The sequence below is a fragment of the Trinickia symbiotica genome (assembly GCF_002934455.1).
GTDB lineage: Bacteria > Pseudomonadota > Gammaproteobacteria > Burkholderiales > Burkholderiaceae > Trinickia > Trinickia symbiotica.
Map to the genome: position 1 here is coordinate 114053 of NZ_PTIR01000003.1, position 56071 is coordinate 170123.

The following is a 56071-nucleotide window of genomic DNA, read 5'->3' on the forward strand; positions in this document are numbered from 1 at the left end:
GACTCACTCAGGTGGTCGCGAGAATCCCACATGGGATTGCCACTGCCTGGATGGGGAAACCTGCGGCTGAACGCCGAAAGCGCCGTGCTTTCCGGAGCACACGATGGCTGGCCACGGTGCGTGCTGCAAGGTCTTCAGTTGCGCCGGCACGGTGGACCATTCGAGGGTGAAACAGGATGCGCTCTTTGGTACGAGCGTAACGGATCGGCCGCCAAGACGGGTTCGTGGCACGTGCAATGTGTCGACGACACCTCGACTCGGGCCGAATCGAGCGTGTTCGCTGACGAGAACGGCGGATGACGAACGGCGCTTGTCATTCGCGGCAATTATGACCTCGCAGCCAACGGTCGACGGCTGATCGCCCTCAATTGCGGCTGCGAGTCGCTTCGCCTTCCGGCGTGGCGTTATGTGCTTTCTTCGTCGTTTTCAGCCCGCACGACCAGGACAGGACGAGTCGAAAAGGTCAGAAATCGCGCTGCCACGCTGCCGTGCATCAATCGTTTGACGCCACGTCGGCCGTGCGTGCCCATGACCACTAGATCAGCCGCGCAACGCGATGCGCAGCGCTCCAGGCAACTCGCTATGTCATCGCCTGTCCCATTCGTCTCGACGAGTTCTTCCTCGCTTGCGATTCCGGCCGATCGAAGGACGTCGCGCGCTTCCGCAAGGATTATGTGACCCGCTCTGTTGCCCTTCAAGGCCTGCGCATACGCCTCGCCGGATGCAAGAAGCGACTTCAGGTCGACGACATGGACCGCGAGCACCGACGCTTGCGTAAGCGCGGCGATGCGTGTCGCTTCCAGCGTGGCCCGCTTCGATGACGCGCTGCCGTCCACGGCAAGCATGATTCTTCGATAAGCCATGATGTTCCTCGCCTCCAAGGGTAGGGACGCTTGGCCACCCAATTGGCAACCGCGCCGCCTCAATGTCAGCATCGTGCAATGCGCCGCGCTTCGCATTGACGCCGATCATGTTCGAGGTCGATTCCCTCATCGGCGGCACGGGCATCGTTCCATCCGCGTGGCCGATTGGCGGTGGCCGACCTGGAGCCGCTTGACCTGTGTCAAAGCGACACACTTTTGCTTCCAATACTGTGAAGTTGAAGCATCTCGAACGAGGATGCCATGGAGCAGATTCACCGCTTTCAATTCTCGGAGCCATCCATGCACGCGATCATGCCCCGCAATGCCATTCAGGTCATTCTCAACGAGCACGGGCAACTCTCGGCGGTCATCGGCGGGATGCTGCGCTTCGTCGAGCGAGTCGAGGGTGGAGAACAGGTCCCAGGCATCATGGTGCTACGCGCGATGCTCTACTACATTCGCGAGTACCCCGAGCAAGTCCATCATCCGAAGGAGGACGTCCACCTTTTTCCGCCTCTATCCGGACGCTCGCCCGAGCTGGATGCCGTCATCCGGAAGCTCAGGTCTCAACATGCCGAAGACGAAAGGCTCGTGCGCGCGCTCGAGGACGCGTTGACGCGCTACGAGCTCAAAGGCGAGCCAGCGTTCGCCGAAGTGCGCGATCGCGTTCAAGCGTTCGCCGAATTTTACTTCGAGCATATGCGTCTCGAGGAAGAGGTCGTTCTACCAGCCGCGCGCCGGCTACTGACGAACGCGGAGTGGGAAAAAATCGACACCGGCTTCGGCACGAACCGCGACCCGTTCGAAGGAAGCGAGCTCGAAGACGACCTCGAGCGGCTGTTCGAGATGATTGTCCACATCCTCCCCTGATGCGATGTCTCCCTGCGTATCCCAGATCGCACGCGCCTTCTTTCTCTTTCGCGCGGGAACCGAAGCCATCAGTCCAGTCGACGCCAAGAACTTCGCGGAACTACCCGATGACCCGCATGCGCCGCACTTCTGACAGATAGATCAGAGTCAGCGAGACCCAGACAATTCCGTAAAGGAACATGAAGCAAGTCGACCGTACGCGAAACACATCCAGCAACGCGCCGAAGAAAATCGGCAACAGGAATCCGCCAAGGCCCCCAGCAAGTCCCACGACGCCGGTCACGATCCCCATGTTGTCCGGAAAGTCGTCCGCGACGTACTTGAACGTCGATGCCATGCCGAACGCGAACACGATGCCCAAAATAAATGATATCGCGACGAATCCACCGACCGGCATGGCAATGCGCAGTGTGGTCGAGCCGTCGATTGTATGGATGACGAGGTCGGTGGCCGGATAGGAGAGCACGAACAGGCACATCCAAGCGATCCAGAGCCCCCACCATGTCACCGCATGCGCACCGAACCGATCGGCCAGCGCACCGCCGAGCGCGCGCAGCACCGAGCCGGGCAATGCGAATCCGGCAGCAAACGCCGATGCGGCGACAAGCGTCATGCCGTATTCGCTTTTCAGGTACTGAGGGATCCACAGGGACAGCGCCGTGAACCCGCCGAACGTGATTGAGTAATACTGGCACAGGCGCCACACCCGCGGATCGCGAATCACGCGGAACGAATCGAGCCACGATCCCTTGGCCTTGCCGGCGCCCGGATCGGGCGCCGAGGCCAGCCAAAAGATCACGGCCGTAGCGACGAGCGCGACAGCATACGCTTTCGGCACGAAGCGCCAGCCGTACGCCGCCTGCAGCGACGGCGTAACGAAGAGGTTGATCGCCGCGCCGACGGTGCCCGCGCCGAACACGCCCATTGCAAAGCCTCGACGCTCTGGCGGAAAGAAGCGTGCGACGTAGGGCGTGCCGACCGCGAACGACGCACCGACGCAGCCGAGGAAGAGACCGATCAGCAGGAATTGCCAGAGCTGCGTTGCATAGCTCACCGCGAACACAGGCACTGCGCAGACCAACAGCAGCGTCGTCATTACGATTCGGCCGCCGAAGCGATCCGTCCAGGCGCCAAGCGGGAGCCGCATCAAAGCGCCCGTAAGCACAGGGGTCGATGTCAACAGACCGAATTCCGTGCCGTTCAGATGCAGGTCCTCGCGAAGCTGCACGCCGAGAACACCGAACATCATCCAGACTATGAAGCACATCATGAAGGCAAGCGTGCTCGCGAAAAGCACACTCCATGCGCGCGTCGTCACAGCATGTCCATTTACGCCCACCACCGCATCGCCCTGAAAATCCATACCCGTTCTCCCGATCATTGCACCAGTGGACTGTTCGTGCCGCGCAACTCGACGCCGTCAAGGCGCGCGCCGCCCGCGAGGACCGACAGGTACTGCCGCATCGCGTTGCGGCGTACTTGCTCCGACAGGAAGGCGGCAATTGCGCCGGCAAGTTCGGCGAACGGAATCGTGTCGCCTTCCACCCGGCGATCCACGCGGACGATATGGAATCCGAATCGCGTGTTGACGAGACGGCGCAGCACGCCGACGTCCCGCGTGTCGAAGAGGGCCGACTCGAACTCGGGCACGGCGTCGCCGCGCATCAGTTGCCCCAGACTGCCTCCCATGCCGGCGGATGGGCAATTCGACATCTCGCGCGCCACGGCCTCGAATGTCGCCGGCGCGGCAAGCACACCTGCGAGGGCGGCTTCGGCGCGTTGCCTCAACGGGGCAAGCGGCACGCCATTCGTCAGGGCGAACAGGATGTGGCTCGCATAGACGATCTCGTTTCGGCGAAATCGCGCCGCATGCCGCTCGTGGTAGCGCTCGCACGCTTCCCGGTCTGCGTCCGGCAGATGCGTCAATTCTCGTGCGAGCAGCGCATCGATCGTTTCGTCGCCGATGGGCGCATCTTCGCCGATGAGTCCCAGTGCGACGGCGCGCTGCCTCAGTAGCTCGCGCACGGCCAGTGCCCGTCGGGCCGCTTCGAGAGGATCGGGCGCTTGAGCGTGATAAGCGCTTTCAGCCGCGATCGTCTCGGCGTCGAATTCGACACCGTTGATGCACATGCATCCCGCGGCCAGCCCCGATTGGGTTCTAAGCTTGTCGATCATCGTCATCCTCTCAACGCTTACGCACTATCTGGTACGGGCGAATGACGTAGGCAAGCGACGCGATGCCGCTCCAGATATGCACCATCCGCGTAAAAGGCGACACGAGAAAAATCGTGAAGCCGAGCAGGATGTGCAGCCGGTACGTCAGCGGCATGCCCGCGAGCAAGCTCGCGACATCCGGTCGGAACGTGACGATGCCCTTCACGTAGTCGGTCAGTTGCTCGAACAGGGCGCCGTCCATGTGGCGCATCGACAGGACGACCGTTCCGAGCCCGAGCGCGAGCTGGGCCCACAGCATCAGCACAATCGCGATGTCGGAATTCCGGCTGTTGCGCCTGATGCGTGGATCGCCAAGCCGCCGCACGATCAGAATCGTCAGGCCGACGATCGCAACGGCGCCCGCCGCGCCACCCGCGACCATCGCGATAAGCTGGTGCCCCGACGCCGAAAGAAACGGCGACACGAGCCAGTGCGGCGCGAGAAACCCCGCGAAATGTCCGAGCACGACGATGAGCACGCCCCAATGGAACAGATTGCTGCCGACCCGGAGCGCACGACGCCGCAACAGCTGCGACGAATCGCTTTTCCATGTGTACTGCTCTCGATCGAAGCGGACCAGGCTGCCAATGATCAGGACGGCGAGACTAACGTACGGATAGATGCCGAAGAGAAACTGATGCAAGTAGTCGTTCATGACTTTCCCTCTATGGGCTGACGGTGACTACGTCTGCCGGCCCGGCCGTTTGTCGTAGAACCGTATCGTTTCTTCGGCGGGCGTCATCGCGCCCACAAAGCGCACCGGTTCATCTCCATAGGCGGCGTCGAGCGCGCGATAGTCGGCCGCGCTGGGTCGCTCGGCCTCAGCGTCGTCGTCCGGAAATGTCGGCGCGTCGATAGCGTCGGCACCCATCAGCGGCAATAGCGCGCCGACGACGAAGCTGTAATGACTGCCACGCCTGGCGAGCTGCTCCGCGATCGCGCGAAGAATGTCACCTGTCTCGCCGAGCAACGCACGCGCGTCGGGCGCAGGCAGCCGGGACAAGTACTCCAGGAACACCGGCAGGTAATCAGGCAACTCGCCGGGCCGCAGAAAGAGGCCGTGCTGCTCATACATCTGCAGCAGGTCCACCATCGCCTGGCCGCGGTCGCGCGACTCGCCATGAATGTGCTCGAACAGGTGCAGCGACGTCGACCGGCCCCGATCGAACAGTGCGACGTAATTCTCCTGAAGCGTCAGCAGGTCCCGTTCGCGCACATACTCGAAGAAGCGCTCGAGCCCGGCCTGCTCAGACCGCGGCGGACGCGCCAGGTCGCGCATCTGAAGTTCGATCGAATCCAGCGCATCGAGCAGCGCATCTTCCGGGTAATCGAGCAGCGCGGAAAATGCCGCATAGGTTGGGTCGGGTGCCGCACTCATCTCAGGACTCCTGCCGGATCGGAATCGTCTTCGCGCCTTTGCTCGGGCTGAACAGGCTCGCCTCGGAGCGCCCGTCCGAGCAGCCATTACCGAACGAGAAACCGCACGACGAGCGCAGCTCGAACGCGTCCTCTGCGTACTCGCGATGAGTCGTCGGAATCACGAACCGGTCTTCGTAGTTCGCGATCGCCAGATAGCGGTACATCTCCTCGACCTGTCCGCGCGACAGCCCGACCTGATCCAGTACGCCGGGCACGTCGAGGCCGTCGACATGTCGAGCGCGCATGAAGGCACGCATAGCGAGCAGCCGCTCGAGCGCCAGTTTCACCGGTGCCTCATCGCCCGCAGTCAGCAAGTTCGCCAAGTAGCGCAGTGGGATCCGCAACGATTCGACATCGGGCAGATAACCGTTCATTCCGAGCGTGCCGCTCGTCGCCGCCGCGTTGATCGGCGACAGTGGCGGCACGTACCAGACCATCGGCAGCGTCCTGTATTCCGGATGCAGCGGAAATGCGATCCGCCAGTCGATCGCCATCTTGTACGCGGGAGAGCGCCGCGCCGCGTCGAGCCAAGCGGCCGGCACACCATCGCATTGCGCCTGAGCGAGCACTTCAGGGTCGTTCGGATCCAGGAACAGCGAGAGCTGAGCATCGTAGAGATCGGCTTCCTGCTCGACACTGGCCGCATCGGCAATTCGGTCGGCGTCGTACAGCAGCACGCCCAAGTAGCGAATCCGCCCTACGCAGGTTTCCGAACAGACCGTCGGCTGGCCAGCCTCGATGCGCGGATAGCAGAAGATGCACTTCTCGGCCTTGCCGCTCTGCCAGTTGTAGTAGATCTTCTTGTATGGACAGCCCGACACGCACATCCGCCAACCGCGGCATTTGTCCTGGTCGATCAGCACGATGCCGTCTTCCTCGCGCTTGTAGATCGAGCCGGACGGACACGCGGCGACGCACGCCGGATTCAGGCAGTGCTCGCACAGCCGCGGCAGATACATCATGAAGGTGTTCTCGAACTGCCCGTAGATCTCCTTCTGCACTGCGTCGAAGTTGTAGTCCTTGGCGCGCTTTTCAAACTCGCCTCCGAGGATCTCCTCCCAGTTCGGCCCCCATTCGATCTTCTCGAGCCGCTCGCCACTCACGAGCGAACGCGGCCGCGCCACGGGCATCGCGCGCGCGTCGCCTGCCTCCTGCAGATGTGCGTAATCGAACGTGAACGGTTCATAGTAGTCGTCGATCTCCGGCAAATGAGGATTCGCGAAGATCTTCGCGAGCACTCGCCATTTATTGCCGATGCGCGGCTCGATCGTGCCGTTGGCGCGGAGCGTCCAGCCACCGCGCCAGCGATCCTGGTTCTCCCACTCCTTCGGATAGCCAATGCCCGGCTTCGTCTCCACGTTGTTGAACCACGCGTACTCCATACCTTCGCGGCTCGTCCAGACGTTTTTGCAAGTCACGGAGCATGTATGGCAGCCAATGCACTTGTCGAGATTCAGGACCATCGCGATCTGCGCGCGCACTTTCATGACTTCTCTCCTTCATCGGCTTCCCCATCGAGCCAATCGACCCGGTTCATCTTGCGGACGATCAGGAACTCATCCCGATTCGAACCGACCGTTCCGTAGTAGTTGAAGCCGTACGAGAGTTGCGCATAGCCGCCGATCATATGCGTCGGCTTGAGCGCGACGCGCGTCACCGAGTTGTGGATGCCGCCACGCGTGCCGGTGATTTCCGAGCCGGGCGTGTTCACGATCTTTTCCTGGGCGTGATACATCATCGCCATGCCGGATGGCACCCGCTGACTGACGACAGCCCGCGCGCACAGCGCGCCGTTCGAGTTGTAGCATTCGATCCAGTCGTTATCGACGGCGCCGATCGCCTTCGCATCGTCTTCGGAAATCCAGACGATCGGTCCGCCACGCGATAGCGTCAGCATCAGCAGGTTGTCGGTGTACGTGCTGTGAATCCCCCACTTTTGATGCGGTGTGAGGAAGTTCAGGACCCTCTCCGGATTGCCGTTGGACCGCGTGCCGAGCATCTGAGCGTAGCTGCCGGTGTCGACGGGCGGTTTATAGACGCAAAGCGACTCGCCGAACGCGCGCATCCACGGATGATCCTGATAGAGTTGCTGGCGTCCGCTCAGCGTGCGCCACGGCACCAGCTCGTGGACATTGACATAGCCCGCGTTGTACGAGACCCGCTCGGACTCGATCCCACTCCAGGTCGGCGATGAGATGATCTTGCGAGGCTGCGACTGGAGGTCGCGAAAGCGGATCTTCTCGTCGGCGCGCGCCTCGGCTAGATGGGTGTGGTCGATGCCGGTGATTTCCGACAGCGCGCGCCACGCCTTCACCGCAACTTCGCCGTTGGTTTCGGGCGCAAGCGACAGAATCACCTCGGCGGCGTCGAGCGCCGTATCGATGCGCGGACGGCCTTGCGTTGCCCCCTCCTCCGCCACCCGATAGTTGAGCTCGGCGAGAAGCTCGACTTCTTCCTTCGTGTCCCAGCCGATTCCCTTGCCGCCATTGCCAAGGCGATCCATCAACGGACCCAGCGATGTGAAACGACGGTACGTGTTCGGGTAGTCTCGCTCGACAAGCGTCACTGACGGCATCGTTCGGCCCGGAACCGCTTCGCACTCCCCGCGCTTCCAATCCCGTACATCGAATGGCTGCGCGAGCTCGCCCGGCGTGTCATGCGCGATCGGCGCCAGCACGACGTCGCGCTCGACGCCGAGATGCCCATCGCTCAATTCGGAAAAGCGTTTAGCGATCCCCTTGAAGATCTCCCAGTCGCTTTTCGACTGCCAGGCCGGATCGACCGCGGCCGATAGCGGGTGAACGAACGGATGCATGTCGGACGTGTTCATGTCGTCTTTCTCGTACCATGTCGCCGTCGGCAGCACGATGTCCGAGTACATGCAGGTCGTTGACATGCGGAAGTCCAGCGTGACGAGCAGGTCGAGCTTGCCGCGCGGCGCGTCATCGCGCCAAATCACCTCTTGGGGGCGCGGCGCGCCTGTCTTGCCGAGGTCATCGCCCTGCACCCCATGCGTCGTGCCGAGCAGGTGTTTGAGGAAGTATTCATGGCCCTTGCCGGACGAGCCGAGCAGGTTCGAGCGCCAGACGAAGAGGTTGCGCGGAAAGTTGTCCGGCGCATCAGGGTCCTCGCAAGCCATCTTCAGCTCGCCGGACACGAGCCGGGTCGCGACCTCGGCCGCCGCTTGTGTCGGATCAGTCAGGCGTGCACCGATGCGCAGGGGATTCCCATCCAGTTGTGGCGCGGACGGCAGCCACCCCATGCGCTCAGCGCGGATGTTGTAGTCGATAGGCCGGCCGTCGTAGCGCGTCTTGTCGGCAAGCGACGACAGCAGGGAGCCAGGATCCATCGGGTCGTAGCGCCACTGGTCGGTGTGCGCATAGAAGAACGACGTCGCGTTCATCTGCCGCGGCGGTCGGTTCCAGTCCAGCGCGAACGCGAGCGCGGTCCAACCCGTTTGCGGACGCAGCTTCTCCTGGCCCACATAGTGTGACCAGCCGCCGCCCGGCTTACCCACGCAACCGCACATGATCAGCATGTTGATGATCGCGCGGTAGGCCATGTCCATATGGAACCAGTGGTTGATGCCCGCGCCGATGATCACCATCGATTTGCCGCGTGTCTTCTCCGCGTTCTCCGCGAACTGCCGCGCCACCGCGATAACGTCGGCGCGCTTCACGCCGGTGATCGCTTCCTGCCACGCTGGCGTGTAGGGTTGATCGTCATCGTAGCTCGCCGCAACGTCGCGACCGCCGAGGCCCTGGTCGAGCCCGTAGTTGGCGACGAAGAGGTCGTACACGGTCGCGACGAGCATTTCGCCGTCACGTGTGGCGACACGACGAATCCCCACCTTACGCGACAGCTCTGATCGATGCGACGTGTGATTGAAGTGTGCGTGCGGCTGATTGCCGAAGTATGGAAACAGCACGTCGGCCACCGCGTCGTGAGTGTCTTTGCAGGAGAGCCGAGGCGCGAGCGCCGCACCGCCTGACGTCCTCGACCGGAGATTCCACTTGCCCTTCTCCGCGTCGTTTTGCTGTCCCCAACGAAAGCCGACCGAGCCGAGCGGGATGACATAATCGCCCGTCGCATCGTCGATCATCACCGTCTTCCACTCGGGATGCGCCGTTTCGCCGAGCGCGTCGTCGAAATCGGATGCGCGCACGAGGCGGTCAGGAACGTAGCCGTCGCCGTGCGGCACGAGCCGCACAATGCACGGCATGTCCGTGTAGCGCTTGCAATAATCGACGAAATAGTCGCTCTTTCCGGCGGCCAAATGAAATTCCTTCAGGATCACATGGCCCATTGCGAGCGCGAGCGCCGCGTCCGTTCCCTGTTTCGGATGCAGCCACAGATCGCCGAACTTTGCGCCTTCGGCATAATCGGGGAACACCGAAACGACCTTCGTGCCGCGATATCGCGCCTCGACGAGGAAGTGCGCGTCCGGCGTGCGCGTCTGCGGGACATTGGAGCCCCACATGATGATGAACGTCGAGTTGTACCAGTCGGCCGATTCGGGCACGTCCGTCTGTTCGCCCCACGTCTGCGGAGACGCCGGTGGCAGATCGCAATACCAATCGTAGAAGCTGAGGCACACGCCACCGATCAGCGATAGATAGCGCGAGCCGGCCGCATACGACACCATCGACATCGCAGGAATGGGCGAAAACCCCACGACGCGGTCCGGGCCATAGTGCGCGGCCGTGTATACGTTGGCCGCCGCGACGATCTCGTTCACCTCGTCCCAGGTCGAACGCACGAAGCCGCCCAGGCCGCGCCGGCTCTGGTATTCGCGGCGCGCATCGGCGTCTTCCACGATCGAGCGCCAGGCGTCGACGGGCGCGAGCGTCCGGCGGCGCTCGCGCCACTGCCGCACGAGCGCGCTGCGCACGAGCGGATACTTGAGGCGATTAGCGCTGTACAGATACCAGGAATAAGATGCGCCCCGCGAGCAGCCACGCGGCTCGTGGTTCGGCATATCCGGACGCGTGCGTGGATAATCGGTCTGCTGCGTCTCCCAGGTAACGATGCCGCCCTTCACATAGACCTTCCACGAGCATGAGCCTGTGCAGTTCACGCCATGCGTTGAACGGACGACCTTGTCATGCTGCCAGCGCTTGCGATAGCCGTCCTCCCATCTCCGGTCCTCGTCGGTTACAGCACCGTGACCGTCCGAGAACTGCGGTCTCGATGTCGTGAAATAGCGCAGGCGGTCCAGGAAATGGCTCATGCAGGATCTCCGTCAGTCCTTCCATCCGATTTCATCACCCCTCTCCGCTACAAAGGATCGAGTGCGCCATTTTCCGTTCGATCCAGACTAATCCCTCGTGCAAGCCATCGAGCACCGCTTCCCGCTCCGTCTCGAAGACCCGGTGATGCTTGAACTGGTGCGCGAATTTCCGCGTTTCATCGCTGTGCTCAACCTCGATCGCGCAGGTGAAACCACCGGGTACCGGATCGACCCTGGCCGAAACCGCCCAATCGCTGTCGCTGACCTTTCCTGACATCGTCATAATGAATGCCTCGTTGGTGCCCGACGTCTTGTGGTGTCAAGCGAATTCCCCTGAACCGCAAGAAGTGCTCGGCAGTTCACGCACCGCCGAGCCCGAAGACGTGGCGCTCTCCGCTCAGTTGATCTGCAGGCGCTTTTGGGGCGCATCCTTCTTCTTTTTCAGCGTCAGGGACAACACGCCGTCCTGATACTGAGCAGACGATGCGCCTTCATCGATGTCCGTGCCAAGCGAGAATGAGCGGCTGATAAGGCCGGAATAGCGTTCGCGGCGGATCACTTGCTCGCCGTCTTTAGACTCTTTCTGACGATCCGCTTTCGCGCTGATCGAAACGACGTTGCCGTCGATCTTGACGTCGATGTCCTTCTTGTCGACGCCCGGCAGTTCGGCGTTCACCGTATAGGCACCGTCGCTTTCGGCAACATCAATCTTGACATCGGAAAGCGGCAAGTCACCGTCGAGCGTCAAATTCCGCATGGGGCGGAAGAAACCCTGGAACAAATCGGAGAAGGGTTCCATCGAAAATGGGTCATAACGTGTCAAATTGCTCATTGCATTCACTCCTCGAGCTGATATGAGTTGAGTGGTTCGCTCATGCTCACAACGAGACGACGCTCACGCATCGGACTATTCCGTCGCTCCAGTTGCAACCCCGGTTCAGACTCGCGGTCGGTCGGCACGAGACGGAGTAAGACCACTCTAGACAGCGCCGAGACGGCCCAGTTGATGCGCATCAACCCATCGCCGAATCGATATACGCCGGGCGTCTCGGATGCGCGTTACTTCCGTCGCTGAGCGTCGCCCCTCGCCAAGGCGAGGTCGGACGCGACGACAACAGCGGCGGCGCGCCTGTGCGCGCCCCGCTTGATGCGCGTCAACGCGGAATGCAGCCGCAGCCGTAGACTGAAGCGAATGCAAAAGGCGCACTCAGGTACTTGCGATGAACGGCTTGCACAAAGGATGGATGATCGGAATGGCCGGCCTACTGACCGGCTTGTACTGTTGCACGGCATTGGCAAAGCCGGAGCCGGAGCCCACCGACCTGATCGATCAGCAGCACTGCATGTTCTGCCATACGATCGACGCGCCGTTTCTCGCACCGTCGTTCCGACAGATTGCCGATCGCTATCGTGATCAACCGAACGCGAGCGTGATGCTCGAGAACAAGCTACGCAAGGGCGGGAGGGCTCATTGGGGCGACACCCAGATGCCATTACCCGCGGAACGTGGGGGCCCGATCTCGCGGCGGGACGCGCACAAGCTCGTGCAATGGGTACTGAGCCAGTAAGACCGCCCGACCGCAAGACCGCCTCGCTCCGGGCGGATTGGTCGAGTTAGCAAGCGACAGCGCATGACAGTAATGCTGATGCAGATCCTATGAATTGCATTGGAGATGCTTCCGCACGCCTGGCGCATGAAATCGGACTGACAGCGGGCCGGAATGCTACACGGTACACAAGGTACCCGTTGCGAGCTCCAGGATGTCGGACGTGATCTCGTCCTGCCGCGCGCGACGGTAGCTTCGAGAAAGCTCATCGATCTTCGTGGCGATGTTCGACCTAGCTGCGGTCATCGCCCTCACACGAGCTTCGTTTTCCGCGGCAAACGAAAGCATCGCCGCTTCGCATAGCTCGACGAATACGTACCACTGGGCAAGCCCTGTCAACAAACGCATCGCTGGCAGAGTGTGAAGCGGTGGCAGCGCGCGAGGCGCCATTTCGAAGCGTCCATAATCGAACGGTAGGAGTCTGTGCTCGACGATCTCGAGGCGCGACGCGAAACCCGGCGCTGCATGAACCAGCGATACGTACTTCACCTCACTACTGTGCCCCGCCTGGAGGCACTCATAGAGCGCGTCGGTGATGTGCTTGGCGAGACGCGGCACGTCGCACGCTCGTGAGGCCATGGCCGTGGACCACGCAACCGGCAAGCCATACTGCTCGCCGAGCATTGCGCCGCGCGTGCCCGCAATCAGGAATTCGCATGGCGGCACCGGTGCGATCGCGCAATGCGCGGCGCGCTCGACGATCAGCTCGTTGAATGCGCCGACGAATCCTTGCTCAGCACTGAGTACGATGACGATGTGCCGCCCCCCTGCGGACACGGGCATATCGCGCTCGCCGGTGCGCTCATGGCCACCGATCGCCAGCGCATCGCCGATGGCGGCGCCGACGGTCGCCGCGGCCTCTCGTATTCCGGCAAGTTGGGCGTGCGCCTCGTTCGCGCGAGCGGCGGCAACACCGCGCATTGCAGTGACGACCGCCTCCAACTGGCGCGCGGTTGCAACGCGAGCGGCGATCTCTGTGCGTTTCTCGCTCATTTTCTGGCCACACTCGGCGGCAAATCGGTTGACGGCGCGATTTGCTCGAACGTCCGCGAACCGACGACGGTATCCGTGGTGTCGACGCTCGCGACCCGCTTGACGAGTTCAGTCACCGAGTCGGCCAGCCGGGCAAGCAGCGCGGCGTCGGCGCTCTCCATGGAGAGCGCCGCGCCGTCAGGCAGCAACGCGACTTGCGCGGTGAGCCACGCGCGCAACTGCTCCCGTACGCGTTGGGCGACTTCGGCTGAAACTTCATCGAACGCGCCATGGATCAGAGCTGCAAGCAATACGACTTGGTCCATCGTTCGCAGCCCCTGAAACCGCGGCTGCGTGATCAATGCTCGAATACGTTCGCCTCTCGCGATTCTCGCCTTTACGCGCGCATCGGTCAGACCGCCGAAGCGCGTAAACATCTCCAGTTCGAGAAACTGCGCGTACTCGAGCCGCAAGCGCCCCGACACCTCATGCAGTGCGCGAGGCTGAGCCTTGCCGCCCACACGGCTCACGCTGAGACCAACGTCGACCGCCGGGCGCTGATTCGCCGCGAACAGGCCAGCGTCGAGAACGATCTGGCCGTCAGCTATCGATATCAAGTTGGTCGGAATATATCCGGATAAATTGCTCGCATCCGTCTCGGCGATCGGAAGCGCGGTGAGCGAGCCGCTACCTAGCTTCGGCGATAGTTTGGCGGCGCGTTCGAGCAGACGTGCGTGAACATGAAAAATGTCGCCGGGGTACGCCTCGCGACCCGGCGGCTCGCGCGTGAGCAAGGCGAGCTCACGGTGCGTCGCTGCATGCTTCGTTAGATCGTCGATCACGATGAGGGCATGCTGTCCTCGGTCGCGGAAATATTCCGCGATCGTCATGCCGGCGAATGGTGCGATCCATTGCATGCCCGGTGCCGAGGCAGCCGATGCCACGACGAAGACGCATCGCTCGGGCGCTCCGTGCTCGCGCACCGCCTCGATCACGCGCTCGACCGCAGTTGCACGTTGCCCCACAGCGACGTAGACGCAAACGACGTCCGAGGTTTTTTGATTGATGATCGTATCCACGGCAAGCGAGGTCTTCCCAGTCGCACGATCGCCGATGATGAGTTCGCGCTGTCCGCGCCCGATCGCAAAAAGCGCGTCGACCACCAATACGCCGGTTTCAAGCGGTTCGGCGACCAGATCTCGGTCAACGATCGCCGGTGCCGGACGCTCGATCGGCGATATTTCCACCGGACCTATCGCTTCGGCGCGATCGAGCGGACGGCCCAGTGCGTCGACGATGCGCCCGAGCAACTGCGGCCCGACCGGAACCTGAAGCGTTTTACCGGTCCTCGTCACGAGCGAACCTGCGTCGATTGCGCCATCCTCATCGAGCAGTACAACGCTGATCGTCTTTTCATCGAGCGTATGCGCGAAGCCGACCGCTCCGCTCTGAAAGCGCAGCACTTCGTCGAGCATCGCATCGGGCAAGCCCGAGACATACGCAATGCCATCGGCGAAACGTTCGACGCGGCCAACCGTCTGCACTGTCGGTGCCAACTCTATGCGCGCAAGCCTTTCCCGCTGGCGAACCAGCCAGACGGCATCGTCCATTTCAGGCGTCTGCTCCATCGTCGTTCGTCAGCGTTGCCTCGATCTGCTCGATGTCATGGCGAAAACTGTTTCGTACATGCAAATACGAACCATCCAGTTCCAGGCCAGCAATCAAGGAAGGGTCGATATGAACGTCGAGCGTCACCGGCCGGGCCAGGCTTGCCGCGAGCGTGGCACGGCACGCCTGCTCCTCGCGCTCGCTTAGCGCGCGCGCCACGGTGAGTCTTAGCGCCCCGGCGCCGGCACCCAGTTCCGCGCGTGCTTCGTCGGGCAGGTGCCCGATACCATCGACCAATCCGTCGATGAAACCGTCGACGCGCGCACTTTCCGGCAGCCGATCGAGCAGCTTTTCCGCGATATCGATTGCCAGCCGCGTCGCGCGTAAGCCAATGCTGCGTGCGCGCGCCGCGCGGCTCGCCTCGAGCTCCGCTGTCGCCGTTTGGCGCAGCGTGTCGACTTCTGCCCGAGCACTCGCCAATAGCGCGGCCCGTTCAGCTTCGACTTCAACCTGAACCTGCCGCAACGCCTCACTCCGGCCACGAGCCAGGCACTCAGCCTCTTGCATTGCGGCCTTACGCTCGGCTTCAGCGGCAACGCGTATAGCCTGCGCATCCTGGAGCACCTTGCGCGCAGCGTCCTGACGCTTGGTGACGATCTCAGCGATCGGCCGGAACATAAACCGCGCGAGCAGCCAGACGAGAACGAGCGCATTGAACGTTTGCAGCGCGAGCGTGGACCAGTCGATGCGCATCGCCCACTCACTTCACGAACGGGTTGGCAAAAAGCAGCAGCAAGGCTACGACGAGGCAGTAGATGGCCATTGTCTCGATCATCGCGAGGCCGACAAACAACGTACGTGACAGCGTGCCGGCCGAGTCCGGCTGGCGGGCGATTGCATCCATCGCCGCTGCAACCGCGCGACCTTCCGCGAGCGCCGGTCCGAGCGCACCGAATGAGACGGCGAGCGCGGCCGCCGCGACGCTGATGATTTCGATCAGATTACTCATGTCGTTTTCCGCGTGTCGTCGTGAGGATTGGCCTGAATGGTGTCGGTGGAATCGCGGGTCTCGTCGATGGCGGCACCGATGAAGACCATCGCAAGCACGGTAAAGATGTAGGCCTGCACCGCCCCGGTCAGCAATTCGAGCGCCATGAGCGGAATCGGCACGATAAGACCGGCAAGCGACAGCACGATGCCGATCACGAATACGCCGCTCATCACGTTGCCGAACAGACGCACGACAAGCGAGAATGTGCGCGTGATCTGCTCGATGACGTTCAACGGGATCATGATCCAAGAGGGCTTCGCAAACGTCCCGAGGTAACCGCCTATGCCACGCGTCCTGATGCCGTGGTACACGGTGGCACCTAGAACCACGAGCGCAAGCGCCGCGTCGGTCTCCAAGCGCGCCGTTGGTGGTTCGACGCCGGGCAGAAGGGAGGACCAGTTCGCAACGAGAATGAAAACGAAAAGCGTTCCGATGAGCGCGCGGTATTGCGCCGGATTGGTCTGCATCGTGTCGCGAATCTGCTCGTCGATCGTACCGACGAAGAGCTCGAGCGCGCATTGCAACTTTGACGGCTCTTCGATGCTGAGTCGTCGGCGAACCCGCCAGGCGACGCACACGAGCAACGCCATGATCGTCCATGTCACGACGACCGGGACTGAGATGGGTAACGCCCAAATGTGCCAGAGCGGCGTCGTTTCGAGCGGTGAGCGGCTCATGTTCGCGGATCCGAAAAACGCAGCGTCGCGCGTAGCACCGCCCGGCGCGCAAGCAAGATACCGGTCAGGCCCGCGAGGAGCGGAAACGCGCCAAATCGTGCGAGCGCGAAGAGCGCAGCCGACGTCGCAGCAACGCGCGCAACTTGAAGCGCAAGCGCCCATCGCATGCAGCCTCGGCCAAACAGCGAGCCGTTAAAGCGCAGCAATAAGAAGTGGCCGCCACCTACGAGCAGCCCGGCGAATAGCGCGGATGCGGCATGTACCCAGCCGACGCCCGAGATGCTAGTCATGATCGTTCTGCTGTTGGCGATGCATCCATTTCCAGGCAAACCAGAATCCGAGTGCCGCGCCTATCATCAAAAGCGGCGCGGAAAAGAGAATGCGGTTGCCCGATACGCGATCGAGCCAACGCCCGAGCGCGAGCCCTGCAAGCGTCGGCACAACGATCGTCCAGCCCAGGATTCCGATCTGCGCAAGACGGCTACCGATCGAGGGCTCGGGATCTCGCTCTCCCCTTTCGTGACGCTTGGATGCTCGACGTGCGGCCGCTTCGAGATCGTCGAAGGCGCGCTTCGCTCGTGAGCGCTGATCGTCGGTCATGGCGGCAGCTCCGAACGTTCCTGAGGACCTTGGCTCTGGCCTGCCTTGACCGGCCTCAAATACCGCATGAGTTGCCGTATCGCGTGCGCATGTAATCGGGTTTGCTCGACTCGCGCACGGCGCTCGGCATCGGCTTGCGCCGCGCGGGCGCGCCGCACATCCGCTTCGAGTCGTTCGAGCGATTCACCCTCAATGGCCTGGCGACACGCAATCGTGATATGGCTGCCGCGCGACACACGCAATACGCCTCCGTCCACGGCGCAAAAATGGATCGATCCGTCCGAAGTGCGCCAACGCACGACGCAGGCACCAAGCAGCGTGACAAAGTCCGCATGGCCGGGTCGAATCCCGAACGACCCGCTATCATCCTCGGCACGCAGAGAGACAATATCGAGGTCCTTGACGACGACGCAAGAAGGCGTCGTCAGTGTCAGATGGAGGTCGGAGCGCATCATTCGCCTCCTTATGCGCCGGCGGCTCGACGGGCCGCTGCATGCGCGTCTCGCGTCGCTTCTTCTTTCGCCCGCGCTTCGCTCAGCGCGCCCACCATGTAAAGCGAGCTTTCCTGCCAATCGTCGCACTCGCCGTTCAGGATCGCCTTGCATCCTGCGATCGTTTCGTCAATCGAGACGGAACAGCCGGCTTGCCCCGTGAACGCCTCCGTGACGGCGAAAGGCTGCGTGAGGAAACGCTGCAGGCGGCGCGCGCGTTCGACCGTGCGCCGATCGTCGGCACCGAGTTCCTCGATCCCGAGCAATGCGATCACGTCCTGCAGTTCCCGGTAGTGCGCCACAGCGCGCCGCACGTCGTTGGCCACCGCCACATGTTCGGCGCCGACGACCAGGGGATCAAGCAGGATCGACGACGAAGCGATAGGGTCGATTGCAGGATAGATGCCCTCGGCGGCCATCGCGCGCGACAGAACGATCATACTGTCGACGTGCGCAGCGATCGTCGTAACAGCCGGATCCGTGAAATCGTCCGCGGGGACATAGACAGCTTCGATTGCCGTCACGGCGACATCGCCGACGGAAACGATCCGCTCCTGCAAGGCCGCTACTTCGCTCGCAAGTGTCGGCTGATAACCGACGCGAGAAGGAAGCCGTCCCAGCAGCCCCGAGACTTCGGCGCCGGCCTGCACGAATCGAAATACGTTGTCCATCAAGAGAAGCACATTCTGCCCGCGTTCGTCGCGGAAGTACTCGGCGATCGTCAACGCAGTCAAAGGCACGCGCCATCGGGCGCCGGGCGGCTCGTTCATTTGCCCATAGACGAGCACCGCGCGGCCGAGCACCCCGGAGCTGCGCATGTCGAGCAACATTTCATGCCCTTCGCGCGAACGCTCGCCCACGCCGGCAAACACCGAAATACCCTGATAGCGTTCGACCATGGCATGGATGAGTTCCATCACGAGCACCGTCTTGCCCACGCCGGCGCCTCCGAACATCGCCGCCTTGCTGCCCTGAGCAAGGGGGGCGAGCAGATCGATGACCTTGATGCCCGTCGAAAAAATGGTGCTGGCCCGTCCCCGTGCGGCGATAGGCGGTGCCGGACGATGAATCGGCCTCTTGTCGACATCATCGCTCAGCGACGGACCGCCGTCGCGCGTCGTGCCCGTCACGTCGATCAAACGCCCGAGGACCGGCTCGCCCACGGGTACCCGGATCGGTCCGCCGAGTGCACGAGCCTGCGCGCCTCGGCACAAGCCAGCCGTGGAACGGATGGCAAGCGCACGAGCTGCGGTGTCGCTCAAGTGAGCCTGCACTTCGGCGAGCACGGGCGTGTCGCTGTCAGGAGCAATGATCAGTGCGTCGTCGATCGCAGGAAGCGGATGGCCGGCGAAGTCAATATCGATCACTGCGCCCCGCACAGCGATGACGCGGCCCCCACCCGCATTCGAGCGCACCGCGCTAACGGCCGTCGTACCAACTTGCAACACGAATGGTTCCCCCTGATCGGAAACGATTGCTTCGCGCGAAATCCGGACGCGGATTCATGCCTCGCCTAGCGAGATCTTCGCAAGTGAACCAGGCGGCGGCTTGATCGACGTCAAGCGCTCGAGCTTTCATCGGATGTCTGTCTTCCGCCTTGAATAAACGCCTTTCGACGCGCCCGCTCCAAGCGACCAAAGTCAACAAAGGCCATCGCGATTGACGCAAATCAGACGAGTTGTTTCACTGGCTAGGTAAATTGACTCGGAGCGCCCCGCTCACATATGGCTGCCTGGCAGAAAGAAACGATCGGTTCGCTCACGCTGGGGAACCTACTGTCATCGAAGCCCATTTCCAGCTAAGGAGCCCGATGGACACTCGACTGAAGCCCGCACTGGCTCGCGGCGGCGACACAACGAGGGAACCCAAGCCCGGACGCGTGTCGGATAGCCCGTTTCGTGAACTCGATCATGCGAAGCAGGCGTTCATTGCACGCGTCACTGCCGGGTTTTCGCCGGCGGCACTCACCCTTGCTTTTGCCGATTGGTTCATCCATATGATTGCCGCCCCCGGCAAGCGACTGGAGCTTGCCTCGCTGGCCGCGAGCAACGCGGCGCGACTGATCGTAGAGGCGACGGAAGCCCCGGCGTGCGAACCTCCGCCTTCCCATGCGCCGACGCTACAAAGCGATGACCGCTTCTTTTCCCCTGCATGGCAAATTGAGCCCTTTCGCTTCTGGAAACAGGCGTTCTTGCTGACTGAGCAATGGTGGAGCGCAGCAACCCATGAGGTTCCCGGCACGACCCGCCATCATGAAGATGTCGTTTCCTTCGTCGCGAGACAATGGCTCGACATCCTCGCGCCAGCAAACTTCATATTGTCCAACCCCGAAGTGTTGCTCCATACGCTCGCCACGTGCGGCGCCAATCTGGTGCAAGGCGCTTGCAACGCGATCGAGGATGCCGAGCGTATCGCGGCACGAAACCCACCGGTAGGTGCCGAAACATTCAGGGCCGGCGTCGACGTCGCGACCACGCCTGGCAGCGTGGTCTTTCGCAACCATCTGATCGAGCTGATCCAGTATCAGCCGACGACGGCTACGGTGGCGGCCGAGCCGATCCTGATCGTGCCGGCCTGGATCATGAAGTATTACATCCTCGACCTATCGCCGCACAACTCGCTGATCCGCTATCTCGTCGATGCCGGACATACGGTTTTCTGCATTTCCTGGCGCAATGTCGAAGAGAAAGACCGCAATCTCGGGCTCGACGACTACCGCGAAAGTGGCGTCATGGCAGCACTCGATAGCGTCTCGAGCATCATGCCGGACCGGAAGATTCATGCAACCGGCTACTGTCTCGGCGGAACGATCTTGGCCATCGCAGCGGCCGCGATGGCAAACGACCATGACGATCGGCTCGCGTCGGTGACGCTCTTGGCAGCACAAACCGACTTCACGGAACCAGGCGAGCTTCAACTGTTCATCGATGACAGCCAGGTCTATTTTCTCGAAAGCATGATGTGGGACCGTGGCTATCTCGGCGCCAATCAGATGGCGAGCTCGTTTCGACTTCTGCAATCGAGCGACTTGATTTGGTCGCGCGTTGTCCATGACTACCTGCTGGGCACACGCTCGCCGATGACCGACCTGATGGCGTGGAACGCCGATACGACGCGCATGCCATACCGGATGCATTCCGAGTACCTGCGCAAGCTCTTTCTCGACAACGATCTTGCGAGCGCTCGCTATGAAGTCGACGGCCGGCCGATTGCACTAAGCAACCTTCGAATGCCGCTCTTCGTCGTGGGGACGGAGCGTGACCACATCGCGCCGTGGCGCTCGGTCTACAAGATCCATTACCTGTCCGATACCGATGTGACGTTCGTGCTCGCAAGCGGCGGACATAACGCCGGCATCGTCAGCGAACCCGGGCACGCGCACCGTGAGTTCCGCATGAAGCGCACGCCCGCCACCGATATGAATGTCGGGCCGCAGGAATGGGTCGCCGCGGCCGAGCGTTTCGACGGCTCCTGGTGGCCCGCATGGCACGGATGGCTCCTCGCGCATTCGTCCGACGTACATGTCGCGCCGCCGCCCACGGGAGCGCCCGGCTTTTCCGCGCTCGGCGACGCACCAGGCACCTACATCTTTCAAAAATGAAGCGACAGCCGTGGACGATCATCTCATCCATAACCGGCCGTTCGACGATCTGACGATTGGCGAATCGGCGACGCTCACGCGCACCGCCGAGCGCGACGACATTGCCCTCTTTACGACTATATCGGGCGATCTCGATCCAGCACATCTCGACGCTGCTCACGCCGCCGATAATTCTTCGGGCCACGTCGTCGTGTATGGGACTTGGACGGTGGCGCTGGTGTCCGCGGTCCTCGCCTCCAAGCTGCCGGGCCCCGGCACCCTCTATTTGGACCAGGCGTTCGAATTCCAGCATCCGATCGCGCCAGGCGATACGATCACCGCCACCGTGACCGTCAAGGAGAAGCTTCCGCAAACGCATGCCGTGCTGCTCGACATACGATGCGCGAATCAAAGGGACGATGTCGTGATGAGCGGAACGGCAACGGTGATCGCGCCGACACGTCCGATAGTCTGGCCACGCGTCCCTCACTCGGAAGCGGTGACTCGCCGTCACGGCCGCTATGAAGCATTCATTCGCGAGGCGCGCATTCAACCGGCTCTGCGTACAGCGATCGTTCATCCATGCTCGCCCGAGGCGATCCAAGCGGCGGTCGAAGCACGCGACGAAAATTTGCTCGCCCCTGTCTTGGTCGGCCCCGAGGCGAAGATCCGCGCAGCGGCGGAGGCGGCTCACGTCAGTCTCGACGGAATCCCGATCGAACCCGCGGAGCATAGTCATGCAGCCGCCGCGCGGGCAGTGGAGCTCGGCGCCTCAGGTCAGGTCGAGGCGCTGATGAAAGGGAGTCTGCACACGGACGAGCTGCTCCACGCCGTGCTCGCACCGGCATCGGGATTGCGCACCGGGCGGCGCGTGAGCCACGTCTATGCCATGGATATCCCGGGATATCCGAAGCCTCTCGTCATTACCGATGCCGCAATCAACATCGCGCCGACGCTCGACGATAAGCGCGACATCTGCCAGAACGCCATCGACTTGCTGAAGTTGATGGGCATCCCCGAACCGCGCGTCGCCGTCTTGGCCGCCGTCGAAACAGTGAGTGCGAAAATGCCCGCGACGCTCGATGCGGCCGCGCTCACGGTGATGGCGGCACGCGGGCAAATCACCGGCGGGCTCGTCGACGGTCCGCTCGCCTTCGACAATGCAATCAGCGTCGCCGCGGCCCAGATCAAAGGGATCATCTCGCCCGTTGCCGGACGGGCCGACATTCTGCTCGTGCCGGACCTGGAAGCCGGCAATATGCTTTGCAAGCAGTTGATGTACTTCGCCGGCGCCGACGCGGCAGGGCTCGTATTGGGCGCACGCTTGCCGATCATTCTGACGAGCCGCGCCGACTCATTGCGAGTGCGCCTCGCTTCCGCCGCACTCGCAAAGCTCCTCGCCGAACGCACACGCCAAGCCGCAGCGCCGTCTCAGCGGCCAGCCGTAGCTGGCTGAATCATCTGTTCATTCGATATCGAGATCGTCTATGACGGCACGCACGCCAGGTGCCGACCAAGCGGCACCGCGGACGGCCGAGCGCTCGGCATATGAGCCTACTTTTCCAGTCAGCGTAACCGAGCCGTCGCGCACATTGATCTGGATGTGCTTCGCTTCACGCTCTGCGTGACGTTGCAATGCCCGGCCGATTTTCTCCGCGATGTTGTTGACCGACTCCCCACTGCTCACATCGATGAGGTTCGACACCCCGGTCACCCCGCGCATATGACTGACCGTGCGCGTCGCGAGGTGGGACAGATGAGCATTCGGCACGGCACCGCTCAGCGTAACCCACCCCTTTTCGACTTGTACCTTCACAGCCTCTTCCGAAAGGCCGACCGTCCAGTGCAGCATCGAACGCACTGCATTGGCCGTGTCTTCGTCGCTCCGTACGTCGGCACGCGGCAGTCTCACTTCCATCTCGACGACGACAGCCTTGACGCCCGCCACGCGTTGGGCCGCCTTCTCCGCGGCGAGCTTTTCAGCGTAGTTCGTCGGGTGGCCCGACAAGGTCACGACGCGACCGCTCACCTCGACGCCGATATCGGCCGAGTTGACCGCAGGATCGTATTCCAGCTCTTCTTCGATTTCCTGCTTCAATTGCTTGTCCGTCTTCATTGCATTCTCCTGGCTCATCGAGACATCGTCACCCTGACGAGTCCGTGGTTCATACTGCCGCCGCCATGAGGACCCTCATCTGACCTGCGTCAAGCGCAAGCGCACTCGCCTCGGCTTACGCTCGGCCATTTACCGCACGAGCCAAAAAGCGGCTTGATCCGGTGGCGTCGGTGCGGATCGCTCACGTACTCGCACTCGAATAGTCGGAGCAATCGTGGGGTCACGCTCATACACAGACGATTCGCCATTGGCACCATAGCGCCAATAGGCGACAATCAAACAGAAGCTTCGGCCCACGGTGGCGACCGTCGGTCATGAATTTGTCGGTTTTTTATCGCACCGGGAAAGCGCATCAGAGATTTTCCATCCCAAACAGCACGATCGGCGGCTTGCGGGTGTTTCGATCGCAGTCACCCTTCGCGTCCGTGCACGAGGATGGGGAAAGGAATCCTCCATGACAAGAGTACTTTTGGCTGACGACCACACGCTTGTTCGCGAGGGACTCCGGTATATCCTTCAGAGCACGAGCGCCTTCGAGGTCGCGGGGGAAGCGCACGACGGGCCCAGTACGATCGCACTCGTGCGCGGCACGCCCGCCGACGTACTCGTCATGGATCTGACAATGCCGGGTGCGCGCACAGGAATCGAGCTCGTTACGCAGATCAAGGAGGAAATCCCGACGCTGCGAATTCTGGTCCTCACGATGCATGCGGAGCAGCAATATGCAGTGCGTGCCTTCAAGGCTGGTGCATCGGGCTATCTGACGAAGGAGAGCGCGACCAACGAGTTGGTCGCCGCCGTAACGAAAGTCGCCTCGGGGGGCGCCTATGTGAGCGTCTCGATGGCGGAGCGCTTCGCTCAGAGTCTGAACGGGCCGGTCGACGCCCTACCTCATCAGCGGCTCTCGGACCGAGAGTTCGAAGTCTTCCGGTGCCTCGCCGCGGGACAGTCGATCGGCGAAATCGCCAGTCGCATCTGCATAAGCACAAAGACAGTCAGCACTTACAAAACTCGTATTCTCGAGAAGATGGGGATGCATAACGAAGCGACGCTCGTTCGCTACGCGGTCGAGCACAAGCTCTTCGACGACGACGAAACGCTTTGACGTTCGGAGGGGCGCTCCCCGACATTCCTGCGCGCCATCCCTTCACAAATGCAACGGCGACTGGATCGCTCCAGACCACTCTCGATGCTGACCGTATCGGATGATACTGGACAGCTGCGACCACTCCCTGCTCAGCGCCTCGATCACATCATCGAGGGATAGGACACCGACGATATCCTCGTTGTCATTCGTGACGGCCAATCTTCGTACGCCGTGGCTGGACATGATCTGCATCGCGTCGCCAACGTCCGCGTCCTCACTCACGGTCATGACGTGCTCCGACATGATATCGGTAACGAGCATCTCTCTGGGCGAAGCGCCGGATGCCGTGGCCTTGATCACGATGTCTCTATCGGTCACGATGCCAACGATGCGATTGCTCACGCCGTCTTCGGTCACAACCAGCGCACCGACATGCTGATCGCCCATCTGGGACGCAGCCTGCTGCAAAGTGCACGATGCCGCGACGTGAACCGTACCGCGGGTAAAAATCTCATTCACATTCACTTCCGTCTCCTGTTCCATTTCGTTGAGTACCGTCCACCGCATCCGCGAAAGAGCCTCATCCCCAGTAGAAATTGATATCGGCGCCACCGTGAGCCGGCACGGTCACCCAGTGCGTCACGTTGACCGTATCCGATGTCGCGGTAACGCGGTATCGTCCCGGCGGCAGGCTAACGAACAACAAAGGCCCTTCGGATTTCATTGCGGCCACTTGCTGTCCCGATGGAGAAAAGATGACCACGTCGACGTCGGCCAGATAGACGCCGCTCTTTTGCGCGAACACCAGATGCAAATTGAATTTTGGCGCCATCGCACGCATCCCCGAGACCTCCTCCTCGCCGACGCCGCCGCTCAGATAGGTGATGCCATGTTCGGTGACGGGCCGAATTGTCGCCATCTCTTGCGCGAGTGCAACGGCGCTGGCTATCGTGAGACCAGCTACCAATGCAACAGGCAGTCGAGCCAATCGCGATTTTTGAGTACGAACTTTCAACATGATGTTCCTCGGGTTGAATACTGAAACGTCGTTGCGGCTGGAGCGCTGATACGTCGCCCTCTTTCTTAATCCGCAGTCTCTAGACTATGGAAAGCCGCAGGGACGTGGTTGATGCCGGTCAATCGATGCTCTCGGACGGGGGCGTTCGCACGGCATCACGGCCTGCCGCTTAGCTCATCGCATATGCATTCCGCCATTGATCGCGAGGTCCGCACCGGTAATAAACGCTGCGTCGTCCGAGCAGAGAAACGCGACAAGCGCTGCCACTTCGTCCGGGCGACCGAGGCGACCGACAGGAATCTGCGGCAGTATTCTTTTATCCATGACTTCCGCCGGCACCGAGGCGATCATCGCGGTATCGAGGTATCCCGGCGAGACAGTATTCACCGTCACCCCATGCCTTGCGACTTCGAGCGCGAGCGCCTTCGTGAAGCCGTGGATGCCCGCCTTGGCCGCCGAGTAATTCGTCTGCCCGAATGCCCCTCGTGATCCGTTCACCGAGCCGATGTTGACGATTCGGCCGAACCCGCGCTCGATCATTCCGCCAATAAACGGCTTGGTCATGTTGAACAGCGCATCGAGATCGGTGCGAAGCACGGCGTCCCAATCAGTCTTGGTCATCTTCGCGAAGGTGGCATCGCGCGTAATGCCTGCGTTATTGATGAGGATATCGACCGTGCCATGGTGATCGAGCACGCGCTTGGCGCAATGCGCGCAGGAGTCGTACTCCGATACGTCCGCCTCATAAGCGTGATACTGGCGGCCAGCATCGCGCTCGCGCATCAACCATGTCGTCACATGGTCGTTGCGCGGCGTGTGCGTCATTGCGACCGTCATTCCCATCGCGTGAAGACGGCGGCAGACTGCCGTGCCGAGCCCTCCCATGCCTCCTGTCACGAAGGCAACGCGTTTTCCTGACATTTGGTGCTCCAGTTCGAAGAGTTGCGCGGCTTGCATTCGTCACATTTCCAGGCAAGCGCCGCGTGTGCCATGCAGCCACGTGACGTAGTCGACTCTAGGTGGCTGCATTCGCCGGCGCTTGACATCAATCAACCGAGCGGAAACTAACGAGAAGCATCGCAACTCGCACATGCATCGCTTGACCGTCATCAACCCTTGCGCGGCATGCGCTCCTAGACTGCAAAGCAGGGCCGAATTCCGCGTCCCTTTCTCCGGGAGCTATCGCAATGAGTTACAAGAGCATCCTCGTGCATCTAGACTTGGGCGAATCGGCGAGGCCGCGACTGCAGTTCGCGCTGCATCTTGCTAAGCAATTCGACGCACACCTGACTGGCCTCCTGACTGTCTTCAGACCGGAGCCCGGATCGTTTTACGTCATGGCAGGCACGGCCGATTACTTCGCCGAAGTCGAAGCTATGCGCACCGAACGCCAGGCGGCGCTCGAACGGTTCTTCAAAGCGGAAATTGCACGCGAGAAAGTTGTCGGCGAATGGAAGTTCTCGGAGGGGTACGCCAATCGTCTCGTTCCGGCAGAAGCCCGGCTCGCGGATCTGACCGTCGTCGGCCAGCACAATCCGGAAGACGCCGAATCGTTTGTCGCCGAACAGTTCGTCGAAAATCTCCTGCTCTCCGCAGGCCGCCCTGTATTGGTCGTACCCTACGCGGTCGAATTCGCGAGCGTCGGCGAGAATGTCCTGCTTGCCTGGGATGGAAGTCGTGAGGCGACGCGCGCGGCGCACGACGCTCTTCCCTTCCTGGCTCGCGCGAAGCAAGTCGTGGTACTGACGGTCAATGCGCTCAAGGCCGAGGCGCCCAGAAGCAGAATTCCAGGATCGGATATCGCCGAGATCATTGCGCGGTACGGCGTCAATGTGGTCACCGAGCAGATGGAGGGCGTGAGAGATGTCCCAATAGGCGAACTGCTGCTTTCGCGTGCCGCGGACTTCGGCACGGATCTCATCGTGATGGGTGGCTATGGCCACTCGCGCTGGCGCGAGGTCGTGCTGGGAGGCGCAACGCGCACCATCCTAAAAGCGATGACGGTACCTGTGCTGATGTCGCACTGATCGTGCCAACCCGAAAAGGAATCACCATGACTTACAAGACATTGCTCGTCCATGTCGACGACAGCCGAAAAAGCCCCGAGCGCGTAAGCTTCGCACTCGACCTTGCTCTTAAGTACGACGCCTGTTTGATCGGCCTGTACGTGGTTTGCCAGGATCTGTTTCGTCCGCTTCTCAAACGCGACGACAGTCTCATCCTAGCGTCACTTGAAGCGCAGCACGCTGAACGAGCGAATCGCGCGCATGATCGTTTCATCACCGCGGCCGAGCAGGCAGGATGCTCGTTCGAATGGCGTGCCCCTCGGGGGCCGGCGCTCGACGAGGCAGTCCTTCATGCGCGCCACGCCGACCTCGTCATCCTCGGGCAAGAAGATCCGGAGGATCAGGATTCGTATGTGGGTCGCGACTTCGTCGAAGATATGGTGATGAACGCGGGACGGCCGGTGATCGTGGTACCGTACGCGGGGCGTGTCGCAACGTTCGGCGAGAACGTCGTCGTCGCTTGGGACGGGAGCCGCGAAGCCGCCCGGGCGCTGGCCGATTCCGTTCCGATCCTGAAACGCGCGCGCTTCGTGACGCTTTGCACTGTCGAGAAACACCCGGACCGGGAAGCGCCCGCGGGCTTCGATGTTGCCGGCTATCTGGAGCGGCATGGGGTCCGCGCCGCGTTCAAGTCGATACCCCGCATTTCCGGCGTCGGTACGGGGGAAACGCTTCTCAATCAGATCAGCGATACGCACGCCGATCTCCTTGTCATGGGGGCATATGCCCACGCGCGTGCGCGTGAAAGAGTCCTGGGCGGCGTCACGCATGCCCTGCTCCGAACGATGACGGTGCCCGTATTGATGTCGCATTGATGGGCCTTGGCGAGATCGAGTTCGTCGGTTTCGCGCAACCTCCCAGGCGAATTTCTTTCTGCGCCCGTTTAAAGACGGGCGCCTGCTCTTTGTAATGCCCGCCGCGGGCACGCAGATGGATGCGGCATGTAGCCGCACCACACGCCGCTTCTCACCCGCAAAGCGATCGCTTGTCAGCGACGTTCTGTCTCTTGTCAACCATGCGCGAGCGGCCGGTAGTCGGTCACGCTTGTATGACCATTTACCCCTTCGTAGGCGATGTCCTACGCGCCTTCCGCTGTTCCTACCGCAGCTTCGTACAGCGCCGATATCGATTCATTGCAAACTGGGGAATACTGCAGTGGTGGTCGGGTGAATGGTTCGCCTCGCGAACGGTCCGACTACGGCTCGACCTGGAGGCTGCGATGTACAACGAGATGCAGTACGCGCGAGACGGTTGTGGCGGGGCCGCCGCCTTAAACAACGCGCGCCCGCTTGGTGAGCCTCTTTTACAGCAGAACTCGCCGAGCTGCTCGGCGTGCACGTTGCGTTCCGTTTGCATGCCTGTCGACCTTTCCCTGCGCGAGCTCTATCAGTTGGATTCGCTGACTCAGGCGAAACGGAAAGTCAAGACCGGCGAGGCGCTCTATCGCGCCGATGACAAGTTTCAAAGCATCTATGCAGTGCGCACCGGCTCGTTCAAGACTGTGATCAGAATGTCAGACGGGCGCGAGCACGTTACCGGATTTCAGTTGCTCGGGGAAACGCTCGGATTCGACGGTGTCTGCACCGGGCAACATAGTTGCGACGCGATCGCGTTGGAAGATAGCTACGTGTGCATTATCCCCTTCTGCTTACTAGAGGAGATGTGCCGCACTAAAGAATCGATGCAGCGCCACGTGCATCGAATGATGAGCAGCGAGATCGTGCGCGAATCACAGATCATGATGCTCCTCGGGACGATGAACGCGGAGCAGCGCGTCGCGGCTTTTTTGTTGAATTTGTCGCAGCGCCTGAAAAAGCGAGGCTATTCGAGCGCGGAGTTCAACCTGCGCATGACGCGTGAAGAGATGGGTAGCTATCTGGGGATGAAGCTCGAGACCGTCAGCCGCATGCTCTCGAAATTCAGAAGGGACGGCATCGTGCACGCCTGCGAGAAGCAAATTCGCATCCTTGATTTCGAACGGCTCTCACAAATTTGAATCGCACACCGCGGCGCCGGCCGGCTCTTGCCGGTACCGCGCCGCGACGCGTCACACATCGGCCCTTCACGAGACTTCGATGATCACTTTCAATGCGCGAGTCTCGCCCGCATGGCCAAACGTATCGTAGGCCGCTGCGATCTCGCTAAGCGGGAACCGATGAGTGATCAATTGCTTCGGATCGAGCTTGCCAGAGCGGACCGTTTTAAGCAGCATCGGAGTGCTCGCGGTATCGACGAGGCGGGTCGTAATGACGATATTGCGATCCCACAATTTCTCCAGGTGCAGATCGGCCTTCACGCCGTGCACGCCGATATTGGCGATGACGCCACCGGGTGCGACGAGCGATTCGCATAACTCGAACGTCGCCGGAATGCCGACGGCCTCGATCGCACAATCGACACCCACCGAATCGGTGAGCCGCATCACTTCGGCGACCGCGTCCGCGCGGCCACCGTCGATGCATGCTGTCGCGCCGAAGCGGTGCGCCATTTCCAGCCTGTTCGGGTCATGATCGATCATGATGATCTGCCCGGGCGAATAAAACTGCGCGGTGAGTAGGGATGCAAGGCCGATCGGCCCGGCACCGACGATCGCGACCGTGCAGCCGGGCTGTACCTTGCCGTTCAGTACACCGCATTCGAAGCCGGTCGGCAGGATGTCGGACAACATGACGAGCGCTTCTTCGTCGAGATCCTGCGGAATTCGGTAGAGGCTCGTCTCGGCGTGCGGAATCCGCACATACTCTGCCTGAGTGCCGTCGATGCGATTACCTAGAATCCACCCGCCCGTCGCGCAATGCGAATACATGCCGCGGCGGCAGTAATCGCATCGTCCGCAGGCGGAAATGCACGAGATGAGGACATGATCGCCTTCGGATAGCGTCGATATTGCGCTCCCGACGCGTTGCACGATGCCTACCCCTTCGTGACCGAGAATGCGTCCCGGCTCACAGCTGGGCACATCGCCCTTCAGGATGTGTAAGTCGGTTCCGCAAATCGTGGTGCGCATCACTCTGACGATAGCGTCGGTCGGTTCAGCAAGCTCCGGTATCGGCCGTTCATCGAGCGACTTAAGGCCGGGGCCGTGGTAAACGAGTGCTTTCATGATGATTCTCCTGAGAGGAAAAAAAGCTCCTCGTTCACTGTAGCCGTGCGCACCGTACGTCGGTTGACGCGTATCAACCGGGTAACGTTGCGCGCATCCATCTAGACGCCGGCCGGAAGCCGCTCGCCGCAACGATGCACCGATGCCGTTTCTCGAGCGATGACGGATTCTTCGTCGGTGGCCAATACGAGCACCGTGACAGGGGTTCCCTCATTGCTGATGATGCGTGCGTTATCCTCGTTGAGCCGCGCATTGAGGTCGACGCCGAGCCACTGGAGGTGCTCGCATACTGATGCCCGTACATCGGGTTGATGTTCACCGATTCCCGCCGTAAACACCAATCCATCGAGCCCGCCAAGCGTTGCGGTCAACCGGGCGATCTCTCCGGCAGTACGAAGCGAGAACAGATCGATGGCTTCGCGAGCGTGCGGCAGGCCGCAGGCGTTCAATTCGCGCATGTCGGCACTTGTACCGGATAGGCCGAGCAAGCCGGATTGACGATACAAGATGTCCTCGATTTCGCGGGGGCTAAGTCCTCTCCGCTCGAGAAGATGCAGTACGACGCCCGGATCGAGCGAGCCGCAACGGGTCGCCATCGGCACGCCGTCGAGCGTCGAGAAGCCCATGCTCGTGTCTCGACTCACGCATGCATCGAGCGCGCACAGGCTGGCTCCGGCGCCCAAATGCGCAACGATGACCTTCCCCGCCGCCAGCTTCGGGAACTCGCGGGCAAGCCGAGTCGCTATGTACTGATAGGAAAGCCCGTGAAAGCCATATCGTTTGATTCCTTCGTCGAAGTAGTGCCGCGGAATCGCGAAGCGACGGACGATGTCGGCCTGCGTGCGATGAAACGCGGTATCGAACGATGCGACTTGCAGCAGGTGCGGGCGCAATTCACGGATCGCGCGGATTAGCCGCACGCTCTCCGGTTGATGCAGAGGAGCCAGCGGAGTGAGGGCCTCGATGGCGGCGAGCGTCTCACGGTCTATCGCGACGGGGCCTGAGAAACGATCGCCGCCGTGCACGACGCGATGCCCGACCGACGCGAGATCATTGAATGCGAAATGCGTGGAGAGCCAATCGAGGGTCTCGTCGATCGCCTCATGAAGATCCTCCGTGAGCGAGGCGCTCAATTCGATCGTCGCCGACTGCCCAGCATTCGAGATCTCGAGCGCCAGCGGTACGCGGCCGAAGTCGATGCTGCCCGCACCGCATCGCACCGGCACGCCATCGGTCACTCGAAACAAGCCGAGCTTGATCGTCGAAGAGCCGGGGTTAAACGTCAACAACAGAGGGGCGCTCACGAATGCTTCTCCTGCTCATCGAACTTCATCAACGAAGTCGCACTCCGACTTGTCGATAACACCACCTTAAGCGATAAGCACGGGGCGGCGCTTGACACCCATCAACGGCGAATGAAAAGTGCGGCTCCGTGGCGGCGTTGTTCCCTTGCGTTGTCCCGCCGTCGGGCCTGTGCCAGGTGACGAGAACGTCGAGGCAGCAACATCGCCGCCGAGCGTCTGCCATCAGTTGCGGCGAGCCCGCTAGGCGCTCTCGCCGAGTGCATGGAAAACTTCGTCCTCGCCAGTGATGAGCCAACTGCCACCAGCCACAAGCAGCGTGGCAGGAATAAACCAGACGGCGTAACGATCGGCGAGGCGCGCTGCGGGGCTGCGCTCGCGTTGCGCGGACTGCACCATGCGGACGATGCCAGCAAACGTGCTGTCGCTGGGCGTCGCGGCAGCCACCATCTCGAACGCTGCGCCGGCGTTGACCACGCCACTGAGCACGCTCTCTCCGGGTACTCGAAATTGCGTAGCCGATTCGCCCGTGAGTGCGGACGCATCCAGTTGCGCATGATCAATCAGCGAGCCGTCCACTGCCACGAATTCACCGCTGCGTACGAGTAGCCGATCACCGGGGCAAACTGCATCCACCGCCACGCGGTGCCATTGACCTGCTTTCAAAGCGGTGGGCGAAGTGCGGTGCGCGACTCAGCAGCGCTGTTATTTCGCGCTCTGCCCGCTGCTGAGCGCATGTTTCGAGTGCGCGCCCGCTTGCCAGCATCAATGCGATCACAGCACCAGTGAGCGATTCGCCGAGCACGAATGCGAGGGCGATCGCAAGCAGCGCGAGGATGTCGACGCCCGCTTCGCGCCGCAGCAGCCCCTTGGCGATGGATACCGCCAGCACGACCACAACCGGTAATGCTCCGGCGAGCCATAACGCGTGGGCGACGGTAATTTCGCCCAATGCCGCGGCGAAAAGTCCGGCCACGAGACTGCTGGCCGCGCCAATCAGTAGGACGAAATCGATCGAACGAAAAAAAGGTGGCATGGGAATCGGCGGGCATTCGAGAAGGTCTTTCCCCCTGCCGGCAGCACGGCATCACAACGGTAGGGGAAACAGGGCGCTTCGTCACAGTGTACGAAGCATGCCTCGATACGGATTGATCGCCATCAAGCGGCATCGCCTTTCGACCCGAGGACGACTCGCAGCCTATCCTCAATCGGGTTCGCCAATTTGGCGCAGATGAACTTCGTGACTCCGTGTCGTTCTATTTAGCGGCACCGACAATGAGATTCGCCCGCATGTCGTCGTGATAGTGGCCGGGCTCATTGCAAAACAAGACATACCGGCCTTCGGTCAGTGTGAACCGCGCTGTCACGGTTTGGCGTGGGCGTAGGTCCTCGACGCCCTGCAGTCCGTTCACCTTGTCCTCTTTGACCTGCTGAGTCTTCCCGTCGTAGGGTAGCGCGCTATCGGGCCCCGACCAAGGGGCGAAGAGAAATTCGTGCTCCATATCGCGGGATTCGTTCTTGATCGTAAATTCGACCGGCCCTGATGGAACCTTCGACGGACTTAACTTCAACGACATGCGTCCATTGCTGCCATCAGAGAGCCTGACAACGACCTTGGCAGGCTCGCCCGCCACTGCAAGCGATGAGGCGACGAGGAATCCTGTCAGGGCGAGTAGATGAAACGACCAGTTCGGTAACATAATTGCCCCTCCCTTGCTGGGACGATCGACGGCGGTGGCGCTGCGGCGCTACCTCGATGGCGGCGGTACATCGTGTTTCAGCCTTAACCGGCGCGGATTTAACGGCGTGGATTTGATAGCGTGGATTTGATGGCGACACGCTGCCGTGCTGCTTGTCCTATGCTGCGCTGCTCGTCGTTCGTGGGTCGCGAACAGCGTTGTCAGCGTTGTCAGCATTGTCGGCAACCGACGGTTGCAGCATCGCACGGAGAGCTTAAGACAACGTTAACGAATGCGCCTTCGGTCCGCGTGAGATATGCAATGCCGCGATGAGACGAGACGCTCGACCTCGCCAAGGCTACTTAAGGTACTGCGAGTGCGCTGCTTTGGTACTTCAGGAAGCGCTGGACCGAGCTCACAGCAGAACGAGCGGCCGAGTTCGCGTTCCTGCTCGGCACGCCCATCATCTTTGCAGCGGGCGTGCTGGAGTTGCCGAAACTTTTCAAAGTACCCTCCCGACTTGGCGACGCGCTGCTGGGCGGGCTGCTGACGGCAATCGCGGCCTACCTGAGCGTACGTTTTCTCATGCGGTATTTCGAAGGGCGCGGCCAGCTCGCGGCATTCGGCGTTTATTGCATCGTGGCGGGCGTATTGTGTCTCGCCTGGTTTATGAGGCACGGGAAATCAGTCTGATCTTTGAAATCGATCGCTACGCCGAGCCCGTGCCCTTCGATACCAACCTCGAATGTTAGCCGCGCGCCGAACAAGGCCGCAATTCGCGCGACGATCGATAGCCCCAGCCCGCTACCGGGCGATCCGTTGCCCACTACTCGGAAAAAGCGGTCGGTGAGGCGCGCGCGGTCTTCGGCCGCAACGCCCTGACCGTCATCGCGCACTACCAAGCGCGTATCACGCGTGAAACGACGGACGACTACCTCGATTCGACCACCCTCGCGCCCGTACTTGACTGCGTTGTCCAACAAATTATCGACCAGGATACTCAGCAACTCAGGATCGGCTACCACTGTTGCATCACCGTCAAGGCACGATGTCAGCGTCATTTTCTTATCCGCCGCATCGACCTGACGAGCCCGCACGCAACAGTCGACAACAGTGTCGAGCCGAAGCTGACCGATTGGCACGGCTTTGGTTTCGTCGATCCGCGCAAGCAATAGCAATTGATCGGCAAGGCGCGTGCTGCGGTCGACGCCTTCGACGACGCGCTGCATCGCAAGGCGTTGCACGGACGCTTCTTGCGCCATCAGTGCAACCTGCGCTTGCACCTTGATGGCAGCGAGGGGTGACTTCAGCTCGTGTGCGGCGTCCGCTGTAAATGCTCGCTCGCGCTCGAACGAGCGGCGCAGACGATCGAGCAGGTTATTGAGCGCGTCGAGCAGCGAACGAACCTCGGACGGCGTGCGATGCAGGTCGATGGAGTCGAGATTGTCGGCGTTGCGCGACCGGATTGCGGCTGAGAGCGACGCGAGGGGCGCCAGGCTTCTTCCGATGCTCAGCCAAACAAGCAACGCAAGCACGGGCAACCCGTAGGCAATGGGTCGTGCAACGCGCCGCGCGACGTCCGAGGCGAGATCGCTTCGGCTCTCACTGCGCTCGTATACGCGCACAACGCGGCCCGACGCTGCATCGCGGCGCATATAGACGTGCCAGTTCGCACCACCGGCCGCCACCGACCAAGCGCCCGCCAATAATGAAGGAGTCGTTGCCTCCCGCAGGTCGGCGTTAGTCAAGCCAGGGCTCCTCGCCAGCACTCGATCGCCGGTACCCCGCACCTCGAAGAGCAGCCGTTGCTTCGAATCGTCGCCATTATCGTCGCTGCCAACGAATCCGCCTTTTGCAAGCACGCCCAGGTCAGTTTCGTCGATTGCCAGCAACGTTCTCGCAGCTTCTTCGAGCCGGGCGTTTTCCCATTCGGCTACTTCATGGAGCGCCTGGCGATAGCTCGTGACGAGCGTGATGGTCCACACCACGCCGATACTTGTCAACACGAGGAGCATCAATCGTTTCCGGATCGAATGCGTCACGATGCTTTCTCCACCAGGTATCCGAGGCCGCGGATAGTCTTGATCAAATCCGCGCCCAGCTTCTTGCGCAAATTGGAGATGTGTACCTCGATGGCATTGCTCTCCACTTCCGCATGCCACCCGTAAAGACTGTCTTCGAGGCGCGAACGGGAAAGCGGTATGCCCTGATGAGAGAGCAATTCGATCAACAAAGCGCACTCGCGTGACGTCACCGGCAGACGTTCATTGCCGCGCATGACGGTCATGGACCTTGGGTCGACCGTGAAATCGCGATATCGAATGATCGAGACGGCTCGGCCATGTGCGCGGCGCAACAGTGCACGGCAGCGTTCAATCAACTCTGCCAGATCGAACGGCTTGCCGATATAATCGTCCGCACCTGCCGCAAGTCCCTCGATGCGGTCGGCTACGGTAGTGCGAGCCGTCAGAACGAGTATGGGAATATCGTTGCCGCGCGCACGAAGCGACTTGAGCAAGTCTGAGCCGGACAGCTTCGGCAAACCGAGGTCCAATACCAGCAATTCATATTCAGTCGTGCTAAGTGCCGTAGCCGCTGAGCCGCCGTCGCGCGTCCAGTCAACGGTGAATCCCGCATGTCGCAGCCCAGCTTCGACACCGCTTCCGATCAAATCGTCGTCTTCGACCAGCAACACTCGCATAGCTTCGGGTCTCCGGTGATCAGCTGATGCCTCGACTATCCGCTCACCACCAGCCAATGCCGAGCAGTTTAGACCGCGACACCCGGGCAAACCGACATGCCGCTCGCTTACATGAGAGTGCGGACATACGTCCCGCGACCGACAATCAGATCATTGCGCCACACGTCCCGTCCCGGTAGCAGATGCCGGCAACGCGCGACGCCACGCCGACCCTAAAATGAGGGCCGGGATGTCGTCGCAGGCAGGATGCGGTGCGACCAGGGATGCGTAGCGCAAGCCACCCGCCAGTCTAGTTAGTGGTGCCGGTACAGCGCGTGCGTCGATGGAGTCAATGGCTTGACCGAAGCGTGCTGCCCCGTCTCCGCTACGCCTCCATAGCCGGAAGTGACTTTCGCGGAATTGCCCATCGAGTCATGGTTCGAGTCCGACTGCTCGGCACTATTAGGTTGGACCTGAGATTCGAATGGCTCGCCCGCCGTGGGATTGGCTGGCGGTTTTGCGGACGCCAGTATGGGAGCAGCAGCGACAATAAGTGCGCCGCCGATAACGAACATCGATTTCATCACAACCCTCCGCTGGGACATGCTCGCCCTCGGCTCGCCTCCCAGGTGCTTTCCGCTTGGGGCCCGCTTTCCGAGGGCTTACGATGAACCGTAGGCGCCGTACCTTAAGGTTTCCTTATGCGCTGTTTCCGTCAAGGTCGCTGCGTCGGCATGCATTTCCGCCAGCAGCTATAGGTCGGAGATAACGGCTGCGACCGCCGAAGCTACCCACTGCCTGCCTTTTGGTCGCTGCCCGGCGTCAATCGAAGTCACATATTCGGATAGTTCGGACCGCCGCCGCCCTCGGGCGTGACCCAGACGATGTTCTGCGTCGGGTCCTTGATATCGCAAGTCTTGCAGTGCACGCAGTTCTGCGCGTTGATCTGCAGGCGGTCGCCGCCGTCATCGTTCTTCACGAATTCGTACACTCCCGCTGGACAGAAGCGCGTTTCCGGGCCCGCATAGGTCCGCAGGTTCACGTCGACGGGCACCCTCACGTCCTTAAGTGTCAGGTGGGCCGGCTGATTTTCCTCGTGATTCGTATTGGAGAGGAACACAGAAGAAAGACGATCGAAAGTGAGCTTCCCGTCAGGCTTCGGATACTCGATCGGCTTGCTGTTCGACGCGGGCTCGAGCATCTCGTGATCGCGATGGTGATGATGCAGTGTCCAGGGCACCTTGCCGCCAAGCAGCTTTTGTTCGAGGCCAACCATCAGCGTGCCGAGATACAGGCCCTTGCTCATCCATTGCTTGAAATTGCGCGCCCTATAGAGTTCGTCATACAGCCAGGATTGCTTGAACGCTTCGGGATACGCCGTGAGTTCGTCATGCTGACGGCCGACTTGCACGGCTTCAAATGCGGCAACAGCGGCGAGCATGCCGGTCTTGATCGCCGCGTGGCTGCCCTTGATGCGCGAGGCGTTCAGAAAGCCCGCATCGTCGCCTGCCAGCGCGCCACCCGGGAACACGAGCTTCGGCAGCGACATGAGTCCGCCCGCGGTAATTACACGCGCGCCATACGAAATGCGCTTGCCGCCTTCGAGCACCTTGCGGATCTCCGGATGCGTTTTGTAGCGCTGGAACTCCTCGAACGGCGAGAGGTAGGGGTTCGAATAGCCGAGGCCGACGACGAAGCCCACGACCACCTGGTTGTTGTCCGCGTGGTAGAGGAACGAGCCGCCGTACGTCTGCGTATCGAGCGGCCAGCCTGCCGTATGGATGACGAGCCCGGGCTGGTGCTTCGCCGGATCGATCTCCCAGAGTTCCTTGATGCCGATGCCGTAGACCTGCGGATCGGCATCGCGGTCGAGCTTGAATTGGTCGTTCAGCTGCCGGCCGAGGTGTCCGCGCGCGCCTTCGCAAAAGAGCGTGTATTTCGCATGCAGCTCCATGCCGAGCTGGAAGTTCTCGGTCGGCTCGCCGTCTTTGCCGATGCCCATATTGCCAGTCGCGACGCCTTTAACCGAGCCGTCTTCGTTGTAGAGCACCTCGGCGGCCGCAAAGCCCGGGAAGATCTCGACGCCGAGCGCCTCGGCCTGTTGCCCCAGCCAGCGCGTGACGTTGCCGAGGCTGATTACGTAGTTGCCGTGGTTCTTGAAGTTGTCGGGCAGCGCCCAGTTCGGCGTCTTGAAGGCGCGTTTCTCGGACAGGAAGAGGAACCGGTCTTCGGTGACGGGCACGGTCAGCGGCGCGCCTTTGTCCTTCCAGTCAGGAATGAGTTCATCAAGCGCACGAGGATCCATCACCGCGCCTGACAGGGTATGCGCCCCGATCTCCGAGCCTTTTTCCAGCACGCATACACCGATGTCAACACCATTTTCTGCTGCGAGCTGTTTCAGGCGGATTGCCGCGGACAGACCTGCGGGGCCGCCGCCGACGATCACCACGTCGTATTCCATCGACTCACGTGGGCCGTACCCTTGCTGATTTGCTTCCGCCATCCCCACTCACTCCTTGGTCTCTTGACGCCGTGGCCATGCTCGTTGGACTGGGCCCGTCGAGGGCGCCGTCAACAGGGGATTTGCATTTGGCATTTCCCATAGTCGACGACGAGAAGGAGTATATATAAATGAATGCCGTATAACAATATGAACGCATCGGCCACGGGGACACCTCAAGCGAGACCCATCGTGCGTCCAGGGGCCAACCCACCGTTCGCCGCGTCAGCGCGGCAACTATTGTTGGACCAGATCGTAAGCAGCCAAAGCGGCTATCTCCGTTACGCCGCCATCCACGGGCAAGCACGTGCCCGTAATGAATCGCGATTCATCGCTGGCGAGAAACAGCGCGGCGGCCGCAACGTCCCACGCGTCTCCTTCCAATGGAAGCGGTGCAATCTTGCGCCGGCGCTCGCGCGCCTTTTCGTTGAGCATGCTTTCCACCATGGGCGTGAAGATGTGCCCCGGCGCGATCGCATTTGCGCGAACGAAATCGCGGCCGTACATCACCGCGAGCTCGCGCGTAAAAGCGACCATACCGGCCTTCGACGATCCATACGCGGCGGAGCCATGACTGCGGATGCCGGCAACCGAGCTAATGTTGACGATGGCTCCGCCTCCGCGCGCCACGATCTTCGGCACGGCGCTGCGGCTCATCAGGAACGCGCTTTTCAAATTGACATCGATTACGCGATCCCACGACGCTTCGTCGATATCCTCCAACCGCCCCGGCGCGCCCGATATTCCGACGTTGTTCACGAGGATGTCGAGGCCGCCATATCGCTCAACGGTCTCATCGACAATGCGCGCGCATACGGCGCTATCGGTGACGTCTCCGGTCGAAATGAAGGCCTGACCACCTGCGTCCGTAATCAGCGTCAGCGTCTCCGCGGCCCTCTCGTGTTGCTGATCGACGAGGCAGACTGACGCGCCCTCCGCCGCAAAGAGGCAGGCAATTGCCTTGCCCGTGCCGAACCCGTGGCCGAGCGACCCGGCCCCGGTCACGATCGCGACCTTGCCGCTTAGGCGTTCATGAAAAACTTTTGGAGAAGGCATGCTGTAGTCGATTGGCGTAAATCGATCGTCACGCGCGGGGCACTACGCAGGCAAGCGTTCGCTCACGCGCGCCAACACCGCGGCCGGGGACGCTTCCAGACGGACCAGCTTAGCCCTCGGTCGCACAAATTGCAACAGGTGGTTGCATTATCCGCGACAACGCATTCCGTCGCGACATGGGGAAAACCACGCCTCATGGCTCGTTGCATATTTTGAATGACGTGCATATAGTTGTCTGCAGATGCAGATACCTATTGAGCAGGAAAAACAATGAATCTCGTGGAAACCCCCACGCTGGAGCAGACGTTCGACGGCGCTGAACCCGCGCGATTGCTGACTCCGGACGAATACCGGACGGAAGAGAGCGTCGCGTTCAAGATGAATCAGGTTCATCTTCTGCTGGGTGCCGAAATCGACCGCAAGCTCGCCGCCAGCGGGCTGTCGGCTATCCAGTGGGGAATTCTGAAAGCGCTCTACGACGGACGTGCTCGCACACCGACCGCTCTTTGCCGCATCCTGCTTGCGGACAGCGGCGCCATGACTCGCAAGCTCGATTCGCTCGAAGCGCGCGGGTTGATCGAACGAATTCGCAGCACGTCCGATAGACGCAGCGTCGAACTCGCATTGACGGCAACCGGTCGTCAATTGCTGCGTGAAACCTTGCCGCACATTGTCGAAACGAGGAACCGCCAGCTTCGCGGCTTCACAGCCGATGAAGTCGCCACCGTCAAGCATCTTCTCGACCGAATGATCGTCAACCTGAGCTGATCGGCGACGGCCATGCCGGAACTGAGCGGCGAGTCCGCTGAAGCTCAACGCGTACCCCTATGAAAAAAGGAGCAGTCCATGGAGCATACTGAAACCCTCGCAGGGCAAAGCGAGACGCCGACACAGGCATCAAGTCCCGCCCCGCTGCCGGTTCCCCATGTGTACCGCGGTCGCACGGTAACCGGAAACGCGGTCAAGCACGTGTCGCGCGATCTGGGCCAGGGTTTCTGCACGCCTAAAGTCGAGCTGGATGATCTCGTCTGGCCGCGCGCCGAGGCGGGTCCGGCATTCGACGTCCCCATTGCGCGGATCATCGACTTCCTCGTCGAGCTTGGCCCACGTCTTCATCTCGACGTCAATCCGCTCATGCAGGCCGCTCTCGAATCGATGATTCAGGTAAGCCCGCTGGGGCGCCGGATTCTGGAAAACTGCTATCGGGATATTCCCAATCTTTTCGCTCGCGGAGTGATAGAAGACGAGTTGCGCGTGAGTCTCGGCGATGCGGGCCTCGTCGACGGCTGGGTTGCACGCACGCTGCGCGGCCGGCCGAGCCGTCTGCGGGCATTTCCTCCGCGTCTGGTGCATATCCTGGCGGGCAACTCGCCGATGGTCGCCGCCATGAGCGTCATGCGAGCAGCGCTGACGAAGGGCGTGCATTTGCTCAAGCTGCCGTCCAACGATCTCTTCACGGCCACCGCCATCTTGCGCACGATGGCCGAGATCGACCCGCACCATCCGGTCACGCAATCCTTTTCGGCGGCTTATTGGAGAGGCGGTGACGAGAACGTCGAGTCCATCCTTTATCGCCCGCAGTACTTCGACAAAATCGTCGTGTGGGGCGGCGAAAGCGCGGTGCGCCATGCGATGCGGTACGCGGGCCCCGGCCTGGAACTGGTTGCGTTCGATCCCAAGGTCTCGATCTCGCTAATCGGCCGAGAAGCCTTCAGCTCCGACGAAGTCCTGCGCGAAGTTGCGCGCGCGGGCGCCGCCGATGTGCTTTCGTTCAACCAGGATGCGTGCAACGCAAGCCGCTATCAGTTCATCGAAGGGAACGAAGACGACGCCGACCGCTATTGCGAGCGACTTGCGCTCGCCCTCGGCGAAGATTACCGGTATGGCGACGGGCAAGGCCCGCTCGTGCCGAGCGACATTCGCGAAGCCGTGGACGTGCTGCGCGAGATGGAACCGCTCTACCGCGTGTTCGGCGGCTATGACGGCAAGGGGCTCGTCATTCGCTCGGATGAGATGGTCGACTTTCATCCCATTTGCAAGACCGTAAACGTCGTTCCGGTAGCCAGCCTCCGAGACGGGGTCCGCTACGCGACCGTCGCCACACAGACGGTCGGCATCTATCCGCCTCATCGCGTGACCGAGGTGCGCGATGCGCTCGCATGCGCGGGCGTTCAGCGCATCGTGGCATTGGGCGAATCGATTTCGGATGGAGTCGGCGGCTATCCGCATGACGGCATGTTCCCCATCCATCGATTCATGAAATGGGTGTCGGAGGAATCGGGCCCGAACCAGGAAGAGACGCGATGATGCAAACCCTTTCTGCCCTATTGCAACTCACCGAGGTTTCGGATCCCTTCCGCAACGCGCCTGAGAACCTCGCTGCCGCGCAGCTGCAGGCCGTAGGCGAACGGTTCGCGCAGCGCCGCCAGCAGATTCGTATTCTCGACAAGCGGGCCAACGAAGCGGGCGTCACCGAATTGAGGACGCTGAGCGACGCGGTGCCGTTGTTGTTCGCCGACGCAGTCTTCAAGAGCTATCCCGATTCGTTCATCGAGCACGGCAAATGGCGCCATCTCACCGCATGGCTTCAAACGCTCGCGACGCACAAGATAGATGGACTCGACTACGAGAAGATCGCCGATCTCGACGACTGGATCAACGAATTGCGCCGCAATGGCCACTACGTGATGAGCTCGAGCGGCACGTCGGGCAAGCAGTCGTTCATCTACCAGAGCGAAGCGGACCGTGAACTTGGCTGGCGTCTGCTTGCCCAGGGCATTCGCTGGGCGGCAAGCGGCATGCGCGACCCGTCACGCCGCTACCCGGTGTTCCTCTTGACGCCCTCTTCCGGCTCCTACACCGGCACCGAGCGCATGGCGAAGTTCGGCGAGTCGATCGCGCAGCCCGGCGACATTCACTACATGTCGGACGTACCGCAAAGCGCTGCCCACACTACGCGAATGGCACGCATGCGACGGGCGATCTCGGACGGCACCGCGCTGCCCAGTGAAATCGAAGCGTTCCAAAAGGAGAACCTTGATCGCAGTGAACGCGTGCAAGCGGATTTCCGGCGCTTCATCGATCAGCTACTCGAGCGGCGTCGTGAACCTATGTTCATCATGGGCATGATGGGCATGCTCTACCAAATCGTCGCCACCGCACGCGAACGGGGCATTCCGGACGGTGATTTTCACCCCGATACGATCATCAGCATCGGCGGCGGCAAGAAGGGGGCGAACTTGCCGGAGGATTTCCAGCAACAGTGCGAACGCTTCTTTAACTTCAATGCGACGAACTTCAACGACGGCTACGGCATGGGCGAAGTGTCGGGATTTTGCCCATGGTTTCACGAAGCGAAGGCATGGGCGGTGCCGCCGTGGCTCGTCCCGCTCGTGCTCGACTCGACCGGCGAACAACTGCTGAATCCGCCCGACGGGAAAGGCATCGTCGAAGGTCGGCTAGCGATGATCGACCTGATTGCCGACGGCCGCTGGGCTGGCGTGATCAGTGGGGACAAGGTCATCGTTGAGTTCGGTCACTGCATAGACGGCGTGCGCACGCCCATCATCCGCGACGTGGTGCGCTACAAGGACCTGCCGGGCGGCGACGACAAGCTGTCATGCGCCGGAACGATCGACGCCTATGTCCGCGGAGAAATCGCAGACATGACCGAAGCCCGCAGCGCTAACTAAATCAATCGTCCTCGATATTGGAAAAGCCATGACAACGACAAATGAAGAATCGACAAAGCCAGCCGTGTGGTTCATTACCGGCGTCTCGTCCGGCTTCGGCCGTTCCCTCGCGCAAGCGGTCCTCGCCCGCGGCGACCAGGTCGTCGGCACGCTGCGCAAGGACGCGCAGATCGCGGAGTTCGAAGATCTCGCGCCCGGTCGCGCCCACGGTGTTCTGCTGGACGTAACCGACGCCGCATCGGTGCCTCGGGCCGTCGCGCAGGCCTTGAGTCGAGCCGGCACGATCGATGTGCTCGTCAACAATGCCGGTTACGGTCTATTCGGCGCGCTCGAAGAGGTCTCCGACGCGGAAGCACGTCAGCTATTCGATACGAATGTGTTCGGCACAGTCAACGTCATCCGCGCCGTGCTGCCGCATTTTCGTGAGCGAAAGCGCGGCCATATCGTGAACTTTTCGTCGGTGGCCGGCGTGATCGGCATCACCGGCTGCAGCTGCTATTGCGCGTCGAAGCACGCCGTCGAAGGGCTTTCGGAATCGCTCGCGCGGGAACTGAAACCGTTCGGTATCCATGTGACCATCGTCGAGCCGGGTGGCTTCCGCACGAATTTCGCGGGGGGCTCGATGAAGTGGAGCCAGGTCGAATCACCCGACTACGCAGAGACCGTGGGCAACATGCGCCGGTTCATGAGCAGCTACCACGGCACGCAGACAGGCGATCCCGCGAAAGCCGCCGACGCCGTTGTGCGTGCGGTGTCCGCCGACACGCCGCCGCTTCGTCTGCCGCTCGGGCCGGACGCCGTCGACGTCGTCCGCAAGAAGCTAGCGGCCGTGCACGAGAACCTCGAAGCGTGGCTCGACGTATCGAGCTCCACCGACTTCGATCACTAACACTCACGCTAACGCAACTCGTTGCTCTGGAGACGACATGTCTGCTCTGGACCCGTTCTACGCAATGCTTCGCCGTGACGGCGATCCTTTCCGTCATCACCCCGGGAATCTTCGTGAGCTTCAACTCGCGGCAATGAAAGAGCGCTTCGCCGAGCGCCGCGGGCACATCAGGCTCTTGCGTCGTAGAGCGGACGATGTCGGCGTGCAAGACGTCAACCGTGACGCGGACATGGTGCCTCTTCTGTTCGCGCATCAGATCTACAAGAGTTACCCTGAGTCATTGATCGACAATGGTCGCTGGCAGCACCTGGCGGCATGGCTGCAAACGCTCTCCAGCAAACCGGTGGGCGAGGTCGACCTGAACGGCGTGGACAACGTCGACGCATGGATGGACCGTTTGCGCGAAGCGGGACACTACGTGTTCAGCTCGAGCGGCACGTCCGGAAAATGCAGCTTCATCAGCCAGACGCGAAGCGATCTCGAGAACGTCACCGAGTCCTGCGTGAAGCTCGGCGTCTACGGCAACGCATTGATCCGACGAGACTTCGGCAAGCGCCCGGTATTTCTGATGATGCCGCCGGCCGGCGCCCATCGCCATATCGAGCCCATACTGAATGCGGCGAAACGGCTCGGTGCTGAAAGCACCCTGATGTTCGACGAACCGGTGCTTGCTTCCGCAACGATTTCGATGGGTCGCATGCGCCGCGCAATCGCCGATGGGTCCGCCAAACCGAGTGAAGTCGCTGCATTCCAGGAACATGCGGTGGCGCGCCAGCGCCACACCGGCGCAATGATCGACCGGTTTCTCGACAAGCTCGCCGCGCGGCGCGATGTTCCGGTGCTCGTGCAGGGCAATTGGTCGCTGCACTGGACGCTCGCGGACCGCGCGCGCCAACGCGGCATCGCCGATGGTATCTGCCACCCCGATACGGTGATCACGACCGGTGGCGGGTTGAAGGGCACCTCGGCGCCCGCTGATTATCGGGAGCAGATCATCCGCTTCTATGGAATTCGTGCGGAAAACGTCCAGAACAGCTATGGCATGTCCGAGATGATCGGGACCGGCCCATGGTCGGACGTTGCGCAAGGCTACGCGATCTGCCCTTGGATCGTACCGTTCGTCCTCGACAAGAGCGGAGAGCAACTGCTGAATCCTTCGGACGGCAAGGGCGTCGTCGAGGGACGCTTTGCGTTCTTCGATCTGTTGGCCGAAGGGTACTGGGGCGGGTTCATCACCGGCGACAAAGTCACGATCGATTTTTCACCGGCGGGAAACACCGACGGGCTGCAAGGGCCGCTGGTTCGACAGGTCGGCCGTTATGCCGACCTCGAAGAAGGCGAAGACAAGCTCTCATGTGCCGGCACGATGGAGTCGTATGTCCGCGGAATGATCAACGTCTGAGGCCCGCCTCGCGTGCCGCTGCTTCAAGGTGCGCGGGCGCGAGGCGAGCCGTTGCTGGCGCCCGCTTCGCGCTCGTGAGTATACTGGTGCCCTAATTCCGTTATCCAACGCTCACCGATGTCCAAACCAATGGCAGTTCAGGCTCCCGCCGGAGTCTCGAGGCTCGCTGCGGCGGGCAAACCACGAACGGCCGGCCGGCCGGCGCACGACGATGCCGTGGAACTGCGAGAGCACGTGCTCGATGCAGCCAAAGCCGTTTTCATGAGGGAAGGCTTCGGCGCCGCGCGGGTCGAGGAAATCGCATCGCTGGCTGGCGTCAGCAAGACCACCGTTTATCGGCAGTTCGGCACGAAAGAAGAGCTCTTTCGCTCCATTGTCTGGCGGGGGATGGCCGATCTGCGCGGCAAGATCGCTCTCGAACTCGAACCCGGCGGCGATTTTTCGGCGAACTTGGCATCCCTGATCGATGCGCTGGTCGAGCACATGGCGATACCGGACAGCGTACATACATCCCGGCTCGTCATAGGCGAAGCGGTTCGCTTTCCGGATATCGCCAAGCAGTTCCTGCAGTTCGTGAACACGATGCTCGAGCCGCTAACCAGCGTGCTGGAGGCTGCGGCCGCCAGGGGAACGATCGACATCGACAACCCGGCGAACGCGGCGAGCGATTTGCTGACGCTCGTCACCGGTGCCCCTGAAGTGCACCTGGCGATACAGACCACGCGTGCCGAGCGCAAACGCCGGGCTGAGCGGATTCACCGGCTTTTGTTGAACGCGTGGAAGTATCGTGCCACGCAGCAGTCCAAGGCTCGGGGCAAGCCGGCGCCATAACATCCACTGCCGCTTCGCTCGCACCCCGTCGACCGACTAGCCTTCAACCTCGCCCATGACCTGAAATTGTCCTGATGCCTGGGCGATGCACTTGGCGTTCGCCCAGATCCGGCAGTCCGAAAAGATGACGCGTTTTCCCGAACGGAGGACGTCGATATGGGCCTCTATCCAGTCACCCGGCTCCGCGTTCCCCATAAAGTTGACCGTCAAGCCCGTCGTCAGCACCTTCACCGCCGGCTGGCGTGAATACTTGCTCGCCCAAGTAATGGCCGTGTCCGCCAGCATGCAAATCGCCCCGCCGTGCATCATCTGGCCGAGGTTACGATGTGCTTCCCGCACGTGCATGCCGACGGCGTACCCGCGCTCGGTCTTGCGAAAGTACGTAGGGCCGAACATCTGGTGATACGGCCCAAACGCCGGCATCAGCGTGAAGCCGTGCGGAATCGCCCTTTCGTCGTCCTGCTCGGCGCCAGCCGCCGCCAGTGCATCTGTCTGCTCCAATGCAATCCTCCTCTTCGGCGCCGCAAGTCACACAGCGCCAAAACTCCTTTTTCGTTGATAGAACATAGCGTATCATTATCCGCACAACAGTCAACTATATGAACCGATAGAAATGGATGCCAGCCCGCTTTTTGCCCCGCTCACGGTTCGAGGCGTTACGCTCGCCAACCGTATCGTGATGTCACCCATGACCCGCGGCTTCTCGCCGAACGGACTGCCCGGCGATGACGTGGCCGCTTACTACCAGCGGCGCGCGCAGGGCGAGACCGGGCTCATCATCACGGAAGGTGTCGGCATCGATCATCCGGCTGCGCTTGGAGAAGCCGGTCTCGGCGAGAATTCGATTCCGGTGTTGGCCTGCGAGGCGTCGGTGGCGGCCTGGCGACGCGTGACAGACGCGGTACATGCGAGCGGCGGCGTCATCTTTCCGCAGTTGTGGCATATGGGGCCGATGAAAGAGGCGAATACGGGCCCCGTTCCCGAGGCTCTCCCGCTGCGTCCCTCGGGCGTATGGGGACCGGCCGGACGCGCGACATCGCTGGACGCAGGCTACATGGAGCGGGTCATGCCGCCAACGCGTCCGATGACCGACGCGGAAATCGCCGACGTCATCGCCGCTTATGGGCGAAGCGCGCGCTATGCGCGCGCCGCCGGATTCGATGGCATCGCTATTCATGGAGGCCACGGCTATTTGATCGATGCCTTCTTGTGGGCCGAAACCAATCAGCGTGCGGACGAGTGGGGTAAAGACCTTGCGGCGCGCAGCCGCTTCGCCGCCGAAGTCGTCCGTGAAATCCGAACGAGCATCGGCGACACCATGCCGGTCACCTTCCGCTTTTCGCAGTGGAAACAGCAGGACTTCCGCGCGCGTCTCGCCAACGATCCGCAGGAGCTCGAGCAGATCCTCACACCGCTCGCGGACGCGGGTGTCGATATCTTCGAGGCGAGCACGCGTTATTTCAATCGCGCGGAATTCCCGGGCTCGGAGATGAACCTCGCCGGCTGGGTGAAAAAGGTCACGGGCAAGTTTTCGATGGCCGTAGGAGGAATCGGCATCAACAAGGGGTACTACGATTCGATGGCCGGCGCGGATACGGTTGCGCAAGCCGATCTGACGCCTCTCGTCGAGCGCTTCGCGCGCAATGAATTCGATCTTGTCGGCGTCGGACGCTCGCTCCTGCACGATCCGAACTGGGCGCGGCGTGCGCGCCTTGGCGAGCCTTTTCTCGGATTCAACACGGATTCGCTTGCTCGCCTGACCTGATGTTTGGCTTAGCAGTTGACGCCCTCGTAGCAGGCGTCAACCGCGGCCGGCTACGCACGCTTTCTTACATGCGTCCTGTGACCGGAATCAGCGCACCGGTCACTCCCGATGCGGCGCCAGACGCGAGAAAGAGAATCACATTGGCGATTTCTTCGGGCCGCACCCAGCGCGAAAAATCTGCGTCGGGCATGTCCTTGCGGTTTTGCGGCGTATCGATGATGCCGGGCAGAATCGCGTTGACTGTAATGGAACGGCCCTTCAGCTCTTCGGCCAGTGCCTCTGTCAAACGCATGACGCCGGATTTCGAGGCCGCATAGGCGCCCATGCCTGCGCCTGCTTTGAGCGCGGCGCCAGCGCCGATATTGATGATGCGCCCACCCTCCGCGCTACCGGCAAAATAATCGAGCGCAGCTTTCGATGCCGTCGCCGCCGTGCGCACGTTCATTTGGTACATCAGATCCCATGTGTCGAGGCTGCCGTCCGCCAGCGTTTCCCAGCGAAAGCCCCCCGCCACATTGACGATCGCATCCAGCTTGCCGATCTGATCGACCGCCGCCGATATAGCGGATCGCGCCGCCTCGAGATCGGTCAGCTCGACGCCGCCACGCCACCACGCGGCTTGCAGCTGCGCCGCGCTCGCGTTTTCTGGCGCGGGAGCCTTGTCGATCAGCGCGACCTTCCAGCCATTCTCGGCAAACGCGCGACCCACAGCGCGTCCCAATGTGCCGAATCCACCGGTCACCACCACTACCCGTTGCATATGCAATCACTCCCTTGCCCTGCGCCGCCGCCCTGCCCGCATAGAGCATAAAAGAACGTCAACGTCCCTTGAACACCGGCTCTCGTTTCTCGCGAAACGCGTTGACCGCCTCTTGATGGTCTTCGGTCAAATTCGAGAGCGCCTCGTAGGCAATCGACGCATCGAGAATGGAATGTGCCAGCTGCTTCAGCCCGATGTTGATCGACGCCTTTGTCCATTGAATAGCACGGGCGGCACCGTTCGCCAGACGCTTGGCCATCGCATCGACGACCGCATCGAGCTCATCGGCCGGCACTGCATGATTGATCAGTCCGAATCGCGCCGCTTCGCCTGCGCTGAGCAGATCGCCGGTCAAGAGGTACTCCTTGGCCTTGGCGTAACCCACGAGCTGCGGCCAGATCACCGCGCCGCCATCGCCCGCCACGAAGCCGACTTTCACGTGAGGATCGCCGATCTTCGCGTGATCGGCGGCATAGCTCAAATCCGAGAATAGCGCGATCGTCGCGCCGAGGCCGATCGCATGTCCGTTGATCTTCGCGATGACCGGCTTCGGACAATCGAGCATCGAGAAGACGATTTTCTTCGCACGCTGCATGCCTTCGAGAAACAGCGCCGGATTGTCGATGACATGCTGCATATGCTCGATGTCGCCGCCCGCGCTGAAGGCGCGCCCGGCACCCGTCAACACAACGACACGAGTCTCGGCATCCTCGGCCACATCGAGGAAAAGCCGCGACATCTCGATGTCCATCTGCTCGTCGAACGCGTTCAGCGTTTCCGGGCGGTTGAGCGTGACGGTCAGGATGCCGCCGTCGCGTTTAAGCAATAACGCCTTATAGTCGGAAATATCCATATCGGTTACACGTGCAGCGGAATGAATCGGCGACCGTTGTCGTACATGATCTTGCGCGTGTCTTCTTCGGATAGCGAGCCACACGCCTCCGACGCGAAGTCCTTCGGCTCAGGCACCCCTTCCGCGTGCGGATAGTCGGAGCCCATCAACAGAAAGTCCGAGGAACCCGTCTGAGCGATGATCTGGGCGATGTCGTCCTCCGGATAGGCGACCACGAAAACATTCTCCTTGAAGATCTGGCTGGGGCGCGTCTTCAGCTGTCCGCACGGCCAGTAGCCATTCTTCGCCATCCCCCGGCACTTGTCCATTTTCACGAGCATCGAAGGGACCCATTCGGCGCCGTTTTCGGCACTGCACAACTTGACGCGCGGGAAACGCTCGAAGAAGTTGTAGAAGATGAACGACGACAGTGTTTCGATCACCGGACGCTCACCGTAACCGTGCATCCAGACGAATGCCGTCTGACGCTGGCGTGACTGCTGCACCGGCTCCCCCCAAACCGCCATGTGGTCCTTCATGTAGATCGCTTCCGACACATGGAAGGTGACACGCACACCCGCTTCGTTGAGGATCGACCAGAACGGATCGAAGTAAGGATCCGCAGGCGCACGGCCATTGAATGGGCCCATCGGCATCAGGACCACGCGCACGCCGTTCGCGACGAGCCACTTGGCTTCCGCAACGGCCGCATCGAGATCGTCGAGCGTGACGACCGGCGTCGTGTAAATGCGGTCCTTGTAGTTGAAGCCCCAGTCTTCCAGCATCCAACGGTTGTACGCATGGAGGACTGCATTCGCCGCAACGGGCTCATTCAAGTACGAAATGCAGGCGACCATCTCACCGATGTACATCGTGCAAGCCTCGACGCCGAATTCGTCCATCTTCGTGAGGCGCGCGTCGCGATTGAACATGTCCGGCGTGGGGGGAACGCGCATATCGACGTTGTCCTTGCCGTCTTTCATCGCGCGCAGCCATTCGTGCAGCTTGCCGGGCGGCGGCACATGCCCCTCTGCCGACGTGTAGCCCTCGCTGATTTCCACCTTGCGCTCGCCGACATACATGCAGCGGTTGCCGTCTGCCGTGGTGCGGCTGGTAAAGGACCAGTCTTTCTTGAACTGCTCGGGCAAGTAGCGGCTGAACGCGTCCTCCACTTCGTAGAAGTGCGTGTCGGCATCGTAGATCTTCCCTTGATACGGTTGCATGAAGCGTCTCCTGGTTGTGGGGAGCGCTGCCAAACGTGCGCCCTTGAGAGAAGTATCGGCGCAAGGTCTCGACCGAAAAACTCTCATATCGAAGTCAAAAGTGGCGATATCGATTCGATATCGATCCGCGCATCGTGTCTAACCTTAGCATGCCAGTATGGGTGACACCGGTAGACAATGCGAACGTTGTTCGTATATAAGCATAGTTGAAGCGATACATGCAACCGGAGACGTGTATGCAAGCCGAAGCACTGGCACAAGCACATAGAACGCAACGGCTGGCCGTGCCGCCGCGCGGTTTCATGATAGCGATACTGCTGGCCGCTGTGGCAGCCTCGTCGGGCATCACCGTCATCTACACCGTGCTGGTGACGCTTTACAAGGCTTTCCCCGCGTCCGATTCCGTGAGCTGGACCGTCACAGCGTACTGGCTCGGCTCAGCCGGCTTTGCCGCGGTGAGCGGCCGCTTGGGCGACCTGCTCGGCTATCGGCGCATCCTGCTCCTGGTGATGACGATTGCGTCAGCGGGCGCCGTCGTCGCCGCGTGCGCAACCGATGTCGCCATGCTTATCGCGGGGTGCGCGATGCAATCGGTCGCGGCGGGGATCACGCCGCTTTCCATCGGACTCGTGCGCGAGAACCTGCCGCCCGGCAGGGTGCCGGCCGCCGTGGGCGTGATCAGTGCGGCAGGAATGGTATCGGCGGGGCTGATCTACATCTGCGCCGGCGTCGTCGTGGATCGCTATTCGTGGCAAGGCGGCTTCTGGTTCAAGGTAGCGCTTTGCCTGGTGGCGGTTGCTGCCGTGCGCCTGTGGACTCCGCCTTCGCCGAAGCGCCTCAGCGCACGGATCGATTACTTGCGCGGCCTCGCTTTTGCGCCCGCGCTCTGCGCCATCCTGTTCGCGGTGCAGCAGAGCCGTGTATGGGGGCTGGGCGATGCGCGTCTATGGGGCTTAATCGGTGTGGGGATCGTCGTGCTCGTCCTGTGGGCACGGCACCAGCACGAGGCGGCGCATCCGCTTATCAATGTACGCCTGCTCAAGGCGCGTCAGATCGTATTGGCCAATGCATGCATGGCATTCGTCGCCGCGGGGGGCATGCAATTAGGGCAGGTTTTCTCCCTGCTCGCTCAGCAACCGGCGGGAACGCACACCGGATTCGGACTGAGCGCAACGGCCGCCGGCTTGCTGATGTTCAGCGTCAACATTGTCTCGCTCGTCGCGAGCCCTTGGAGCGGCCGCGTAGCCGCCCGGTACCAGGCCCGCAGCGCCGCCTTGATCGGCATGGCCATCCTGGTCGTTGCCTGGGCCTCGCTGATCGTGCTTCATCGACGTCTGCCCCTTTTCGTTCCGGGCGCGGCGCTGTGCTCGTTCGGTCTCGCTTTCGCCAGCACGGCGCTGTACAACCAGATCGTCGAGGCGGCGCCTGCCCATCAGACCGGCGAGGCAACGGGCATGCTCTACGTGTTCTTCTCGTGCTTCTTCGCCGTGGGCGCTCAAGCGGTCTTTTCGCTGCTGCGCAGCGCGTCGGCAAAATACGACGGTGGATGGTTTGCCGCCGATAGTGGCTATGTTTCAGTGTTTGCCTATATTGCGTGCAGCTCGATTGCCGGACTGCTGATTGCTTACACGCTGCCGAAACGCCGCGCCCAGTTATAAGCATTGCGACCGATCCGTTGCACGCGGGCGTAGTGCATTTTCAGCTGGGACGCAGGGCCTCCCCTACAGCAACGCGCCTCTCTTCACTCCGCAGGGGATCTTCGTACCTGATCACTCCTCGTCGGCTTCGCCCTGCGCGGATGCCCGCTTGGCCACCCGGATCATTTGTTCCTCGAGTTGCGTGCGTTCGCGATCAAAGCGCTCGAGCGGTGCACCGATGGCCATCGCCGCGATCACATTCCCGTTCGGCCCGAAAACCGGCGACGACACGCCTGCCGAATCCGGCAGCAACTCGCCTCGGCTTACCGACAGGCCGGTTTCGCGGATGTGATCGAGCTCGTCGCGCAACGCCTTCTTCGTCGCGACCGTTTGCGGCGTGCGGCGCTCGAGCTTGACCGTCCTCATGTAGTCCGAGACGAAAGCTTCCGGCGCATGGGCCAGCAGCACGCGCCCCGCGGCCGTGCAATAGAGCGGACGGCGCAAGCCCACGTGCATCGAATAACGAACGGACTGCTCGCTTTCGATCACGTCGACGTAGGTGATCTCTTTGTGCTCGACGTCGAGGACACCGATATACACCGTTTCATTGGTGCTCTTCGAGAGATCCACCAGGTACGGGCGCAGCAGCTTCGAGAAGTTCCATGCCGCCATGACGCCCGCCGAGAGCCGGAAGATGGATGGCCCGAGGCGATAGCGGCCTGAGTCATGTATCAAATACCCTTCCGCCACGAGTGGCCTCAGCAGGTTGAGCAGACTGCTCTTCGGCGACTCGAGGGCGACATTCAGTTCTGCCAGCGACATGCCGTCGGGAGACTTCGCCAGCACGTCGAAAATCCCGAGGAGTCGCGTCAGCGAGCGCGGCCCGCTGACATCCCGGTCCGCCGGCGCTGAGATCTCTTTCAACATGATTTTCCCCATGAATGGATGGTATCGATTATACGGGAACTATTCACATAGTTTTACAACGATCATAAGCTCGCACATCGCCACGCCCTCCGGATTCGGGAATACGCTAGGGGCGCGCTTGATCTCAATTGAGCTATAGTTGAACGACGTTCATTTTATGGAATGCAGGAGCATGCGTTCCGCAACCGTCAGCGCGTTGCGCTGACGCATCCCATAGCGTCATCAACCCTTCCACCTGGGACCATTCATGCATACGAAAAAGCTGGCGGAAAAGGTCGTCATCGTGACCGGAGGCGGGCAAGGCGTCGGCCTCGGCGTCGCGAGAGCATTGGCAGACGACGGCGCGAATCTCGTTTTGACCGGCCGCACGGAGGCCAAGCTCACTCGGGCGGCTGACGAACTGCGCGACCTCGGTGCGCAAGTGCTCGTCGTACCGGGCGATACACGTAATCGTGCGGACGCCGTTCGGACAGTCGAGCTTACCGTCGAGCGGTTCGACCGTGTCGACGCGCTCGTCAACAATGCGCAAAGCAGCAGCCCCGGTGTACCGCTCGAATCCGTCACCGACGAAGACTGGCGCACCACGCTCGAATCCGGCCTCTACGGCACGTTGTATTTCATGCAAGCCGTATTGCCGCGGATGAAGTTGCAAGGCCGCGGCGCCATTATCAACTTCGCTTCGCGCACCGGTATCGAAGGTTTGAAGGGCTTTGGCGCGTACGCCGCGGCCAAGGAGGGCATTCGAGGCCTCTCGCGTGTCGCCGCTCGCGAATGGGGCGCTCATGGCATTACTGTCAACGTCATTTGCCCGGCAGCCCTCACGCCTGCCGCCGATGCCTACCTGGAAGCCAATCCGCAAGAGCGAACCCGCTATCTGTCCGAAATTGCGCTGGGCCGGTTTGGTGATCCGCAGCGCGATATTGGTCGAGCTGTTGCATTCTTGTGTAGTGAGGACGCTAATTTCATCACGGGGCAGACTATCAGCGTCGACGGCGGACAGTCAATGCTCTAGCGTTAGTTTTTTGAACGCGGTGCAAAATATGAAACGACTAGTTGCATTTGTCAGAATGCGCGTATGCATTGAATGAAAACTAATCGTTGCATCAATGGGAGTCGAAGCCGACGTGCCGCGTTGCGCGAGTTGCGCGACGCCCTATTTGGGCTTGCGCCCGGACTCCGGTCAGATCGGCTCGAACTCCGGCAAATGCCAGTCCATCCAATCGAAGCTTGCATTGTTCGCGGCCCACGCCCAGTTCATAGGAGGAAGTTTCGTGGGGGCGCGGGAACCCTGTCCTTCATGCACGTTTTGCCAATGTGAATTGGCGGCGGCGACTTCGTGATTCTCACTCACACTGATATTCTCCGGTTCCTGATTGTCCACTCGCATTCCTTACTGAGAGTCACGGCACATAAATGGGCGGATCCGCAAGGAATCCCCCGCGTTGGACTTCCCTCAACTACAGAACCTTTTTCTCGCGCAGGCTATCGATGTCAGATTCCGACATTCCTAGCAGGTCGCGCAGCACGTCGTTCGTATGCTGTCCCAGCATCGGCGGCGGCGCATAGGAATCGATTGGGGTGCCCGACATCTTGACCGGATTGGCAACCATGCGAACGGGCTCGTCAGTGAGCGGATGCGCAACTTCGACGCACATGGCGCGCGCCTGCACATGCGGATCGGCAAACACCTGTTGTAGATCGTTGATCGGGCCAGCCGGAACCCCGGCGGCGTCGAGCGCCCGGAGCAGTTCATCGCTCTGCCATTTGGCGATCAGCGGCTCGAACACCTCGCCAAGTGCGCGACGATTCTTTACGCGCAGCGCTATCTCGCTGAATCGCGGATCGCTTGCAAGCTCGGGATGCCCGAGGACATTGCACATCCGAGCGTATTGCTCATTGTTGCCGGCAACGATCATGATGTCGCGATCGGCACAGCGGAACATGCGAGACGGCATGCCACCGTTGCCTTCCGTGCCGCGCCGGATCGGGATTTCCCCCGAAACGAGATACTGACTCGCATAGTGTGAGGTGGCGGCGATCATCGAATCGAGCAACGCCAGGTCGATGTACTGCCCCTCTCCACTACCGCCTTGCGCCGCGTCGCGATGATAAAGCGCAGCGATGATGGCCGACGCCGCATACTGACCGCACAAGATGTCTGCAAGGCTAGGCCCCGTTTTCATGGGGCCGCCCCCCGGCACGTCGTCGCTGTTTCCGGTGATGCTCATCAGGCCGCCCATCGCCTGGAAAATCGAGTCATAGCCTGGCCGGGGGCTGTAGGGTCCGGTCTGCCCGAATCCCGTAATCGAGCAGTAAATCAGGCGC

General features: G+C 61.5%; 54 protein-coding genes and 3 pseudogenes (2 of these 57 cut by a window edge). 19 read left to right on the plus strand and 38 right to left on the minus strand.

Annotated elements, in window-relative coordinates:
• Window positions 1–300, plus strand: the 3' portion of a protein-coding gene (locus tag B0G57_RS06680) for a DUF3564 family protein (protein ID WP_102607092.1). Its footprint begins 75 nt before the window's first position; the window shows 300 of its 375 coding nt (coding positions 76–375); the start codon falls outside the window, past its left edge; the stop codon is at window positions 298–300.
• A 104-nt stretch (window positions 301–404) separates the two neighbouring features.
• On the opposite strand, the gene B0G57_RS06685 is transcribed toward B0G57_RS06680, so the two are convergent.
• A complete protein-coding gene (locus tag B0G57_RS06685; RefSeq protein WP_102606897.1) occupies window positions 405–863 on the minus strand; it encodes a universal stress protein in 459 nt (152 codons plus the stop codon).
• 261 nt (window positions 864–1124) lie between these two features.
• Between B0G57_RS06685 and B0G57_RS06690 the strand changes: the two genes are divergently transcribed.
• Complete coding sequence (locus B0G57_RS06690; protein ID WP_223258629.1) at window positions 1125–1733, plus strand: hemerythrin domain-containing protein; 609 nt, start codon at window positions 1125–1127, stop codon at window positions 1731–1733.
• A gap of 100 nt (window positions 1734–1833) precedes the next feature.
• Here the strand turns inward: B0G57_RS06690 and B0G57_RS06695 are convergent, their stop codons facing one another.
• The 8 genes from B0G57_RS06695 to B0G57_RS06730 form a co-directional block, all read right to left on the minus strand.
• The gene (locus tag B0G57_RS06695; protein ID WP_102606898.1) at window positions 1834–3096 is read right to left on the minus strand and encodes an MFS transporter; all 1263 of its coding nucleotides are present in this window, start codon (window positions 3094–3096) and stop codon (window positions 1834–1836) included.
• Window positions 3097–3110: 14 nt separating this feature from the next.
• Window positions 3111–3863: a peptidylprolyl isomerase gene (locus tag B0G57_RS06700; protein WP_102607094.1), complete on the minus strand. Its 753-nt coding sequence runs from the start codon at window positions 3861–3863 to the stop codon at window positions 3111–3113.
• A gap of 55 nt (window positions 3864–3918) precedes the next feature.
• Complete coding sequence (gene narI, locus B0G57_RS06705; RefSeq protein ID WP_102606899.1) at window positions 3919–4602, minus strand: respiratory nitrate reductase subunit gamma; 684 nt, start codon at window positions 4600–4602, stop codon at window positions 3919–3921.
• 27 nt (window positions 4603–4629) lie between these two features.
• The gene (gene narJ, locus B0G57_RS06710; RefSeq protein ID WP_102606900.1) at window positions 4630–5325 is read right to left on the minus strand and encodes a nitrate reductase molybdenum cofactor assembly chaperone; all 696 of its coding nucleotides are present in this window, start codon (window positions 5323–5325) and stop codon (window positions 4630–4632) included.
• A 1-nt stretch (window position 5326) separates the two neighbouring features.
• Window positions 5327–6853 carry a nitrate reductase subunit beta gene (narH, locus tag B0G57_RS06715; protein ID WP_102606901.1) on the minus strand — a complete coding sequence of 509 codons (1527 nt, stop codon included), beginning with the start codon at window positions 6851–6853 and terminating at the stop codon, window positions 5327–5329.
• Window positions 6850–10596: a nitrate reductase subunit alpha gene (locus B0G57_RS06720; protein ID WP_102606902.1), complete on the minus strand. Its 3747-nt coding sequence runs from the start codon at window positions 10594–10596 to the stop codon at window positions 6850–6852. The genes narH and B0G57_RS06720 overlap by 4 nt, the downstream gene beginning before the upstream one ends.
• A 34-nt stretch (window positions 10597–10630) precedes the next feature.
• Complete coding sequence (locus B0G57_RS06725) at window positions 10631–10879, minus strand: UDP-glucose 4-epimerase (protein ID WP_102606903.1); 249 nt, start codon at window positions 10877–10879, stop codon at window positions 10631–10633.
• Between the two features lie 114 nt (window positions 10880–10993).
• Window positions 10994–11428 (minus strand): Hsp20/alpha crystallin family protein, encoded by a 435-nt coding sequence (locus B0G57_RS06730; RefSeq protein WP_102606904.1) that lies wholly within the window; start codon window positions 11426–11428, stop codon window positions 10994–10996.
• Window positions 11429–11849: 421 nt separating this feature from the next.
• Here B0G57_RS06730 and B0G57_RS06735 point away from each other — a divergent pair, with 421 nt between their 5' ends.
• Entirely contained in the window at window positions 11850–12164 is a 315-nt protein-coding gene (locus tag B0G57_RS06735) for a c-type cytochrome (protein ID WP_223258631.1), read from the plus strand.
• Between the two features lie 156 nt (window positions 12165–12320).
• Here the strand turns inward: B0G57_RS06735 and B0G57_RS06740 are convergent, their stop codons facing one another.
• The 9 genes and pseudogenes from B0G57_RS06740 to atpD all read right to left on the minus strand — a co-directional run bounded on the left by B0G57_RS06740 (window position 12321) and on the right by atpD (window position 19050).
• Window positions 12321–13196, minus strand: coding sequence for a F0F1 ATP synthase subunit gamma (locus B0G57_RS06740; RefSeq protein WP_102606905.1), 876 nt, complete (start codon window positions 13194–13196; stop codon window positions 12321–12323).
• Between the two features lie 86 nt (window positions 13197–13282).
• A pseudogene (locus B0G57_RS06745) lies at window positions 13283–14803 on the minus strand (F0F1 ATP synthase subunit alpha); the annotation flags it as partial.
• Window positions 14787–15536: a F0F1 ATP synthase subunit delta gene (locus B0G57_RS06750; protein WP_102606907.1), complete on the minus strand. Its 750-nt coding sequence runs from the start codon at window positions 15534–15536 to the stop codon at window positions 14787–14789. The gene B0G57_RS06750 and the pseudogene B0G57_RS06745, both read right to left, overlap by 17 nt.
• A 7-nt stretch (window positions 15537–15543) precedes the next feature.
• On the minus strand, window positions 15544–15792 hold the full coding sequence (locus B0G57_RS06755) for a F0F1 ATP synthase subunit C (protein ID WP_102606908.1): 249 nt from the start codon (window positions 15790–15792) through the stop codon (window positions 15544–15546).
• The gene (locus B0G57_RS06760) at window positions 15789–16511 is read right to left on the minus strand and encodes a F0F1 ATP synthase subunit A (RefSeq protein ID WP_102606909.1); all 723 of its coding nucleotides are present in this window, start codon (window positions 16509–16511) and stop codon (window positions 15789–15791) included. Before B0G57_RS06760 ends, B0G57_RS06755 begins: the two co-directional genes overlap by 4 nt.
• Complete coding sequence (locus B0G57_RS06765; protein WP_102606910.1) at window positions 16508–16801, minus strand: N-ATPase subunit AtpR; 294 nt, start codon at window positions 16799–16801, stop codon at window positions 16508–16510. Before B0G57_RS06765 ends, B0G57_RS06760 begins: the two co-directional genes overlap by 4 nt.
• Window positions 16794–17207: an AtpZ/AtpI family protein gene (locus B0G57_RS06770; protein WP_399277005.1), complete on the minus strand. Its 414-nt coding sequence runs from the start codon at window positions 17205–17207 to the stop codon at window positions 16794–16796. The genes B0G57_RS06765 and B0G57_RS06770 overlap by 8 nt, the downstream gene beginning before the upstream one ends.
• Window positions 17108–17563, minus strand: a complete 456-nt coding sequence (locus B0G57_RS06775) for a F0F1 ATP synthase subunit epsilon (protein WP_102607096.1) — start codon at window positions 17561–17563, stop codon at window positions 17108–17110. Before B0G57_RS06775 ends, B0G57_RS06770 begins: the two co-directional genes overlap by 100 nt.
• 11 nt (window positions 17564–17574) lie before the next feature.
• A complete protein-coding gene (gene atpD, locus B0G57_RS06780) occupies window positions 17575–19050 on the minus strand; it encodes a F0F1 ATP synthase subunit beta (RefSeq protein ID WP_223258632.1) in 1476 nt (491 codons plus the stop codon).
• A gap of 362 nt (window positions 19051–19412) precedes the next feature.
• On the opposite strand from atpD, the gene B0G57_RS06785 reads away from it, so the two are divergent.
• Both B0G57_RS06785 and B0G57_RS06790 read left to right on the plus strand, forming a co-directional pair.
• On the plus strand, window positions 19413–21203 hold the full coding sequence (locus B0G57_RS06785) for a PHA/PHB synthase family protein (RefSeq protein ID WP_102606912.1): 1791 nt from the start codon (window positions 19413–19415) through the stop codon (window positions 21201–21203).
• A gap of 10 nt (window positions 21204–21213) precedes the next feature.
• Window positions 21214–22638 carry a bifunctional enoyl-CoA hydratase/phosphate acetyltransferase gene (locus B0G57_RS06790; protein ID WP_102606913.1) on the plus strand — a complete coding sequence of 475 codons (1425 nt, stop codon included), beginning with the start codon at window positions 21214–21216 and terminating at the stop codon, window positions 22636–22638.
• 9 nt (window positions 22639–22647) lie between these two features.
• Here the strand turns inward: B0G57_RS06790 and B0G57_RS06795 are convergent, their stop codons facing one another.
• Entirely contained in the window at window positions 22648–23298 is a 651-nt protein-coding gene (locus B0G57_RS06795; protein ID WP_102606914.1) for a BON domain-containing protein, read from the minus strand.
• 454 nt (window positions 23299–23752) lie between these two features.
• Between B0G57_RS06795 and B0G57_RS06800 the strand changes: the two genes are divergently transcribed.
• On the plus strand, window positions 23753–24403 hold the full coding sequence (locus B0G57_RS06800) for a response regulator (protein WP_102606915.1): 651 nt from the start codon (window positions 23753–23755) through the stop codon (window positions 24401–24403).
• Between the two features lie 42 nt (window positions 24404–24445).
• Here the strand turns inward: B0G57_RS06800 and B0G57_RS06805 are convergent, their stop codons facing one another.
• The 3 genes from B0G57_RS06805 to B0G57_RS06815 form a co-directional block, all read right to left on the minus strand.
• Window positions 24446–24928, minus strand: a complete 483-nt coding sequence (locus B0G57_RS06805) for a CBS domain-containing protein (protein WP_223258633.1) — start codon at window positions 24926–24928, stop codon at window positions 24446–24448.
• Between the two features lie 37 nt (window positions 24929–24965).
• On the minus strand, window positions 24966–25304 hold the full coding sequence (locus tag B0G57_RS06810) for a carboxypeptidase regulatory-like domain-containing protein (protein ID WP_102606916.1): 339 nt from the start codon (window positions 25302–25304) through the stop codon (window positions 24966–24968).
• 273 nt (window positions 25305–25577) lie between these two features.
• Window positions 25578–26324 (minus strand): beta-ketoacyl-ACP reductase, encoded by a 747-nt coding sequence (locus tag B0G57_RS06815; RefSeq protein ID WP_102607099.1) that lies wholly within the window; start codon window positions 26322–26324, stop codon window positions 25578–25580.
• A gap of 266 nt (window positions 26325–26590) precedes the next feature.
• Between B0G57_RS06815 and B0G57_RS06820 the strand changes: the two genes are divergently transcribed.
• From B0G57_RS06820 to B0G57_RS06830, 3 genes are all read left to right on the plus strand, one after another.
• Window positions 26591–27430, plus strand: coding sequence for a universal stress protein (locus tag B0G57_RS06820; protein WP_102606917.1), 840 nt, complete (start codon window positions 26591–26593; stop codon window positions 27428–27430).
• A gap of 26 nt (window positions 27431–27456) precedes the next feature.
• Entirely contained in the window at window positions 27457–28284 is an 828-nt protein-coding gene (locus B0G57_RS06825; protein ID WP_102606918.1) for a universal stress protein, read from the plus strand.
• A gap of 404 nt (window positions 28285–28688) precedes the next feature.
• On the plus strand, window positions 28689–29465 hold the full coding sequence (locus B0G57_RS06830) for a helix-turn-helix domain-containing protein (protein ID WP_102606919.1): 777 nt from the start codon (window positions 28689–28691) through the stop codon (window positions 29463–29465).
• A gap of 66 nt (window positions 29466–29531) precedes the next feature.
• On the opposite strand, the gene B0G57_RS06835 is transcribed toward B0G57_RS06830, so the two are convergent.
• From B0G57_RS06835 to B0G57_RS31085, 4 genes and pseudogenes are all read right to left on the minus strand, one after another.
• On the minus strand, window positions 29532–30572 hold the full coding sequence (locus B0G57_RS06835; RefSeq protein ID WP_102606920.1) for a zinc-dependent alcohol dehydrogenase family protein: 1041 nt from the start codon (window positions 30570–30572) through the stop codon (window positions 29532–29534).
• Window positions 30573–30673: 101 nt separating this feature from the next.
• Window positions 30674–31876 carry an acetate/propionate family kinase gene (locus B0G57_RS06840; RefSeq protein WP_102606921.1) on the minus strand — a complete coding sequence of 401 codons (1203 nt, stop codon included), beginning with the start codon at window positions 31874–31876 and terminating at the stop codon, window positions 30674–30676.
• Between the two features lie 276 nt (window positions 31877–32152).
• Window positions 32153–32909 (minus strand): annotated as a pseudogene (locus B0G57_RS32340) (P-type ATPase); the annotation flags it as partial.
• A gap of 220 nt (window positions 32910–33129) precedes the next feature.
• Window positions 33130–33573, minus strand: coding sequence for a cupredoxin domain-containing protein (locus tag B0G57_RS31085; protein ID WP_104489568.1), 444 nt, complete (start codon window positions 33571–33573; stop codon window positions 33130–33132).
• Between the two features lie 393 nt (window positions 33574–33966).
• Between B0G57_RS31085 and B0G57_RS06855 the strand changes: the two are divergent.
• Window positions 33967–34245 (plus strand): annotated as a pseudogene (locus B0G57_RS06855) (undecaprenyl-diphosphate phosphatase); the annotation flags it as partial.
• On the opposite strand, the gene B0G57_RS06860 reads toward B0G57_RS06855, so the two are convergent.
• The 5 genes from B0G57_RS06860 to B0G57_RS06875 form a co-directional block, all read right to left on the minus strand.
• Window positions 34182–35594 (minus strand): ATP-binding protein, encoded by a 1413-nt coding sequence (locus B0G57_RS06860; RefSeq protein WP_102606923.1) that lies wholly within the window; start codon window positions 35592–35594, stop codon window positions 34182–34184. The pseudogene B0G57_RS06855 and the gene B0G57_RS06860 overlap by 64 nt on opposite strands.
• On the minus strand, window positions 35591–36253 hold the full coding sequence (locus B0G57_RS06865; protein WP_102606924.1) for a response regulator: 663 nt from the start codon (window positions 36251–36253) through the stop codon (window positions 35591–35593). Before B0G57_RS06865 ends, B0G57_RS06860 begins: the two co-directional genes overlap by 4 nt.
• Before the next feature lie 293 nt (window positions 36254–36546).
• On the minus strand, window positions 36547–36816 hold the full coding sequence (locus B0G57_RS30835) for a hypothetical protein (RefSeq protein ID WP_146013350.1): 270 nt from the start codon (window positions 36814–36816) through the stop codon (window positions 36547–36549).
• 248 nt (window positions 36817–37064) lie between these two features.
• On the minus strand, window positions 37065–38735 hold the full coding sequence (locus tag B0G57_RS06870; RefSeq protein WP_102606925.1) for an electron transfer flavoprotein-ubiquinone oxidoreductase: 1671 nt from the start codon (window positions 38733–38735) through the stop codon (window positions 37065–37067).
• A 234-nt stretch (window positions 38736–38969) separates the two neighbouring features.
• Window positions 38970–39788, minus strand: a complete 819-nt coding sequence (locus B0G57_RS06875) for an SDR family NAD(P)-dependent oxidoreductase (RefSeq protein ID WP_102606926.1) — start codon at window positions 39786–39788, stop codon at window positions 38970–38972.
• A 270-nt stretch (window positions 39789–40058) separates the two neighbouring features.
• Here B0G57_RS06875 and B0G57_RS06880 point away from each other — a divergent pair, with 270 nt between their 5' ends.
• The 6 genes from B0G57_RS06880 to B0G57_RS06905 all read left to right on the plus strand — a co-directional run bounded on the left by B0G57_RS06880 (window position 40059) and on the right by B0G57_RS06905 (window position 46602).
• Complete coding sequence (locus tag B0G57_RS06880) at window positions 40059–40556, plus strand: MarR family winged helix-turn-helix transcriptional regulator (protein WP_102606927.1); 498 nt, start codon at window positions 40059–40061, stop codon at window positions 40554–40556.
• Between the two features lie 78 nt (window positions 40557–40634).
• On the plus strand, window positions 40635–42095 hold the full coding sequence (locus B0G57_RS06885; RefSeq protein ID WP_102606928.1) for an acyl-CoA reductase: 1461 nt from the start codon (window positions 40635–40637) through the stop codon (window positions 42093–42095).
• On the plus strand, window positions 42092–43480 hold the full coding sequence (locus tag B0G57_RS06890; protein ID WP_223258634.1) for a hypothetical protein: 1389 nt from the start codon (window positions 42092–42094) through the stop codon (window positions 43478–43480). The genes B0G57_RS06885 and B0G57_RS06890 overlap by 4 nt, the downstream gene beginning before the upstream one ends.
• Before the next feature lie 28 nt (window positions 43481–43508).
• On the plus strand, window positions 43509–44369 hold the full coding sequence (locus B0G57_RS06895; protein ID WP_102606929.1) for an oxidoreductase: 861 nt from the start codon (window positions 43509–43511) through the stop codon (window positions 44367–44369).
• A gap of 37 nt (window positions 44370–44406) precedes the next feature.
• Window positions 44407–45771, plus strand: coding sequence for a hypothetical protein (locus B0G57_RS06900; protein WP_102606930.1), 1365 nt, complete (start codon window positions 44407–44409; stop codon window positions 45769–45771).
• Window positions 45772–45900: 129 nt separating this feature from the next.
• Window positions 45901–46602 carry a TetR/AcrR family transcriptional regulator gene (locus B0G57_RS06905; protein ID WP_223258635.1) on the plus strand — a complete coding sequence of 234 codons (702 nt, stop codon included), beginning with the start codon at window positions 45901–45903 and terminating at the stop codon, window positions 46600–46602.
• Window positions 46603–46638: 36 nt separating this feature from the next.
• On the opposite strand, the gene B0G57_RS06910 is transcribed toward B0G57_RS06905, so the two are convergent.
• Window positions 46639–47103 carry a PaaI family thioesterase gene (locus B0G57_RS06910; protein ID WP_102606932.1) on the minus strand — a complete coding sequence of 155 codons (465 nt, stop codon included), beginning with the start codon at window positions 47101–47103 and terminating at the stop codon, window positions 46639–46641.
• Window positions 47104–47215: 112 nt separating this feature from the next.
• Between B0G57_RS06910 and B0G57_RS06915 the strand changes: the two genes are divergently transcribed.
• Window positions 47216–48367: an NADH:flavin oxidoreductase gene (locus tag B0G57_RS06915; protein ID WP_102606933.1), complete on the plus strand. Its 1152-nt coding sequence runs from the start codon at window positions 47216–47218 to the stop codon at window positions 48365–48367.
• Between the two features lie 64 nt (window positions 48368–48431).
• Here B0G57_RS06915 and B0G57_RS06920 read toward each other — a convergent pair whose 3' ends face one another.
• Genes B0G57_RS06920 through B0G57_RS06930 form a run of 3 tightly spaced genes read right to left on the minus strand, consistent with a single transcriptional unit; the run spans window position 48432 to window position 51182 of the window.
• Window positions 48432–49127, minus strand: a complete 696-nt coding sequence (locus B0G57_RS06920) for an SDR family NAD(P)-dependent oxidoreductase (protein ID WP_102606934.1) — start codon at window positions 49125–49127, stop codon at window positions 48432–48434.
• A gap of 58 nt (window positions 49128–49185) precedes the next feature.
• A complete protein-coding gene (locus B0G57_RS06925; RefSeq protein ID WP_102606935.1) occupies window positions 49186–49980 on the minus strand; it encodes an enoyl-CoA hydratase/isomerase family protein in 795 nt (264 codons plus the stop codon).
• A 5-nt stretch (window positions 49981–49985) separates the two neighbouring features.
• Complete coding sequence (locus tag B0G57_RS06930) at window positions 49986–51182, minus strand: amidohydrolase family protein (RefSeq protein WP_102606936.1); 1197 nt, start codon at window positions 51180–51182, stop codon at window positions 49986–49988.
• 236 nt (window positions 51183–51418) lie between these two features.
• Here B0G57_RS06930 and B0G57_RS06935 point away from each other — a divergent pair, with 236 nt between their 5' ends.
• Window positions 51419–52840: an MFS transporter gene (locus B0G57_RS06935; RefSeq protein WP_223258636.1), complete on the plus strand. Its 1422-nt coding sequence runs from the start codon at window positions 51419–51421 to the stop codon at window positions 52838–52840.
• Window positions 52841–52951: 111 nt separating this feature from the next.
• Here B0G57_RS06935 and B0G57_RS06940 read toward each other — a convergent pair whose 3' ends face one another.
• Window positions 52952–53746, minus strand: a complete 795-nt coding sequence (locus tag B0G57_RS06940; protein ID WP_102607102.1) for an IclR family transcriptional regulator — start codon at window positions 53744–53746, stop codon at window positions 52952–52954.
• A 247-nt stretch (window positions 53747–53993) separates the two neighbouring features.
• Between B0G57_RS06940 and B0G57_RS06945 the strand changes: the two genes are divergently transcribed.
• The gene (locus B0G57_RS06945) at window positions 53994–54758 is read left to right on the plus strand and encodes an SDR family NAD(P)-dependent oxidoreductase (protein WP_102606937.1); all 765 of its coding nucleotides are present in this window, start codon (window positions 53994–53996) and stop codon (window positions 54756–54758) included.
• A gap of 168 nt (window positions 54759–54926) precedes the next feature.
• On the opposite strand, the gene B0G57_RS06950 is transcribed toward B0G57_RS06945, so the two are convergent.
• Together B0G57_RS06950 and B0G57_RS06955 are read right to left on the minus strand one after the other, a co-directional pair.
• A complete protein-coding gene (locus tag B0G57_RS06950; RefSeq protein ID WP_104489569.1) occupies window positions 54927–55127 on the minus strand; it encodes a hypothetical protein in 201 nt (66 codons plus the stop codon).
• 76 nt (window positions 55128–55203) lie between these two features.
• Window positions 55204–56071: the 3' portion of a CaiB/BaiF CoA transferase family protein gene (locus B0G57_RS06955; protein WP_102606939.1), read on the minus strand. 374 nt of this gene lie beyond the right edge of the window; only the last 868 of its 1242 coding nucleotides appear in the window; the start codon falls outside the window, past its right edge — the gene reads right to left on this strand; its stop codon occupies window positions 55204–55206.

What these genes read in the sequence shown, in the direction of transcription:
- B0G57_RS06760 (WP_102606909.1), bottom strand. Translation starts at nt 16,511, where the DNA reads ATGAGCCGCTCACCGCTCGAAACGACGCCGCTCTGGCACATTTGGGCG.
- B0G57_RS06755 (WP_102606908.1), bottom strand. Translation starts at nt 15,792, where the DNA reads ATGAGTAATCTGATCGAAATCATCAGCGTCGCGGCGGCCGCGCTCGCC.
- narH (WP_102606901.1), bottom strand. Translation starts at nt 6,853, where the DNA reads ATGAAAGTGCGCGCGCAGATCGCGATGGTCCTGAATCTCGACAAGTGC.
- B0G57_RS06690 (WP_223258629.1), top strand. Translation starts at nt 1,125, where the DNA reads ATGGAGCAGATTCACCGCTTTCAATTCTCGGAGCCATCCATGCACGCG.
- B0G57_RS31085 (WP_104489568.1), bottom strand. Translation starts at nt 33,573, where the DNA reads ATGTTACCGAACTGGTCGTTTCATCTACTCGCCCTGACAGGATTCCTC.
- B0G57_RS06820 (WP_102606917.1), top strand. Translation starts at nt 26,591, where the DNA reads ATGAGTTACAAGAGCATCCTCGTGCATCTAGACTTGGGCGAATCGGCG.
- B0G57_RS06890 (WP_223258634.1), top strand. Translation starts at nt 42,092, where the DNA reads ATGATGCAAACCCTTTCTGCCCTATTGCAACTCACCGAGGTTTCGGAT.
- B0G57_RS06750 (WP_102606907.1), bottom strand. Translation starts at nt 15,536, where the DNA reads ATGCGCATCGACTGGTCCACGCTCGCGCTGCAAACGTTCAATGCGCTC.
- B0G57_RS06720 (WP_102606902.1), bottom strand. Translation starts at nt 10,596, where the DNA reads ATGAGCCATTTCCTGGACCGCCTGCGCTATTTCACGACATCGAGACCG.
- B0G57_RS06885 (WP_102606928.1), top strand. Translation starts at nt 40,635, where the DNA reads ATGGAGCATACTGAAACCCTCGCAGGGCAAAGCGAGACGCCGACACAG.
- B0G57_RS06785 (WP_102606912.1), top strand. Translation starts at nt 19,413, where the DNA reads ATGGACACTCGACTGAAGCCCGCACTGGCTCGCGGCGGCGACACAACG.
- B0G57_RS06805 (WP_223258633.1), bottom strand. Translation starts at nt 24,928, where the DNA reads ATGGAACAGGAGACGGAAGTGAATGTGAATGAGATTTTTACCCGCGGT.
- B0G57_RS06735 (WP_223258631.1), top strand. Translation starts at nt 11,850, where the DNA reads ATGGCCGGCCTACTGACCGGCTTGTACTGTTGCACGGCATTGGCAAAG.
- narI (WP_102606899.1), bottom strand. Translation starts at nt 4,602, where the DNA reads ATGAACGACTACTTGCATCAGTTTCTCTTCGGCATCTATCCGTACGTT.
- B0G57_RS06915 (WP_102606933.1), top strand. Translation starts at nt 47,216, where the DNA reads ATGGATGCCAGCCCGCTTTTTGCCCCGCTCACGGTTCGAGGCGTTACG.
- B0G57_RS06765 (WP_102606910.1), bottom strand. Translation starts at nt 16,801, where the DNA reads ATGACTAGCATCTCGGGCGTCGGCTGGGTACATGCCGCATCCGCGCTA.
- B0G57_RS30835 (WP_146013350.1), bottom strand. Translation starts at nt 36,816, where the DNA reads ATGAAATCGATGTTCGTTATCGGCGGCGCACTTATTGTCGCTGCTGCT.
- B0G57_RS06775 (WP_102607096.1), bottom strand. Translation starts at nt 17,563, where the DNA reads ATGCGCTCCGACCTCCATCTGACACTGACGACGCCTTCTTGCGTCGTC.
- B0G57_RS06815 (WP_102607099.1), bottom strand. Translation starts at nt 26,324, where the DNA reads ATGTCAGGAAAACGCGTTGCCTTCGTGACAGGAGGCATGGGAGGGCTC.
- B0G57_RS06740 (WP_102606905.1), bottom strand. Translation starts at nt 13,196, where the DNA reads ATGAGCGAGAAACGCACAGAGATCGCCGCTCGCGTTGCAACCGCGCGC.
- B0G57_RS06800 (WP_102606915.1), top strand. Translation starts at nt 23,753, where the DNA reads ATGACAAGAGTACTTTTGGCTGACGACCACACGCTTGTTCGCGAGGGA.
- B0G57_RS06685 (WP_102606897.1), bottom strand. Translation starts at nt 863, where the DNA reads ATGGCTTATCGAAGAATCATGCTTGCCGTGGACGGCAGCGCGTCATCG.
- B0G57_RS06870 (WP_102606925.1), bottom strand. Translation starts at nt 38,735, where the DNA reads ATGGCGGAAGCAAATCAGCAAGGGTACGGCCCACGTGAGTCGATGGAA.
- B0G57_RS06865 (WP_102606924.1), bottom strand. Translation starts at nt 36,253, where the DNA reads ATGCGAGTGTTGCTGGTCGAAGACGACGATTTGATCGGAAGCGGTGTC.
- B0G57_RS06825 (WP_102606918.1), top strand. Translation starts at nt 27,457, where the DNA reads ATGACTTACAAGACATTGCTCGTCCATGTCGACGACAGCCGAAAAAGC.
- B0G57_RS06905 (WP_223258635.1), top strand. Translation starts at nt 45,901, where the DNA reads ATGGCAGTTCAGGCTCCCGCCGGAGTCTCGAGGCTCGCTGCGGCGGGC.
- B0G57_RS06930 (WP_102606936.1), bottom strand. Translation starts at nt 51,182, where the DNA reads ATGCAACCGTATCAAGGGAAGATCTACGATGCCGACACGCACTTCTAC.
- B0G57_RS06810 (WP_102606916.1), bottom strand. Translation starts at nt 25,304, where the DNA reads ATGGCGACAATTCGGCCCGTCACCGAACATGGCATCACCTATCTGAGC.
- B0G57_RS06940 (WP_102607102.1), bottom strand. Translation starts at nt 53,746, where the DNA reads ATGTTGAAAGAGATCTCAGCGCCGGCGGACCGGGATGTCAGCGGGCCG.
- B0G57_RS06795 (WP_102606914.1), bottom strand. Translation starts at nt 23,298, where the DNA reads ATGAAGACGGACAAGCAATTGAAGCAGGAAATCGAAGAAGAGCTGGAA.
- B0G57_RS06925 (WP_102606935.1), bottom strand. Translation starts at nt 49,980, where the DNA reads ATGGATATTTCCGACTATAAGGCGTTATTGCTTAAACGCGACGGCGGC.
- B0G57_RS06835 (WP_102606920.1), bottom strand. Translation starts at nt 30,572, where the DNA reads ATGAAAGCACTCGTTTACCACGGCCCCGGCCTTAAGTCGCTCGATGAA.
- B0G57_RS06880 (WP_102606927.1), top strand. Translation starts at nt 40,059, where the DNA reads ATGAATCTCGTGGAAACCCCCACGCTGGAGCAGACGTTCGACGGCGCT.
- B0G57_RS06830 (WP_102606919.1), top strand. Translation starts at nt 28,689, where the DNA reads ATGTACAACGAGATGCAGTACGCGCGAGACGGTTGTGGCGGGGCCGCC.
- B0G57_RS06725 (WP_102606903.1), bottom strand. Translation starts at nt 10,879, where the DNA reads ATGACGATGTCAGGAAAGGTCAGCGACAGCGATTGGGCGGTTTCGGCC.
- B0G57_RS06945 (WP_102606937.1), top strand. Translation starts at nt 53,994, where the DNA reads ATGCATACGAAAAAGCTGGCGGAAAAGGTCGTCATCGTGACCGGAGGC.
- B0G57_RS06695 (WP_102606898.1), bottom strand. Translation starts at nt 3,096, where the DNA reads ATGGATTTTCAGGGCGATGCGGTGGTGGGCGTAAATGGACATGCTGTG.
- narJ (WP_102606900.1), bottom strand. Translation starts at nt 5,325, where the DNA reads ATGAGTGCGGCACCCGACCCAACCTATGCGGCATTTTCCGCGCTGCTC.
- B0G57_RS06730 (WP_102606904.1), bottom strand. Translation starts at nt 11,428, where the DNA reads ATGAGCAATTTGACACGTTATGACCCATTTTCGATGGAACCCTTCTCC.
- B0G57_RS06700 (WP_102607094.1), bottom strand. Translation starts at nt 3,863, where the DNA reads ATGTGCATCAACGGTGTCGAATTCGACGCCGAGACGATCGCGGCTGAA.
- B0G57_RS06895 (WP_102606929.1), top strand. Translation starts at nt 43,509, where the DNA reads ATGACAACGACAAATGAAGAATCGACAAAGCCAGCCGTGTGGTTCATT.
- B0G57_RS06935 (WP_223258636.1), top strand. Translation starts at nt 51,419, where the DNA reads ATGCAAGCCGAAGCACTGGCACAAGCACATAGAACGCAACGGCTGGCC.
- B0G57_RS06920 (WP_102606934.1), bottom strand. Translation starts at nt 49,127, where the DNA reads ATGCAACGGGTAGTGGTGGTGACCGGTGGATTCGGCACATTGGGACGC.
- B0G57_RS06900 (WP_102606930.1), top strand. Translation starts at nt 44,407, where the DNA reads ATGTCTGCTCTGGACCCGTTCTACGCAATGCTTCGCCGTGACGGCGAT.
- B0G57_RS06875 (WP_102606926.1), bottom strand. Translation starts at nt 39,788, where the DNA reads ATGCCTTCTCCAAAAGTTTTTCATGAACGCCTAAGCGGCAAGGTCGCG.